The organism is Clostridium chromiireducens, assembly GCF_002029255.1.
GTDB lineage: Bacteria > Bacillota > Clostridia > Clostridiales > Clostridiaceae > Clostridium > Clostridium chromiireducens.
The window spans coordinates 1-54929 of record NZ_MZGT01000036.1; the positions used below are offsets into that span (position 1 = coordinate 1).

At 30.3% G+C, this 54929-nt stretch carries 47 protein-coding genes and 1 other annotated feature; of the genes, 42 read left to right on the forward strand and 5 right to left on the reverse strand.

From position 1 onward, the window contains the following. Nucleotides 1-146 precede the first annotated feature (146 nt). From CLCHR_RS13700 to helD, 3 genes are all read left to right on the forward strand, one after another. Nucleotides 147-917 (forward strand): J domain-containing protein, encoded by a 771-nt coding sequence (locus tag CLCHR_RS13700; protein WP_079440396.1) that lies wholly within the window; start codon nucleotides 147-149, stop codon nucleotides 915-917. A 24-nt stretch (nucleotides 918-941) separates the two neighbouring features. Continuing rightward, entirely contained in the window at nucleotides 942-1904 is a 963-nt protein-coding gene (locus CLCHR_RS13705) for a tRNA dihydrouridine synthase (protein ID WP_079440397.1), read from the forward strand. A 431-nt stretch (nucleotides 1905-2335) separates the two neighbouring features. After that, nucleotides 2336-4573 (forward strand): RNA polymerase recycling motor HelD, encoded by a 2238-nt coding sequence (gene helD, locus CLCHR_RS13710; RefSeq protein ID WP_079440398.1) that lies wholly within the window; start codon nucleotides 2336-2338, stop codon nucleotides 4571-4573. 97 nt (nucleotides 4574-4670) lie between these two features. Here the strand turns inward: helD and CLCHR_RS24795 are convergent, their stop codons facing one another. Next, nucleotides 4671-4835 carry a hypothetical protein gene (locus CLCHR_RS24795; RefSeq protein ID WP_169896796.1) on the reverse strand — a complete coding sequence of 55 codons (165 nt, stop codon included), beginning with the start codon at nucleotides 4833-4835 and terminating at the stop codon, nucleotides 4671-4673. A gap of 450 nt (nucleotides 4836-5285) precedes the next feature. On the opposite strand from CLCHR_RS24795, the gene CLCHR_RS13715 reads away from it, so the two are divergent. The 5 genes from CLCHR_RS13715 (at nucleotide 5286) to CLCHR_RS13730 (ending at nucleotide 11016) form a co-directional block, all read left to right on the forward strand. Then, entirely contained in the window at nucleotides 5286-6530 is a 1245-nt protein-coding gene (locus CLCHR_RS13715; RefSeq protein ID WP_079440399.1) for an ammonium transporter, read from the forward strand. Nucleotides 6531-6848: 318 nt separating this feature from the next. Next, a complete protein-coding gene (locus CLCHR_RS13720; protein WP_079440400.1) occupies nucleotides 6849-7478 on the forward strand; it encodes an ankyrin repeat domain-containing protein in 630 nt (209 codons plus the stop codon). Nucleotides 7479-7638: 160 nt separating this feature from the next. Then, nucleotides 7639-7794 carry a hypothetical protein gene (locus CLCHR_RS24800; protein ID WP_169896797.1) on the forward strand — a complete coding sequence of 52 codons (156 nt, stop codon included), beginning with the start codon at nucleotides 7639-7641 and terminating at the stop codon, nucleotides 7792-7794. A 378-nt stretch (nucleotides 7795-8172) separates the two neighbouring features. Then, the gene (locus CLCHR_RS13725; protein ID WP_079440401.1) at nucleotides 8173-8646 is read left to right on the forward strand and encodes a low molecular weight protein-tyrosine-phosphatase; all 474 of its coding nucleotides are present in this window, start codon (nucleotides 8173-8175) and stop codon (nucleotides 8644-8646) included. 303 nt (nucleotides 8647-8949) lie between these two features. After that, on the forward strand, nucleotides 8950-11016 hold the full coding sequence (locus CLCHR_RS13730) for a beta-glucosidase (RefSeq protein WP_079440402.1): 2067 nt from the start codon (nucleotides 8950-8952) through the stop codon (nucleotides 11014-11016). A gap of 161 nt (nucleotides 11017-11177) precedes the next feature. Here CLCHR_RS13730 and CLCHR_RS13735 read toward each other — a convergent pair whose 3' ends face one another. After that, nucleotides 11178-12179, reverse strand: a complete 1002-nt coding sequence (locus CLCHR_RS13735) for a helix-turn-helix domain-containing protein (protein ID WP_079440403.1) — start codon at nucleotides 12177-12179, stop codon at nucleotides 11178-11180. A 393-nt stretch (nucleotides 12180-12572) separates the two neighbouring features. Here CLCHR_RS13735 and CLCHR_RS13740 point away from each other — a divergent pair, with 393 nt between their 5' ends. From CLCHR_RS13740 to CLCHR_RS13805, 14 genes are all read left to right on the forward strand, one after another. Further along, entirely contained in the window at nucleotides 12573-14321 is a 1749-nt protein-coding gene (locus CLCHR_RS13740; protein WP_079440404.1) for a methyl-accepting chemotaxis protein, read from the forward strand. Nucleotides 14322-14624: 303 nt separating this feature from the next. After that, a complete protein-coding gene (locus CLCHR_RS13745; RefSeq protein WP_079440405.1) occupies nucleotides 14625-15575 on the forward strand; it encodes an ABC transporter substrate-binding protein in 951 nt (316 codons plus the stop codon). Then, nucleotides 15562-16554, forward strand: a complete 993-nt coding sequence (locus tag CLCHR_RS13750) for a FecCD family ABC transporter permease (RefSeq protein WP_079440406.1) — start codon at nucleotides 15562-15564, stop codon at nucleotides 16552-16554. Before CLCHR_RS13745 ends, CLCHR_RS13750 begins: the two co-directional genes overlap by 14 nt. A gap of 1 nt (nucleotide 16555) precedes the next feature. After that, on the forward strand, nucleotides 16556-17563 hold the full coding sequence (locus CLCHR_RS13755; protein WP_079440407.1) for a FecCD family ABC transporter permease: 1008 nt from the start codon (nucleotides 16556-16558) through the stop codon (nucleotides 17561-17563). Beyond that, nucleotides 17564-18352 carry an ABC transporter ATP-binding protein gene (locus tag CLCHR_RS13760; RefSeq protein WP_079440408.1) on the forward strand — a complete coding sequence of 263 codons (789 nt, stop codon included), beginning with the start codon at nucleotides 17564-17566 and terminating at the stop codon, nucleotides 18350-18352. A gap of 1 nt (nucleotide 18353) precedes the next feature. Beyond that, entirely contained in the window at nucleotides 18354-19574 is a 1221-nt protein-coding gene (locus CLCHR_RS13765; protein ID WP_079440409.1) for an MFS transporter, read from the forward strand. Between the two features lie 253 nt (nucleotides 19575-19827). Continuing rightward, nucleotides 19828-20544: a transaldolase gene (locus CLCHR_RS13770; protein ID WP_079440410.1), complete on the forward strand. Its 717-nt coding sequence runs from the start codon at nucleotides 19828-19830 to the stop codon at nucleotides 20542-20544. 22 nt (nucleotides 20545-20566) lie between these two features. Further along, nucleotides 20567-21019, forward strand: a complete 453-nt coding sequence (locus CLCHR_RS13775; protein WP_079440411.1) for a PTS sugar transporter subunit IIA — start codon at nucleotides 20567-20569, stop codon at nucleotides 21017-21019. A gap of 46 nt (nucleotides 21020-21065) precedes the next feature. Continuing rightward, nucleotides 21066-21350, forward strand: coding sequence for a PTS sugar transporter subunit IIB (locus tag CLCHR_RS13780; RefSeq protein WP_079440412.1), 285 nt, complete (start codon nucleotides 21066-21068; stop codon nucleotides 21348-21350). A 12-nt stretch (nucleotides 21351-21362) separates the two neighbouring features. Next, on the forward strand, nucleotides 21363-22721 hold the full coding sequence (locus CLCHR_RS13785) for a PTS ascorbate transporter subunit IIC (RefSeq protein ID WP_079440413.1): 1359 nt from the start codon (nucleotides 21363-21365) through the stop codon (nucleotides 22719-22721). Nucleotides 22722-22901: 180 nt separating this feature from the next. Next, a complete protein-coding gene (locus tag CLCHR_RS13790; protein WP_079440414.1) occupies nucleotides 22902-25028 on the forward strand; it encodes a BglG family transcription antiterminator in 2127 nt (708 codons plus the stop codon). Between the two features lie 233 nt (nucleotides 25029-25261). Beyond that, nucleotides 25262-25888: a DUF1062 domain-containing protein gene (locus CLCHR_RS13795; RefSeq protein WP_079440415.1), complete on the forward strand. Its 627-nt coding sequence runs from the start codon at nucleotides 25262-25264 to the stop codon at nucleotides 25886-25888. A gap of 118 nt (nucleotides 25889-26006) precedes the next feature. Beyond that, entirely contained in the window at nucleotides 26007-26768 is a 762-nt protein-coding gene (locus CLCHR_RS13800) for a GNAT family N-acetyltransferase (protein WP_079440416.1), read from the forward strand. Between the two features lie 326 nt (nucleotides 26769-27094). Then, a complete protein-coding gene (locus CLCHR_RS13805; protein WP_079440417.1) occupies nucleotides 27095-27367 on the forward strand; it encodes a CD3324 family protein in 273 nt (90 codons plus the stop codon). 76 nt (nucleotides 27368-27443) lie between these two features. Here CLCHR_RS13805 and CLCHR_RS13810 read toward each other — a convergent pair whose 3' ends face one another. Continuing rightward, the gene (locus CLCHR_RS13810) at nucleotides 27444-28067 is read right to left on the reverse strand and encodes a class I SAM-dependent methyltransferase (RefSeq protein ID WP_079440418.1); all 624 of its coding nucleotides are present in this window, start codon (nucleotides 28065-28067) and stop codon (nucleotides 27444-27446) included. Nucleotides 28068-28621: 554 nt separating this feature from the next. On the opposite strand from CLCHR_RS13810, the gene CLCHR_RS13815 reads away from it, so the two are divergent. The 6 genes from CLCHR_RS13815 to trxB all read left to right on the forward strand — a co-directional run bounded on the left by CLCHR_RS13815 (nucleotide 28622) and on the right by trxB (nucleotide 35250). Further along, complete coding sequence (locus CLCHR_RS13815) at nucleotides 28622-29431, forward strand: ABC transporter permease (RefSeq protein ID WP_079440419.1); 810 nt, start codon at nucleotides 28622-28624, stop codon at nucleotides 29429-29431. A gap of 84 nt (nucleotides 29432-29515) precedes the next feature. Next, entirely contained in the window at nucleotides 29516-30559 is a 1044-nt protein-coding gene (locus tag CLCHR_RS13820) for a taurine ABC transporter substrate-binding protein (protein ID WP_079440420.1), read from the forward strand. Nucleotides 30560-30574: 15 nt separating this feature from the next. Then, nucleotides 30575-31393 carry an ABC transporter ATP-binding protein gene (locus tag CLCHR_RS13825; protein WP_079440421.1) on the forward strand — a complete coding sequence of 273 codons (819 nt, stop codon included), beginning with the start codon at nucleotides 30575-30577 and terminating at the stop codon, nucleotides 31391-31393. Nucleotides 31394-31408: 15 nt separating this feature from the next. Then, on the forward strand, nucleotides 31409-33457 hold the full coding sequence (locus CLCHR_RS13830) for an alkaline phosphatase family protein (RefSeq protein ID WP_079440422.1): 2049 nt from the start codon (nucleotides 31409-31411) through the stop codon (nucleotides 33455-33457). 220 nt (nucleotides 33458-33677) lie between these two features. Continuing rightward, nucleotides 33678-34004: a thioredoxin family protein gene (locus CLCHR_RS13835; RefSeq protein ID WP_079440423.1), complete on the forward strand. Its 327-nt coding sequence runs from the start codon at nucleotides 33678-33680 to the stop codon at nucleotides 34002-34004. A 22-nt stretch (nucleotides 34005-34026) separates the two neighbouring features. Further along, nucleotides 34027-35250 (forward strand): thioredoxin-disulfide reductase, encoded by a 1224-nt coding sequence (trxB, locus tag CLCHR_RS13840; protein WP_079440424.1) that lies wholly within the window; start codon nucleotides 34027-34029, stop codon nucleotides 35248-35250. 186 nt (nucleotides 35251-35436) lie between these two features. Here the strand turns inward: trxB and CLCHR_RS13845 are convergent, their stop codons facing one another. Beyond that, nucleotides 35437-36816 (reverse strand): TrpB-like pyridoxal phosphate-dependent enzyme, encoded by a 1380-nt coding sequence (locus CLCHR_RS13845; protein ID WP_079440425.1) that lies wholly within the window; start codon nucleotides 36814-36816, stop codon nucleotides 35437-35439. A 444-nt stretch (nucleotides 36817-37260) separates the two neighbouring features. Next, nucleotides 37261-37519: a binding site (T-box leader), on the reverse strand. A 326-nt stretch (nucleotides 37520-37845) separates the two neighbouring features. On the opposite strand from CLCHR_RS13845, the gene CLCHR_RS13850 reads away from it, so the two are divergent. The 5 genes from CLCHR_RS13850 to CLCHR_RS13870 all read left to right on the forward strand — a co-directional run bounded on the left by CLCHR_RS13850 (nucleotide 37846) and on the right by CLCHR_RS13870 (nucleotide 41361). Next, the gene (locus CLCHR_RS13850) at nucleotides 37846-38295 is read left to right on the forward strand and encodes a gamma-glutamylcyclotransferase family protein (protein ID WP_079440426.1); all 450 of its coding nucleotides are present in this window, start codon (nucleotides 37846-37848) and stop codon (nucleotides 38293-38295) included. 118 nt (nucleotides 38296-38413) lie between these two features. Beyond that, nucleotides 38414-38863, forward strand: a complete 450-nt coding sequence (locus tag CLCHR_RS13855) for a PIN domain-containing protein (protein ID WP_079440427.1) — start codon at nucleotides 38414-38416, stop codon at nucleotides 38861-38863. Nucleotides 38864-38911: 48 nt separating this feature from the next. Then, nucleotides 38912-39193, forward strand: coding sequence for a GNAT family N-acetyltransferase (locus CLCHR_RS13860; protein ID WP_079440428.1), 282 nt, complete (start codon nucleotides 38912-38914; stop codon nucleotides 39191-39193). Between the two features lie 224 nt (nucleotides 39194-39417). Beyond that, complete coding sequence (locus CLCHR_RS13865) at nucleotides 39418-39858, forward strand: MarR family winged helix-turn-helix transcriptional regulator (RefSeq protein ID WP_079440429.1); 441 nt, start codon at nucleotides 39418-39420, stop codon at nucleotides 39856-39858. Nucleotides 39859-39915: 57 nt separating this feature from the next. Beyond that, nucleotides 39916-41361: an MFS transporter gene (locus CLCHR_RS13870; protein ID WP_079440430.1), complete on the forward strand. Its 1446-nt coding sequence runs from the start codon at nucleotides 39916-39918 to the stop codon at nucleotides 41359-41361. A 94-nt stretch (nucleotides 41362-41455) separates the two neighbouring features. Here the strand turns inward: CLCHR_RS13870 and CLCHR_RS24805 are convergent, their stop codons facing one another. Continuing rightward, nucleotides 41456-41605 (reverse strand): hypothetical protein, encoded by a 150-nt coding sequence (locus CLCHR_RS24805; RefSeq protein WP_169896798.1) that lies wholly within the window; start codon nucleotides 41603-41605, stop codon nucleotides 41456-41458. Nucleotides 41606-41948: 343 nt separating this feature from the next. Here CLCHR_RS24805 and CLCHR_RS13875 point away from each other — a divergent pair, with 343 nt between their 5' ends. The 9 genes from CLCHR_RS13875 (at nucleotide 41949) to CLCHR_RS13915 (ending at nucleotide 54226) form a co-directional block, all read left to right on the forward strand. After that, nucleotides 41949-43349 carry a GH25 family lysozyme gene (locus CLCHR_RS13875; protein ID WP_079440431.1) on the forward strand — a complete coding sequence of 467 codons (1401 nt, stop codon included), beginning with the start codon at nucleotides 41949-41951 and terminating at the stop codon, nucleotides 43347-43349. A gap of 366 nt (nucleotides 43350-43715) precedes the next feature. Beyond that, the gene (locus CLCHR_RS13880) at nucleotides 43716-44705 is read left to right on the forward strand and encodes a polysaccharide deacetylase family protein (protein ID WP_079440432.1); all 990 of its coding nucleotides are present in this window, start codon (nucleotides 43716-43718) and stop codon (nucleotides 44703-44705) included. A gap of 183 nt (nucleotides 44706-44888) precedes the next feature. Next, nucleotides 44889-45569 (forward strand): hypothetical protein, encoded by a 681-nt coding sequence (locus CLCHR_RS13885; protein ID WP_079440433.1) that lies wholly within the window; start codon nucleotides 44889-44891, stop codon nucleotides 45567-45569. 100 nt (nucleotides 45570-45669) lie between these two features. Further along, nucleotides 45670-46923, forward strand: coding sequence for a hypothetical protein (locus tag CLCHR_RS13890; RefSeq protein WP_079440434.1), 1254 nt, complete (start codon nucleotides 45670-45672; stop codon nucleotides 46921-46923). An 11-nt stretch (nucleotides 46924-46934) separates the two neighbouring features. Beyond that, complete coding sequence (locus CLCHR_RS13895) at nucleotides 46935-47621, forward strand: response regulator transcription factor (RefSeq protein ID WP_079440435.1); 687 nt, start codon at nucleotides 46935-46937, stop codon at nucleotides 47619-47621. A gap of 4 nt (nucleotides 47622-47625) precedes the next feature. Continuing rightward, the gene (locus CLCHR_RS13900) at nucleotides 47626-48999 is read left to right on the forward strand and encodes a sensor histidine kinase (protein WP_079440436.1); all 1374 of its coding nucleotides are present in this window, start codon (nucleotides 47626-47628) and stop codon (nucleotides 48997-48999) included. Between the two features lie 245 nt (nucleotides 49000-49244). Further along, nucleotides 49245-50042 carry a ribonuclease H family protein gene (locus CLCHR_RS13905; protein WP_079440437.1) on the forward strand — a complete coding sequence of 266 codons (798 nt, stop codon included), beginning with the start codon at nucleotides 49245-49247 and terminating at the stop codon, nucleotides 50040-50042. Nucleotides 50043-50190: 148 nt separating this feature from the next. Then, complete coding sequence (locus tag CLCHR_RS13910; protein ID WP_079440438.1) at nucleotides 50191-51396, forward strand: aldo/keto reductase; 1206 nt, start codon at nucleotides 50191-50193, stop codon at nucleotides 51394-51396. Between the two features lie 415 nt (nucleotides 51397-51811). Further along, nucleotides 51812-54226 carry an EAL domain-containing protein gene (locus tag CLCHR_RS13915; protein ID WP_278337005.1) on the forward strand — a complete coding sequence of 805 codons (2415 nt, stop codon included), beginning with the start codon at nucleotides 51812-51814 and terminating at the stop codon, nucleotides 54224-54226. Nucleotides 54227-54929 lie beyond the last annotated feature (703 nt).

Here is a 54929-nt window from a genome sequence, read left to right on the forward strand (position 1 = left end):
ATATAATAGAGTAAAAATATAGGTGTGAAAATTAAGGACATTTTATAAATTATTTTTAATTTTCAGTGTAAGAATTTAAGAATTAATAGAATTTAACTAAGGAAATAAATAGTATATTACCTAATTAGTTTTAATGGAGAGAAGAAATGACAGATTATTATAAAATATTGGGTGTAGAACAAAATGCATCAAAAGAAGAAATAAAAGTAGCTTATGAAAAGCAAGTAGAAAAATTAAAAAAAGAAGTAGTTAATGAGAAACGACTTAATCAATTTTTAAATATTTTTGATGAGGCATATGAAGCCTTGAGTAGTTTAGAGCAAAATCAATTAACTGACGAAAACAAAACATTAATTATAAATCCACAAGAAGTTCAAAAAGTACTAGAGGGTGATGATAAAAGTAAAAATTATATTGATGGAGTTAATTCAAAAAGAAAAGGAAGAACTTCTAATAGAAAAAAGAATAATTTCACTGAAAAAGTAGTTCCACAAAATAAAGAAAAGAAAAATGTATATAAGAAAAATAAATTTAATGATAAAAAAGAAGAACAGGTAAGGAAGCAAAAATCAGTTGAAGAAAGATCTAAAAGTAATACTAAATCAACAATAAATTTAATTATGCTGCCATTTAAGATATTGCTTTTGCCATTAATAGCTGTCTTAACAGTAGTGATAGCATTATTACAGATTATAAATATAATTTCATGGATAGCAACTAAATTATTAATCGTTGGGTCAATATCTGCAGGAGCGATACACTTATATCAGGTTAAGTTAGGACAACCTATGAATTACAATATATTGATTTTAGCAGCTTCAGTATTAATAGCATCGTTCTTTTTACCTTATATCTTAAAATTTGTATTAAAAGCATTACAAACATTAAATAATGTCTTAAAAGATTTTGTTTTTTAAATTATTTATTAAAGGGGTTACTAAATGAAATATTACTTAGCACCAATGGAAGGAATAACTGGATACGTATATAGAAACTCATATAGGAGATTTTTTAATAATATTGATAAATATTTTACACCTTTTATTGTTCCAAATGAAAGCAAAAATCTTAATACTAAAGAGTTCAAAGATGTTTTGCCTGAAAATAATAAAGGAATTAATATAATACCTCAAATACTTACTAACGATTCAAAAGGTTTTATTACCACTTCTAGAAAATTACAAAAGTTAGGTTATAATGAGGTGAATTTAAATTTAGGCTGCCCTGCTGGAACAGTTGTTTCGAAAAATAGAGGGTCAGGATTTTTAGCCAAAAGAGAAGAACTGGATATGTTTTTGGATGAAATATTTAAAATAGATGATATGAAAATTTCTATAAAAACTAGAATAGGAAAAGATAGACCAGAAGAATTTTATAAGTTGATAAAAATTTACAATAAATATCCTATAGAAGAATTAATTATTCATCCAAGGACACAAAAAGATTTTTATGGAAATAAACCTAATTTAAAAGTATTTAAGGATGCATTGTCTTTAAGCACCAATCCAGTATGTTATAATGGTGATATTTTCACTGCTTACGATCATAATGATTTAATAAAAACTTTTCCAGAAGTAAAGACAATAATGATTGGAAGAGGTATACTAGCAAATCCAGGATTAATAGATACGATAAAAAATAATACTAATATGGATAAAAAAGTATTAAAAGATTTTCATGATGAGATTTTAAATAATTATATAAATTTATTTAATGAAGATATATTTGCAATGAATAGAATGAAAGAACTATTTGGGTATATGAGTTACATTTTTTCAGACAATAAAAAATATATTAAAAGAATAAAAAGTGCACAAAATATAGGTGAATATAATGAAGCTGTCTTAAGCTTGTTTACAGAACAGGAAATCATAAACGGGGCTGGGCTATTTTCTAGTCCATAGTACATAGGCTTTTCTTTTATAAAAAGCACTATTAAGAGTAATAAGAGAATGTAATAAAATAATTTTATATTATTTGTGAGCTTTAAAAGTTTTGCTCAGATCTATTTAGAGGCCCATGAAAATCTAAATTTTAGATTTTTGTGGGTCTTAGTTTATGGTATAGAGAATGGTTATATCTATAATCTAAAAAATGATTTTGTTTTTTGATTTGGATATGATGAAGCTAATATATAACAAAAAAGACATTTGTATGATGACAAATGTCTTTACTATTGACACAATAAAATAAAAACGATACAATAAGTTAGATATCGCTTTTGTACATTGTATAATAAAATATCTCTAATTATATTATACACCTTCGAAAAAGCAATGTCAACAGAGTTTGAAAATAATTTTACTGAATTATTAATTATAAGGAGTGAAATATTATGAACAATAATGACTTTGAATGGAAATTTGAACATGAATGGCTGCAGGAGGTGCTTAAAGAAGCTCAAAAACAATTTGAAGAAAAGCGTAATTCTAGAGAAAAGTTTAGGCGTGACACAATTGAAATACAAAGAGAGTTATGGGAAAATGTAGGCTCCGTTTCTATAGGTAATGGATTAGAACAGGTTGTAGACTTTATGCAGTCTATTAATGCTATGAAAATACAAAAGAGAAGCCATGAGTTCACAAGAAAGCTTGAGGAAAAATACGAAAGAGTACTTTTGTCACCTTATTTTGCAAGAATGGATTTTAATGAAAAAGGAGAGGATAGGGCTGAAAAGTGTTATATAGGAATATCAAATCTTATTAATGATAATTTTGATTTTTTGGTATATGACTGGAGAGCACCAATTTCCAGCATGTTTTATGATTACGAAATTGGAGAAGCGGAGTATAAATGTCCTGAAGGAACAGTAGAGGGGAAACTTACACTAAAAAGGCAGTATAAAATTAATAATGGTAAAATTAAGTATATGTTCGACAGCAATCTTAAGATAGACGATGAAGTATTACAGGATATGTTGAGTAAAAGTACCGATAATAAGATGAAGGCCATTGTAACAACTATACAGAGAGAGCAAAATAAAGTAATTCGTAATGAGGAGTATAAAAATCTGATTGTTCAGGGACCTGCTGGAAGCGGAAAAACCTCTGTAGCTCTTCATAGAATTGCCTATCTTTTATATAAATATCGAGAGAAAATAACGCCTCAAAATATAGTAATATTCTCTCCCAATGATATTTTCAATGAGTACATTTCGAGTGTATTACCTGAACTTGGAGAGGATAATATGTCACAGACTACCTTTAAGGAATATATGGACAAAGCCTTAGGCAGTCAATTTAATAAGGAAAACTATAGCGAAATGATGGAATATATTTTAGGGTCAAAGAAGGAAGCAGACTATGAAATAAGAAGGAACAATATAAAATTTAAAGCTTCAATGGAGTTTATAGAACTTTTAAAGGGATATGTAAACGTCCAGGAAAAAAGTAATAGGAACTTTAAAAATATTTTATTTAGAGGAAGTTTAGTAATTTCTTCACAGGATTTAGAAAAACTGTTTTTCAAAGATTCTGTGCAGCTTCCACTTAAAAGGAGATTTGAAAAGATAAGGGAGAGAATTTTATTTCTTTTAAAACCTCATGAAGAACAACGAATAAAAGAAGTGGCTGATGAGCTTAAGAATTCAGGTTCTTATTTAGATAAATCTGAAGTCATGGAACACAGTAAAGCTAGGGTAAGAGATGAACTTAAAGATACTTATTATGAAATAAATAAAATTACACAGTTCGATTTATTGTTTATTTATAAAAAGCTATTTGAGAAGCTGGAATTTTTCTTGAGAGATTTAAATATCTCATATAATGAGAGGGAAATTAGAGGGATAAGAAACTATACCTTAGAAAAATTAAATAATCGAATGCTCAATTATGAGGATCAGATCTCTCTTCTATATCTAAAAGGGGCACTTGGCGACCTTCCAAAAACATCTGAAATTAAATACGTTATTATTGATGAGGCTCAAGATTATTCACCACTGCAGTATGAAATTTTTTATCAGCTTTTTAACCATGCTAGTATGACCATGCTGGGGGATTTAAATCAATCTATAAACCCATTCATGAATGTAGGAGATTATAAAAATATCTCTCACATATTTACTGAAGATAATACCTGCATAATAAATTTAACTAAAAGCTATAGATCCACAATGGAAATTACTAAGTTTTCAAGAAGACTTCTTAATAAAGAGCTTTCAGTTGAATGTGTAGAAAGAAGTGGAGATGAGCCGTTGCTCATTGGATTTACAGATAGAGAAGCTATAAAAGAAAGACTCATTGAGGATGTAAAGAGATATAAGAAGAAAAAATATAAATCCATTGGTATCATAACAAGGACTGCAAAAGAAGCAACTGAGGTATACAATTTCTTAAAAGATAAGATTAAGGTTAGAGCAATAATGAAGGATGATGATGAATATGTAAGTGATACATTAGTGATCCCTGCTTATCTTGCTAAAGGATTAGAATTTGATGTAGTGCTTATATATAATGCAGGAGATGAAAATTACAGTTGTGAAGAGGAGAGACTTTTGCTTTATACTGCTTGCACCAGAGCACTTCATGTTTTATGTGTATACTACTGCGGAAAGAGGACATTATTGCTTAAATAAAATCATTGAATTTAGAGTTATAATATTAAGGCAAAATTAAAAAAATAATAGACCAAAGATGCAAGCAAACTGTGGTCTATTATTTTCTTTCGGTACCTTAATTACCAAATCTATTAAAATGTTGACTTTTAACTCCCTGTTGCTTTACAGACTTATGTTTTGCATTAGGATTATGGTTATGACCTTCTTCGGTTATTGGAGTTTGATAATTACATTTTTCCATTCTCGCTGTTTTATTATCTGGTTGACTATCCTTTGCCATTAAAATACCTCCTTAGCATAGCATTTTTACAGAATTAGTTTGTACAGTACTATATAAATTATCCACTTATATTTAAAATCTATGTAATAAATAAAAGAGAATGGTGTTAATCTAAAATTTCATATAATGGACATCCTTATGAGAATAAAATAATCATTTGTTTTTTTTCATGTAAAAGATGTTGACAAAATTCTATTTGGATAATATACTATGAAATATGAACGACGGTGTTCGACAAAGATACTTAAAAAAGTATATTTTTCGGATGCCGCTTTTTTTATGAAAAAAATTTATCATAGTTGTAAATGAGTTCAGTAAAAAGAATTTTCAAACTTATTTTTAGGTAATGCGCAGTTACTTTTAAATCAATATTAATTTAAAATAGATAAAACTATATGTAAAAAACTAGAATTTTGTTTAAAGATTTTATATATCTAAGGAGGCTTTTTAATGGAAATTAATTTTGGTGATAGCAGTTTCATGTTGATTTGTTCAGCACTAGTACTTTTAATGACACCAGGACTTGCATTCTTTTATGGTGGAATGGTTCGTAGGAAAAATGCTTTAAATACATTAATGTCCTCATTCTTTGTATGTGGACTAGCATCAATAATGTGGGTTTTAGTAGGTTATTCATTGTCTTTTGGTAATGATTTTCACGGGATAATAGGTGGTCTTAATTTCTTAGGATTTAATGGAGTAGGAGCGGAACCTTCAGCATATGCACCTACTATACCTCAAGAGCTTTTTGCGGCATTTCAAATGATGTTTGCAATAATTACTCCAGCACTTATAACGGGTGCTTTGGTAGAAAGAATAAAGTTTTCAGCATTATTCATATTTGTAGCTGTGTGGTCACTTTTAGTATATTATCCAATGGCTCATATGGTATGGGGTGCTGGTGGATTAATTGGTTCTTTAGGAGCAGTTGACTTTGCTGGGGGAAATGTAGTTCATATAAGTTCAGGTATTTCAGGACTTGTAGCTTGTATTATGTTAGGAAAGAGACGTGGACATGGGATGATGTCATATAGACCTCATAACATACCATTTGTAGTTCTTGGAGCAGCATTACTTTGGTTTGGATGGTTTGGATTTAATGCAGGTAGTGCATTAAATGCCGGTCCACTTGCGGTACACGCATTTATGACAACAAATACTGCAGCAGCAGCAGCTATGCTTTCATGGATGTTAATCGAAAAAGTAAAACATGGTAAGCCAACAGTACTTGGAGCAGCAACAGGTGCAGTAGTAGGGTTAGTCGCAATTACACCAGGAGCGGGTTTTGTTCCACTTTGGGCATCGATTATAATGGGTGCATTAGTATCTCCAATTTGTTTCTTCTCTGTGGAAAAAGTAAAAGTTAAGTTTGGATATGATGATGCACTTGACGCTTTTGGATGTCATGGAATCGGTGGAATTTGGGGTGGTATTGCAACTGGGATTTTTGGACAAACTGCAATTAATCCTGTAGCACAATGGAATGGTCTTTTCTACGGAGATGTTAAACTTTTTATTGCACAAATAATAAGTATTGTAATAACAATAATATTTGCAGGTGGTATGACTTTCTTAATTATAAAAGTTATGAAAATGTTTATGGATATTAGAGTTGACAAAGCAGAAGAAGCTGATGGACTTGATTTAGCTGAACATGGTGAACAAGCCTACCCAGCATTTAATGGATTAGACTAGAGAAAGTACATAATTAGAGTTATTAGCTATAAAGCCTACGAAAATTTAGAATTTGGATTTTCGTAGGTTTATTTAATTTAATATTTCATAGGAATTAATAAATACATAACTTTGAAAGATTCGTGGAATGGATGGTAAAATGTATAGAATAATTACAAAGAAGAAAGTATAATAATTAAAGACATGTAGGTAAATTTAAAATGATTAATTAAGACACAAGGCATAATTATGAAAAAGTATACCTAAGATGCCGAAGGCATATAAGGTCTATTATTTTCATCCATGTGCCGAATAGTGATTTATTTGGAGGTAACTATCATGAAACTTCATGAGATTTTGTTTGGTTCAAAACCAAAATCTATTTCAAGAATAATAAAAGAAGGGGATTTGGATGAACTTAAAAATTTTATAGTAAATGGCGGAAATGTTAATGAAAAATATGAGAATAAAAGCCTGCTTCATTTTGCAATAGATAACTGTGAAAAAAATTATTTTGAGGTAATAGAACTTTTAATCAATAATGGTGCTGATATTAATAGTAATCAAAGCTTTTTGAAAGAAATACCACTACATAGAGTGTGCGCAAGAGTGAAACCTAAAATGGATGCGGTTACATTACTATTAGAGAAAGGGTCTGATGTAAATGCTGAAAATATATCAGGTAAGACTCCTATTTTTTATTGTAATTTCAGCTATTCTTTAGATCTTTTTAATCTTCTAGTTAGATATGGCGCAGATATCAAGCATACTGATAAATATAACAATACTCTTTTGCATGATGATTATTTAAATTGCACTGATGAAGATGTTTTTGAAGAGTTTTTAAAAGTCGTTATATCTTTTGGCCTAGACATAAATTTAAAAAATAATGTAGGTCATACACCATTGTATTTATGCAAAAATAAGAAAGCTGAAAATGTATTAATAAAATATGGAGCAAAAGTGTAATTTGATTTTGTGCCGTTAGATACAGATAAATATAAAAAGTATCTAGCGGTATTTTTTTATGTTTTTGTTGCAACTTTTGATGAAATTTCTACGATTATAATTCAGTATAGTGGTTAATATATTAATGAAAAGAAATTATAATTAAGGGAGGTAAATTCAAATGACATTAAATAATAGTGGAGTACATAAGAATTCATTATCTAAAAAAAGAACAAGTTCAAATACTGTTAAATCAGATGTTGGAGCAGAAATTGGTTTCCCTAATAATAAAGATAAAGGCCATGGAAAAACAGAAGGAATAGTTGGAAAAGGATAAAAGAATATCATTTATTTTGTGAATCAATCATACACATTAAATAACTTCTCATGGAAGGAGTTTGATCATGTATATTATTAATCTAATGACTCTCATATAAGGTTAATTAGTATAGAATACAGTTAATAATGAAAAAAGAAATATATGAAAATAAAAAAAGGTAAGACTTAAATGAATTGAGTTTTATCTTTTTTTTATTTATACCGAGGAATTAGAAGCTAGGTACCCTTAATTAAAAATATGATATAATAAATTCAGTAAAAAATAAATTATCAAAAAAATTTACTAATACTTTTAGAATAATTTTAAAGATCAAAGAAATTAAAATAAAAAATACAGATTATTAATATAAAAATAATTTTAATAGAAGGAGTTTTTATGATAAAAGTAATGTTTGTATGTCACGGAAATATATGCAGATCCCCAATGGCAGAGTTTATATTTAAGAATATGGTTAAACAAAAAGGAATGTCAGATAATTTTCACATTGCTTCCTGTGCTACTTCTACTGAAGAAATCGGAAATTCTGTTTACCCGCCAGCAAGAAGAAAACTTATGGAGCATAACATATCCTGTGAAGGAAAGCGCTCCGTACAATTAAGAAAAGAAGACTATAATAAATTTGATTATTTAGTTGCAATGGATCAAAAGAATATGAGAAATATATTTAAGATTATAAAAGAAGATAGGGAAAATAAAGTGTACAAGCTTTTGGATTTCACGACTACTCCAAAGGATATTGCTGATCCTTGGTATAGCGGAGATTTTGATACAACATATAATGAGATATACGAAGGATGCAGAGGATTGTTAGATTTTATTAATAATCGAAATTTTGCTTTAGTGCCTTAAAACTTAAGAACATTCATGAATATAGCCTAACATAGACAATTGATAATATGTAATTCTAAAGAAGACTCTAACTGGAAATCAAATTTTAGAGTCTTTTAAATTTGTCATTATATAATTATGTCATTTTTTTATATGAAGAGTGAAATAAATTATATATAATTAATGGACTAAATTTGTTAAAATGTTCCTTGAACAAGAAACATTATTATAAGATTACTTATCATAATAGTGTTTTCTATTAGTATAAAGGGGTTGAGATCAAGATTTAGATAACTTTGTTAATAAATTTGGGAGGCGGTATTTATGAAGTGCACAAAAAATTATAGATTAGGCTATACGGATAAAGCAAAAGAAATCGTTTCAAGTCTAACATTAGAAGAAAAAATCTCTTTAATGAGTGGAACTACAAGTCTAGAGCAGGAATTAAAGTATATTCAGGAAGATCCTGATAACAAGCATTATAATTATATCCCATATCCTGCAGGTGGTATTAAGCGAGTTGGACTTCCGCCAATGCTATTTTGTGACGGTCCTAGAGGAGTAGTATGTGGTGCAGCCAAGACAACTTGCTTTCCAGTACCGATGTTAAGAGGAGCAAGTTTTGATAATGAGCTGGAAGAAAAAATAGGACATGCAATTGGAAAAGAGATAAGAGCTTTTGGCGGTAATTTATTTGGTGGCGTTTGTATTAACCTTCCATATAATCCAGGCTGGGGAAGAAGTCAAGAAACTTATGGAGAGGAATCTTTTCATCTTGGACAGATGGGCTCAGCATTAGTACGTGGTGTACAAAAGGAAGATGTTATTGCATGCGTTAAGCACTATGCGTTCAATCAAATGGAGAACTCTCGTTTTAAGGTGAGTGTTGAATGTGATAAAAGAACAGAAAGGGAAGTTTACCTAGCACACTTCAAAGATTGTATTGAAGCAGGAGCTGCAAGTGTTATGAGTTCCTACAATTTATACAAGGGCACTCATTGCGGACATAATGATTACTTGCTAAATGAAGTTCTAAAAAAAGAGTGGGATTTTGATGGCTTTGTTATGAGTGATTTTTATTGGGGAGTTAAAGATACAGTTGAGGCTGCAAATGGTGGTCAAAATATTGAGATGGCTCATACTCTTTATTTTGGAGATAAGCTTCTTCAAGCAGTAAAGAACGGTTTAGTATCAGAAGAAAAAATCGATGATTCAGCATTACGCATTGTTCGAACTTTACTAGCATTTACAAATGCACAGGAAAAAGATGTTGATACTTCAGTGCTAGCGTGTAAAGAACATATTTCACTTGCATTAGAAAGTGCGAGAAAAGGAATAACTTTATTGCAAAATCAAGAACAAGTTCTTCCTCTTAATAAGAAGATGAAAAAATTGCTTGTATTAGGGTCATTAGCTGAGTCAAAGTCTACTGGAGATCACGGCTCAAGCTGGGTACGTCCGCCATATGTAATATCACCAATTCAAGGAATAAAGATGGTTGCACCAGAGGTAGATATTATTTATGACAGTGGAGATGATACTGAAAGAGCGAAACAGCTTGCTAAAGAGGCGGATGCAGTTGTCTTTGTAGTAGGTTATGATTATAATGATGAAGGTGAATTTGTATCAGAGGATGAGGCAGAAGGTTATACTGGTTCCATGGGAGGAGACCGTAAATTTTCATTGGGTCTCCATCAAAATGAAATTGATTTAATTAAAGCTGTTGGACCTGTAAATAGTAATTCTATAGCGGTATTAATCGGTGGAAATATGATAATGATTACGGAGTGGAAGGATTATGTAAGTTCTATAATAATGGCATATTACCCAGGTATGGAAGGTGGTAAAGCATTAGCAGAAATACTATTTGGAGACGTTAATCCAAGCGGAAAATTACCATTTGTTATTCCTTATAAAGAAAGTGAACTTCCGCAAGTAGAATGGAATACAACATCTCAGTATTATGATTATTATCATGGCTACACAAAACTTGAAAAGGAAGGCGTGAAACCACTTTTACCATATGGCTTTGGCATGTCATATACAAGCTTCAACATATCAGAAGCTGTATTTAAAATCGAAAATAATGAGGTATTAGCATCTTGCAGAATAAAGAATACAGGTAAGGTAGAAGGAACAGAAATAGTTCAAATGTATGTTGGGTTTAAAAACTCAGCAATTGATCGCCCAATAAAAGTTCTAAGAGGATTTTCTAGAGTTTCATTAATGCCAGGAGAGGAAAAAGAAGTGACTATTGCTTGTCCTGTTGAGAAACTAAGTTACTTTAATGAAGAGAACAATCAAATGGAGCTTGAGCATATGGAACACGAGGTGTACATTGGAACAAGTTCAAGTAACGAAGATTTAATTATGGGAACGATAAATATTTGATTAGTAAAGCAGATTTATCATAGAATAAATAACAATAAATTAAGAATTATAATTTAATATAGAATCAATAAAAAATCATGCAGTAAAATTAGCATGATTTTTTGTTTATAGTCCTGTTTTAGATAAGAGAAAATAGAAAAATATAGCGGATGACTAATTTCTTATTTGGTCCTTCTAAACTTTAGAGGAGTTTTTCCGTAAGTTTTTTTAAACATCTTTGAAAAATTGGCAGAATAATTGTAACCAACCCTAGAAGCTATATCATCAATACTTAAGTCTGTGGTTGACAAAAGATTTGCTGCAATGGTCATTTTAATATGATTTGTATATTCACCAATTGACATATGATAATATTTTGAAAATCCTGCCTTTAGTTTTTGCTCATTTAAAAATACCATCTTGCTTAAAGCTTCTATGCTAGGAGGTTCACAGTAATTTTTTGATAAGATATCATGAGCTTTTTGAATAGCACTTATATCAGAAGAAGTTAGCTTTATTATTCTGTTATTCCCTATATTAATGTTTCCGTAATTAATTTGGTTAGTAAAAGCATTCTCAGGAGAATTAGTGACCTCATTGATTAAAATGGCAATACACTCTAATATTTTACTTTCTAAGTACAGACCGTTTAATGAATTTTTATTAGCTAAACTTTGAAGTTGACGAATAACCTCTGTAATTTCTAAAGGCAGATAGATATAGGTGTAATTTTTTATAAAAGCATCAAAATCCATTATATTTGGAAAGTTAGGTTTAATAATATCAGTAAAATATTTTTCATATATAGTTATTTCTATTCCATGGTAATGTTGACCCTTTTTCCAATTTTGCTGTCCTTTTAAATCTTTCTCAACAACAAAGAAAGATGATGGGGTAAAAGAGGACACAGGGCTATCTTCGAGTTGAAATTCTGTAACTCCTTTATAAACTAACCCAAAACGCATTATGTGTTCTGGATTAGCAAATGATAAAGAGAAATCCTTTGGAATAGTATAATCTGCGATACCTAACTCATAATAGCCAGCTCTTGAGTAAGTAGTTAAATAACCAAGTTCTGGTCTATCTTTATTTGTATACAAAGTATAGTTTTCAGTCACAAATTTATCAAAACTCATTTTTCTTAAAACAGCAGCCTTAAATTCTTCAGTAGATCGTACAAGCATTAAAATACTCCTTCTGTTGAGAAATTACTATATAAGAAATTAATTCTTAATTGAAATTTGAAAATACTAAAATAAGTACATTTACTAAGTTAAAATTGATAATAATTAATTTTATTGATGGTAAATTGCATATAAATACTAAACTAATTATGAATTGTTGTAAAGTGAATTTTTAATAAAAAAACTATTTATGTACATACAGGCACAAATTGAACATCAGTTATAAAAAAGATATATTTTGACTAAATATAACAAGAAACATGCGATAATAAACTAAAATTGTAAAAAAAGTTAAAGTGGATTTAAAATTATACGATAATGAAAGTAACAATTTTAAAAGCATATGAAACATTTATTAGTGAAAACAAATGAGAATTTAGGGGTGATCATTAGGTGAAAAAGTACAAATTAAATAATATTAAATTAAGTGTAAAAATGGCAGCGACTTTAATAATACCTGTTATATCCTTGATGTTAGTTTCCGTTATTTCTAGTATAGAGATAAGTAGAATTCAAAGTAGTCTAGTAAAGAACATATATGAGGAAACACATCAAAGTGAGTACTGGTTAATTAATGCGGATAGGGATTTCTATCAGGCATTAGTTGCTGAGAAGGAAATGGAAGATTCAAAGGATTCGGAAAGCTTAAAGTCAGCAAAAGATTCTTATTTAGAAAACTGTCAGCAAACAATTGAAAGGGTACATAAAGCAAGAGATATAATATACAGTGATAAAACTAAATTTGAGAATATAAAAAGTAAGAATTCAGGATTAACAATTGTTGAGTTGTTTGATGCTTTTGACAAGGATGTTGCTAATTGGTCAAGCCTTTTTGATTCAAATAAAAATGAATTGATTAATAAAAATGAATATATGAAAAGTTTCGACATGGCAAGAGATAGAATTAATGATATTGAAGAAATAATGGATGATTACAGTGTTAAAATGATTAATGAAAGTAATGATAATGTAATATTTATAAAAACTACTCTAAAAATTATTTCTATTGTTACTACTTGTCTTTCTACTTTATTAGGAATATATTTGATTATTAATGTTAGAAGAAGAACTATGGCTACAGTGAATTTAATAAGGAAAACTGCAGAATTTGATTTGAAATATGATGCTGATTATGAAAGATATCTAAATGAAAAAGATGAATTTGGAGAAATCATTAATAATGTAATAACTGTAAGAACAGAATTTAGGAACATTATAGGCAAAGTTATTGATGAAACAGCTTCATTAAGAAATGCTATTAGAATGACAGAGGAAAATATGCATTATTTAGGACAAGAAATTGAGGATATCTCTGCTACTACTGAAGAAGTATCAGCAGGCATGGAGGAAACAGCTGCATCAACAGAAGAATTGAATGCATCGTCAGCTGAAATTGAAAGAGCACTTAATGAAACTACAAGTAAAGTTTTATTGGGATCAAAGACAGTAGATGAAATTAATATAAGGGCTAATGAATTAAAAAACAGTTTTACTTTTTCATACAATAATGCATTAAAAGTCCTTAGCGGTATAAAAGTAAAGCTAGAACAATCATTATTAGGATCTAAAGCAGTGGAACAAATTAATGAGTTAGCTGACTCAATATTACAAATAACCTCTCAAACGAATCTGCTTGCACTTAATGCAGCTATAGAAGCAGCAAGAGCTGGTGAAGCAGGTAAAGGATTTGCTGTTGTTGCAGATGAGATAAGAAAGCTTGCAGAGAATTCAAAGACAACAGTTACTAAGATTCAGGAAATAACAAAGGTAGTTACTAGTTCCGTTGAAAATTTAAGTGACAATTCAAATGAATTGCTTAAATTTGTTGAAACTGATGTTACCAATGATTATAAGATAATGTTAAATGCCACAGATCAATATAGAGGAGATGCAGATACTGTCAATAAAATAGTAACTGACTTTAGTGCGACATCGGAGGAATTGCTAGCATCAATTAAAGAAATGGTGCTAACGATGGATAATATAACAATAGCAGCAAATGAAGGTGCGACAGGAGCAACTAATATAGCACAAAAATCAGCTGAAGTAGTAAACAGATCAAATTCAGTAATTGAAAATATCAATTCAACTGAAGAAGGGGCTAATGCTCTTAATGGAATGGTTTCGAAATTTAATTTATAATATGTATGTGACAAATTGATTACTTCACTAAGGCTCTTAAAATAATAACTCAACTTTTACGCATTAGTTTAATGATGGGAAAGTTGAGTTATTATTATATAGTAATAAAATTAACATTAAATATAATTAAATAATTTGGGAAGAGAAATTTAGCAATATCAATAATACTAGAAAAAATAGTTATATAAGATGTAAAAATAATTAAATCTGGTGTAACTATTGAACTGAGAATGAATATCATATACAATAAAAATCGTTAGATTAGAAATGAATAAAATAGAAATTCTGAAAGGAAGATATAAAATGAAAAAAGTTTCAGTATTAAAAAAACTTCTAGCAGTCTGCATAACATCAATGCTTTTTGTTGGTTGTACAAATACAAACACTACAAATGTAAAAGAGGAAAACAAAACTGTTAAGGTAACGGATGTTAGGGGAGAGATAGAAATTCCGGCAAAGCCTGAAAGAATAGTGGATTTGAGTGGTAATAGTGATATTTTATCAATTTTAGGATATAAGGTGGTAGGAACAGCTAATAGTGATGCATATGACTATAAAAAATTCCCTACATATTTGGAAGATACATTGAAGGATGCTAAAATCCTAGGTTACAGCATGCAAGATACCATGGATGTTGAAGCAATAATGAATTTAAATCCTGATTTGATTATAATTTCAACAGTACAAGAAAAAATGTATGATCAATTAAAAGAAATTGCTCCTACAGTAATGATTAAATTAGACGCATTAAATTGGAAGGAAGATATTAAGACTTTAGCAAAAACTTTCAATAGAGAAGAAGCCGCAAACACATGGTTAGAAAACTATGATAAAAAATCAAAAGAAGCTCAAAATAAGATTAAAGAAACTCAAGGCTCAAATACAACGTATCTTTCTTTCTTAGCTAGCGGTGGTCAATTTTATGTGTTTGATGGAGCTGGTTTTGGTAATGTTTTATATGAGGATTTAGGATTGAGTAAACCAGAAGGAATGCCAAAGCAAACAGATATAAGTTTACCTGTCGTAACTTATGAAGGATTAGCTCAAATTAAAGCAGATCATATATTTGTTATTGCAACAGATGAAGATTTAAAAACTCTTGAAGGTAATGCAATTTGGAACAGTCTGTTACCAGTAAAAAACGGAAAAGTTACTACGTTACCTTCTTCACCTTACTTTAATCAAGGATATAGTCCAATAGGAAGAGAAAAACTTTTAGATGAAATCGTGGCGATGTTAAATGAAAAAAAATAATAGAAATACAATAAACTTTATAGTTTGTAGTATTTTTATTCTAATAATTGGGTTATTCCTAGGCATAAGCCTGGGAGCTACCCAGATTGGAATTTCAGAAATATGGCAAAGCATTTTTAGCTATAGTGAAAAGCTTGAACTTGTGTTAATTAGAGATGTTCGTATTCCAAGAGCATTTTGTGTACTTCTTACAGGAGGAATTCTAGGAGTAACAGGAGCAATGATTCAAGGAGTTACAAGAAATCCAATAGCGGAACCTTCACTTCTAGGAGTAAGCCAGGGGGCTACACTAGTTGTTGCAATATTTTATGCTATTGGAATTTCAATAAATACTACAAATGTTATGATAGCTTCATTAATTGGGGCAATTTTTAGTGGAATTATAGTAATAGGATTTATATTAAAGAAAGCCAATAATAGCTCAATCACTAAAATACTTTTAGCAGGTACTGCTATGAGTACCTTTTTTATTTCCCTTACAACTATTGCAGGGCTTTTATCAAATCAATCTCAGCTTATTGCATTTTGGGTAGCTGGAGGTTTTAGAAATGCGACATGGGCAGATACTAAGTTAGTGGCAGTAGTTGGAATCTGTGGTTTAATAATAGCCATTTTACTTTCAAATAAGATAAATGTACTCAGCCTTGGAGATGATGTAGCGATAAGTCTAGGTCAAAATCCAGAAAAAATAAGATTGATTACTTTATTAGTAATGATACCAATGTGTGCAGCGGCAGTTGCAGTTGGTAAAAATATTGGCTTTGTTGGACTCATAGTTCCACAGATTGTAAGAAAAACTTTAGGGGAAGATTATAGAAAAAATATACCGTGTTCATTTCTCCTCGGAGCAGTGATTTTAACTTACTCTGATATTGCTGCAAGAATGTTTTATAATCCTTATGAAACTCCAGTTGGAATATTTACAGCATTAATAGGAGTTCCATTCTTTATAGCTGCGGCAAGAAAGGAGAAGGGCTGATATGAAAAAAAGAAACTTTAAAATAGTATCATTAATATTGATAGGTCTGTTGTTATTATCTTTAATTTTATATTTAAGCTGGGGGAGTTTTAAGATATCACCCTTAGATATTATAAAGACAATACTCGGAGAAGGAACAAAACTTCAAAAATCAGCACTTCTAAATATTAGAGTTCCTAGATTACTAGTTGGAATTTCTGTAGGCATTGCATTATCTACAGCTGGAGCACTACTTCAGACAATAACAAAAAATGAATTGGCCGATTCCGGAATAATTGGTATTAATGCAGGAGCTGCAGTAGCGGCAGTAATCTTTATTTCCTTAAAAACTACTGATTATTATAGCGAACTTGGAAATCTTTCTATTTATGTATTGCCTTTTATGGCTATTATAGGTGCAGGTATATCGGCTGCTGTAATTTACTTCTTATCAGGTAGAAATAGAATCAGACCTAGGAGATTATTACTTATAGGACTTGGAATAAATGCTGGATTGAATGCTTTTATTACTTTCTTTACTTTTAGAGGTGGGGTAAGTGATTATAACAGAGTTCTTGTTTGGATATCAGGAAGTCTATGGGGATCAGGCTGGAGCTATGCAAAAATAATAACTCCAATAGTTGTTTTGATGTTCATCTTAGTACTTATTAATTATAAAAAGTTAGATGTTCTTAATTTATCAGATGAACATGCGGTTTGTCTTGGACTGAATTTAGATAAGGAGAGAAAAAAGTTTTTAACCTATGCGGTAATTTTGGCGGGCACAGCAACAGCTTTTGCAGGTAATGTAAGTTTTATAGGATTAATATCACCTCATATAGCAAAAAAGTTAGTTGGACCTTATCATAGAAACTTTTTAATAATATCTGCAGTTATAAGTACAATAATTATTTTAATTGCAGATGCAATTTCAAGAAATTTATTTTCTCCAATTGAAATACCTGTTGGGATTACAATTTCAATACTTGGAGTACCATATTTTATTTACTTAATGATGAAGGAGAAATAGATGGAAGCTATTAGTGTAAAAAATTTATCAGTAGCCTATGAGGATAACTTGATAATAGAAAATATGAATCTTTCAATCCCAAAAGGAGAAATAAGCATAATTATAGGAGCAAATGGATGTGGAAAATCAACTTTGCTAAAAACTATAGGAAGAATAATAAAACCAAAACATGGCGAAGTATTTATAAATGGTAAAAATATTAATAATTTAAAAGAAAAGCATATAGCGACTCAAGTTGCCTTCCTGCCCCAAGGACCAATCTGCCCAAACGGAATTACTGTTAAAGAATTAGTTTCTTATGGAAGATTTCCACATCAAAAAATGATAGGGGGCCTTAATAGCCATGATAAAGAAATAATAGATTGGGCAATAGAGGAAACAGGCCTTAAGGATTTTGCTGATAGAGAAATAGAAAATTTATCCGGAGGGCAAAGACAAAGAGCATGGATTGCAATGACTTTAGCGCAGGAAACTGACATAATCATGTTGGATGAACCAACAACTTACTTAGATATGTCTTATCAACTTGAAGTGCTCGAAGTATTAGAGAAATTAAATAAAAAAAAGAATATTACTGTTGTTATAGTACTTCATGAATTAAACAATGCCTGCAGATTTGCAAGTAATATTATTGGATTAAAAAAAGGAAAAATTATTTGTAAGGGTGTTCCGAGGGATGTTATAACTGAAGAAAATTTAAGAGAAATCTATGGAATAGATGTAAAATTGCAATTAAGTAAAAATGGTGAGTATCCAATCTGCGTAGAATACGAACTTATAAGAGGATAAAATGAAAAATAAAAACTTTATTATAATAGTCACTGGTCAGATAATATCTTTATTTGGAAATGCAATTCAAAGATTTTGCATGTCTTTATATATTTTAAATTTAACAGGAAGCGCGGCAGTTTTTGGAAGTATATTAGCAATATCAACTATTCCATATGTATTATTCGCACCTATTGCAGGACTTCTCGCAGATACAGTAAACAGGAAAAGAATAATGATTTATCTAGATTTTGTAAGCAGCATGCTAATGGCTATCTATTCAATAATACTAGTAACTGGAAGAGATAACACTATAATAGTGGCTAGTGTTATGTTTATTTTATCAGCTATTTATACTTTATATAGTCCAGCTGTTACAGCCTCCATTCCACAAATTGTTGAAAGGGAAAAACTTGCTTCTGCTAATGGAATAGTTCAGCAAGTTGGATATATAGTTAACTTAGCGGGACCTATAATAGCGGGAATACTATATAGTTTTGTTGGAATGAAAATCGTAGTAGTATTAAATGCAGTTAGCTTTTTAATATGCGCTATTTTAGAGTTATTTTTAGAGATCCCGGATCTAGAAGTAAAAGAAAAGTTAGACAATTCTCTACTAAAGTCAGTTAAAGAAATGAAAAAAAGCTTTTTATATTTGAAAGAAAAAAAGAAAATTGTCTTAGGAATTATACTTTCTTACGCACTAAATAATATATTTATAGTACCAATTTTAAGTGTTGTGACGCCTTATTTCATTAATATAAAAATGAACATGCCTTCAAGTATATATGGTTTTATAGAAGCAATATTTGTTTTAGGTATGATAATAGGAGGATTTTTAGTAACCTTTAAACCTAAATTGTTTAGCATGAAAAAAATGCATAAAACTATGTATCCTATGGTAATAGCAATACTTATTATGGGTATAGCTACATATTTAAATATGGAGAATAAATTTATTGCTTTAGGACTTTATGCTCTTGGAGGTCTTGGAATAATGTTCTCTTTAGCCTTATCTAATATTATATCTTTAACTTATATTCAAGAAGAGGTAAGAGAAGATATGTTAGGGAAGGTTAGCGCTTTTTCAACAGCAATTGCTACTATAAGTATAACGCCTGGGCAGTTAATTTATGGGCAACTTATAGATTATAATTTTAGTCTTTTTAATATATTGATATTAACTACTATTTTTAGCTTAGGCGTAGTTACCTTTGTAAAATGGAATGTTAGGAGAATTTAAAAATAACTAGAGTAATGAACGTAAATATTCAAAATAAAATGGCGGGCAGATTGATTTCTGTTAGCCATTTTATTTATATTTAGAATATAACTTGTCTAAAAGGGGAGCATAACTAAATTTATAGAGATTTACTTAATAATGATAATCACAAAATTGCCACAATTAAATTGAAACAGATTGGGCTTTATAGTTAAATGTTGGAATTATATAATTAGTATGAAGAAAAGATTAAGAGGTTTGATGGAGGGATGAGATGAATCATGAAGATCTGAAAATTAAAATATTTGCTGATGGAGCAAATATAAATGAAATGCTAGCAGCTTATAAAGGGGGAATAGTTAAAGGATTTACAACAAATCCATCACTAATGAAAAAAGCAGGAATTAGTGATTATAAAGAATTTGCAAAGAATGTGCTCAAAGAAATTAAAGATTTGCCAGTATCTTTTGAAGTTTTTTCGGATGAATTTGAAAATATGGAAAAAGAAGCTGATATCTTATCTGCACTTGCTGAAAACGTTTATGTAAAAATACCAATTATGAATACTAAAGGGGAATCATCGATTCCGTTGATTAAAAAGCTATCAGAAAAGGGATATCATCTTAATGTTACCGCAATATTTACTATTAATCAGGTTAAGTCGGTAGTGGATGCATTAAATCCTGAAGTCAAGAATATAGTATCAGTATTTGCAGGAAGAATAGCTGATACTGGAACTAATCCAAAGAAAATAATGATGGTAAGTAGTAAGATATGTAAGACAAATAAAGGTGTAGAGCTGCTATGGGCAAGTTGCAGGGAGTTATATAGCATTGTTGAAGCAGATGAATGTGGCTGTGAAATAATTACAGTAACTAATGATGTTTTAAAGAAACTTTTTAATATGGGAAAAGATTTAAATGAATACTCATTGGAAACAGTAAGAGATTTTTATAAAGATGCATCAAGTTTAGGTTTTTCTATTTTGTAACATTAAGGAAGGTGGCAAGGCTATGATTGAAGAGTTGTTTAATGAAGAAACAGTTGAGGTAAATGTTGAAGTAAGGGATTGGGAAGAAGCAATAAGATTTTGTGGAAGTTTATTTGTTAAAAATGGAAATACAGATGCAAGATATACAGATGCAATGATTAATACAGTAAAAAATATGGGACAGTACATTGTTATTGAAAAGGGAATAGCTATGCCACATGCTAGGCCTGAAGATGGTGTTAAGAAAATAGGTATGGGACTTGTAAAACTTAATAAGCCTATAAAATTCGGAAATGATGAGTATGATCCTGTAGATATATTAATTTTTATATGTGCAGTTGATAAAACTTCACATTTAAAAGCATTGGCTGAATTAATGACACTTATTGAGGATGATGAATTTTTAAGTGTTGTTAGGGAATTGTCTGTTAAGGTAAAAGACATTCTTAACTATATTAAATCAAAGGAATTTTGATTTAATGTGAAAAAATTATAAATTACTTTAAAAGGAGGGCGTGTTTATGGAGATAATAACAGTTTGTGGTAACGGAATTGGAAGCAGCTTAATGCTAGCAATGAAGATTGAAGAAATATGTAGAGAAAATAATATCAAAGCTAATGTTGAATCAACTGATTTTAATTCAGCACAAGGGAAAAAGGCAGATCTCATAATTACTGTTAAGGAACTTGCTCAGCAGTTTGAAAATAGAGAAGTTGCTGTAGTAAGAAGTTATATAAATAAAAAGAAAATAACAGAAGATGTTTTAGAAATTATTAAGAAGAAGTATATGGAATTAAATAAATAAGGAGGTAAATTTATGTCAATTCTTGAGTTCTTTAGAGATGTATTAAAACAACCGGCTTTACTAATGGGGATTATGTCTTTTGTTGGCCTTATTGCACTAAAGAAGCCTGGTCATAAAATAATGACAGGAACCCTTAAACCTATACTTGGATATTTAATGCTAGGAGCTGGAGCGGATTTTATCGTATCCAATTTAGATCCACTTGGCAAAATGATACAAGAAGGTTTTCATATAACTGGTGTTGTTCCAAATAATGAAGCAATTGTTTCAGTAGCTCAAAAGGTACTTGGTGTTGAAACCATGTCAATATTAGTAGCAGGACTTATAATTAATTTAATAATAGCAAGATTTACTAAATACAAATATGTATTTTTAACTGGGCATCATAGTTTCTTTATGGCATGTCTTTTATCAGCAGTTCTCGGTACTACTGGAATGAAAGGAACAGAGTTAATATTATTCGGTGGATTCTTACTTGGAGCATGGAGTGCAATATCTCCAGCTATTGGACAAAGATTTACTAGAAAAGTAACTGATGGTGATGATATTGCTATGGGGCACTTTGGCAGCTTAGCATACTATATTTCAGCATGGGTTGGATCTAAAGTAGGAAAGCCAGAGGAGAGCACAGAAAAGATTCAGGTAACAGAACAATGGGGATTTTTAAGAGATACAACTATTTCTACAGCATTAACAATGATGTTATTTTATCTTATTGCAGCAATAGCTGCAGGTCCAACTTTTGTGGCAACATTGTCAGATGGCACTTCACCTATACTATTTGCACTAATGGCTGGACTTAAATTCGCAGTTGGAGTAACAATTGTTTATAGCGGTGTTAGAATGATCCTTGGAGATCTTATTCCAGCATTCCAAGGTATTGCAACAAAAATTATACCAGACGCGGTACCAGCAGTTGACTGTGCAGTATTTTTCACATATGCACCTACAGCTGTAGTTATAGGTTTTGTTGCATCATTTGTTGGTGGTGTTATAGGAATGATTCTTTTAGGATTAGCCGGTGGAGTATTAATTATTCCAGGTCTTGTACCTCACTTTTTCTGTGGAGCAACAGCAGGAATATTTGGTAATGCAACTGGTGGTCGTAAAGGTGCAGTAATAGGATCCTTTGTAAACGGACTCTTAATAACTTTTGCACCAGCATTACTCTTACCAGTGCTTGGTTCTTTAGGATTCCAAAATACAACCTTTGGTGATTTTGATTTTGGAGTTTTAGGTATAGTAATAGGTAAAGCGTCAGAACTAATTGGCAAATTTGGTATAATCGGAATTGTTATTGTATTGTTAATCGTACTTATAGTACCTAACTTTATGAAAACTAAATCAAAAGCTATTAATAATTTAGATTAAAAGTTTTAAGCTTTTATGGGAATATATTATTGATAACATAATATTTTTTAACACTAATATAATAGTAAAATAGTAAATGAGGTGAAAGCAAATTAAACTTTCAACTCATTTACTGGTTAAGGAATATCAAAGTTGGCCTGAAAAATATTTGGTTGATCTTATTTGAAGCAGGTGTATTATATGCTAAATAGTAGATGTTCAGATATACTAAAACTCATAGTAAATAGTAGTGCTCCCATAACTATAAAAGATATTGCAATAAAATATAATATAAGTTCTAGAACTATAAGATACGATTTGGATAGAATAGATGAATATTTAAAGGAAATTAATTTAAAACAGTTAAATAGGAAACCCAATGAGGGTATATCAGTAGAACTTGAGGAAGAAGAGATTAATAAGTTATTAAGTTTAATGGGAGAAATGAATAGCTATGATTATATCATGTCCCAAAATGAAAGGATAATTTATATAATCTATAAACTGCTTGAGAAAAATAGTTATGTAACAGCTAACAGTCTTGCAGAAGATATGTTTGTTAGCAGAGGAACTATTAATAGTGATCTTAAAGAAGTAAAAAAAATATTAAAAAATAATGAAATAGAACTTGAAAGCGCAAAGAGCAAAGGTATAAAAGCCATCGGAGAGGAAAGAAGAATTAGAAAAGTAGCTTCAAGTCTTATGTTTGATAATACAGATGTAGCAGAACTAATAGGTATCAACTTCAAAAAGCTGTTTAGTGATATGGATTTAGAGTATATAAGTAATGTAATAAAAATTGCTGAGGAGCAATTGGAAAATAGACTATCTGATTATTCTTTTAATAACTTATTAATTCATATTGCAATTGCTATAAAAAGAATTGAGCTTGATAAAGATATTGTGATGGACGAGTGTGAACTTGATAGTTTGGTTAAAATGCCGGAGTTTGCTATAGCATCCGCAATGGCAAAAATGTTGGAGGATAGATATTATATTAAGATCCCTAAGAGTGAAATAGGTTATATAACGATACATCTTCTTGGAAGTAACGTAATGTTAAAAGAAGAAAAAAATGATGATTTAATATATATACAATTAATTGCAGCGACATTATTAAGTGAAGTTGAGAAAAGGACAAAATGTGATTTTAATTTAGACAAACAACTTGTAGATGGATTGGTTCAACATATAAGACCAATGATTTATAGGTTAAAACATGGAATAAGCATAAATAACCCGTTGCTCGATGAGATTATAAGTAAATATAATGAGATCTTTACTTATGTAGAAGAAAGTTTTATATTTTTGAAAAAGGACTTGAATGTAGAAATAAGTAGAGAAGAAATTGGATATATAACATTGCACTTTATGGCATCATTAGAAAGAATAAAAAATTATAATAAAGCAAAACCAAGAGTGCTAGTAGTTTGTGCTACAGGAGTTGGGACATCAAAGTTTGTATCTATGAAGCTTAAATCAATATTCGACATAAATATAATAGATACAATCTCAAGTCATGAAGTTGCAAGGATAATTGAAAGGCAGGATATAGATTTAATAATAACGACAATTCCAATAAAAGTAAAAGGAATAAAGTGTATTTTAGTAAGTCCGTTTTTAACAGAAAAAAACATAAGTGAATTAAGTCTGTTTTTTTCAAGGTATTCAAAGCTAACAAGTGATTATAATGATAAAAAAGAATGTGCTTTAAGTTTTGGGGAAACTGATGAACTTTATAATATAAACCTTGAAGCAAAAAGAAATGTAATTGAAAGTATATTAAAAATAGTTGATAAAAATTGTACTATAAATGATTATTATAAGCTAGAGAAGGAAATAGCTTCATATTTAACTACATGTAATAAAAATGTCAGGTCGACATTAAGTGATATATTAAATCACAACTTTATCAGATTGGATGAAGAAGTAAAGGACTGGAAAGAAGCAATAAGAAAAGGTGGGCAAATTCTTAAGAATAATGGATGTATAAATGATGAATATATTAATGCCATGATAAATAATGTTGAAAAATTAGGGTCATATATAGTTATTTTACCAGGTATAGCAATGCCTCATGCCATGCCGGAGGATGGATCATATAAAATTGGTTTCAGCATTATGACCTTAAAGAATCCAATTAACTTTGGAAATATTGAAAATGACCCAGTCAAGTTAATAATAACTATGTCTGTAACAGATAAGAAAAGCCATATGAATATATTAAAGGAACTGATGAAAATAATAGAACAAGATGATTTCGTGGACAAGGTAGATGCGGCAAAAAGTTCAGAAGAAATTTTAAAAATATTTGATTGTCATTTATGATAATTATTTTTCATAAAACCTCATTTTTATTTATGAAATAAGAATGAGGTTTTATGTAATATGCAATGTTGATAAAATAAAAATAGATAAACAGCTTTTTATCTATTTCTAAGATTGGAGGTAATATTTATGACAAGAGATTTTTTAAATGCATAGCAGAGGCTATTGCATTATTATAAAATATAATGAAATAGCCTTTGCAAATCCTAAAAATAAGACTTGGGAGGAGCAAAATGAGCTATTTAAAAAAATACCAATGGGAAATAATGCCTGAAAACTTACCTATAGTTAGAAGGAATTGTCCCAAATGTAATCAAAAAACAAACTATATAAACACTGAGAAGTTTAGAGTAAATGCAAATAAAAGTTGCATCGATATTTGGCTTATTCATCAGTGTGGAAAATGCAAATCAACTTGGAATATGACAATATATGAAAGAATAAGACCTTGTGATATTGATAAAGATGAATATGAAAAATTTCTTTGTAATGATAAGGAATTAGCAAGGCAATATGCTTTTGATTCAAATATGTATAATAAAAATAAAGCAGAGGTTATTTTTGAAGGTGTTGATTATACGATAATTCAAAAGGAATTAGAAGCTTATTATATTAATAAAAATGAAATTGTTATTGAAATTATTTGTAATTATCAATTGGAATTGAGAGTAGATACACTATTAAGTAATAAACTCGGAATTTCACGAAATAAAATAAAAAAATTATATGAACAAGGAATTATTTTTATTAAGGATGATAAAAATTCATTAAACAAAAAAGTAAAAGCTGGAATGGAAATACATGTATTAAGTATCTTGGAGAATATAGATGTTATAGAATCTATTGTACAAGTTATTTAATTAATATTGCAGGTATAGTATTTTCTATGCCTGTTTTCTTTTTATAAGACACATATTATTGATAGTTGTTTACTATATAAATCACACAGCTTAATAACATTAAGGGGAGAATTTGAATATGGTTGTATTTGAAAGATATAAATTTGATGAAATAAAAGAACGTATATGTAGATATTATCATGATAACGATATTTTAATAGATTCGTTTTTTGAAGATCATGTTATTGAATCTAATTTTTATAAAATAATATGCAGAAAAGAAATAATCGGATATTGTGCTATCTACAACAAAAGTTTGATAACTTTATTTAATATAGAAAGAAAGTACAGTTATCTAGCACAAGAAATATTTATGAAAGTAAAACAACTTGAAGAGGTATCAGAGGCTTTTGTCCCTACTGGGGATGAGTTTATGCTAAGTCTTTGTTTAGATAATTTTAGCAGAGTAGAAAAGCAAGCATACTTTACTAGAGATTTAGATATGAACGAAGATAATCAGACTAATATAAACTTAAGAATGGCAGTACATTCTGATAAAGAAATTATAGAAAAATATAGTGAGAACTTTTTTGAGAATATAGATAAATCTATTAGCAAAGAGTGTATTTATATAGCAGAAAAAGATAATGAATTAGTAGGTTTTGGAGTTATTGAAAAAGGCATAATAAGAGAAGATTTGCAGAGCATTGGTATGTTTGTCAGGGAAGAATTTAGAAGAATTGGAATTGGAACTAATATACTGAGAGAACTAAAAATAATTGTTAAATCTAAAAGGAAAAAAGCTATATCTGGATGTTGGTATTATAATCATAATTCCTTAAAGACACAATTTAAATCGGGAAATTATTGTGAGACCAGATTACTGCGAGTAAAATTTTAGTTGTAAATGAATAATTAAGCTTTTGCTTAGCAATAAAAGTTGAAGTTTATTAAAAATAAATGTAAGTTTAATTGAATAAGATTAATAATCATCGAAGAAAATTTATTACATTAAAGGAAAATATGGTAAGTTTTAATAGTATAATATATAATATAGATATATAAAATAATGATTATAAAAATAGAATATAGAATTAAGGAGGCTTGATTTTTTGAGTAGACCTGTTAGTTATGCATAGCAGAGGCTATTGCATAGGAGTAAATAATTAATTATGGAATAGCCTTTGCTCAAACCTAAAATAGTAATTATATTTAGGAGGAGCATATATGAGCTATGCAAGTGCTAGGGATATTTTCCCTGAAGATATCTTAGAAATAATTCAGCAATACATTGAGGGTGAATATATTTATATACCTAAGAAAGAAGAAAATAAAAAGCCTTGGGGAGAACTAACCAAAAGTAAATTGGAACTCCAAGCTAGAAATAAAAGAATATATGAAGGTTATTTATCCGGATTATCTACAACAAGTCTAGCGGAAAGATATTATTTATCGCCCAAAAGTATACAAAGAATTATTTATCAAAAAAAGAATGAATGAATGTTAATAAAAAGTGTGCTGGCTAATTTAAATTTAGTAGCACACTTTATTATTTTTTTCTAGATTCGCATAAAATTTAAGAATTCACTAAGTTGTTATCAAGCCTATATATTAAAAAAACTTGACGAGGATCTTTGTTGGATGAAATTGGTAATTTTATTTCATTCCAACGAACAAAAGTAGTATTATTTTCTAAAAAATATATATAGTCATTTGATGGATAATATAAAATAATATCTACAGTTCTTTCACATTTTTCAACTGATATTAGAATGTTTTTTATTACTTTTATAAATATTTGTATAGAAAAAGGATTGAAGAAGTAGAATTTATTATCAAATGGATTGATTTTATACTCTTCTGCAAAGCAATTTAAGAAATTAATATTATTTTTATTCTTTTTATGCATCTTTAAATAACTTTTTTGATTCTCTAAAGCTTCTTTATAGAAAAAAGAATTCATTTCTATACCTGTAACAGTGGCATCGAAAAAGTGGTTTATGTAAAAGTTTAGTCTTCCTTTCCCACATCCAAAATCTATAATGCCATCCTCAGATGTAAATTCGTACTTCTTAGATAATATTTCTAAAGCATAGTAATCAGTTGGTTCATATCTGTTGTAGTGCATCGATTCATTAAAGATTTTTTGTTCACCGGAGGTTTTTATATTCAATAACTTTTCAAAATGTTGTTCATTCATTTAAGCATCCCCCTAATATAAATTTTTAGATAAGTAAAATAATTGCTTTATAATTATAGCAAAATAGGAGCAATAATAAAATTAGTTTTATTAACGTATATATTGTAAAAAGACAGATAAAGAAACATTTAATCTCTAACTCCAATATTTAGTGTTTAATTTGCATTTAAACATCCAGGGTATACATGGTTATATAAATAAATATTTAAATGTGAAATTTTTCTATGAACTTATTGTAATGAACAATGAACGATGATAATATAAGAATGTTCAATATATGAACTGTGAAAAGCGTGTAATTAACGAACTTAAGAATCTGTTATTAAATATTAAAAAAAGAAAATTTACGTTCAAAAAGTTCTTAAATAACAAAATTCTTAGTTCTTCGATATGTTTTATTGTATTTTTATTATTGACAATGATTAGAGTATTTAGTAATATATATTTAAATTAAAACATAGTATATCGATAGGAATACTAAAAGGATAACAGGGGGGTATATATGATAATTATAAATAAATGTCTGAACAATTGTGGAGGTGAAATGAACTGATATGGATATTCAGAAATCAACTGTGAAAGTGGTAAGAAGAAAAAAAGGTGAAAGCTTTTATATTGGTGTTTCGTTTATTTCGGTCCTTGTGTTTTTTTCCTTGTGGCAAATTACTACGAATAAAGGATTGATAAATCAAGTATTTCTTCCTTCGCCTCAAAAAGTGTGGCAAGCTTTTACTGAATTAATTAATCATGGTTATAAAGGGGAAAGCCTATTAACCCATATTGCTGTAAGCATGGAGCGACTGTTTATTGCAATTTCAGTGGCAGTAATAATTGGAGTTCCATTAGGACTTATTGCCGGTAGTTCAAGATTTGTAAGAGCGATTCTAGATCCATTTATTGAATTTTATCGTCCACTTCCACCTTTGGCTTATTATACTTTGATTGTACTTTGGTTTGGAATTGGGGATGAATCTAAAATTATTCTACTATTTTTAAATGCTTTTGCACCTTTACTTATTGGGGTTATATTTAGTGTTCAAAAAATACCAATAGATAGAATTAATGGAGCTAAATCATTGGGAGCTAAAGGAGTAAATCTTTTTATTAGTGTTATTTTTAGATCATGCTTACCTGATATACTAACAAGTCTTAGAACAGCGATTGGTGTTGCTTATGCGACTTTAGTTGCAGCAGAAATGGTTGCAGCGGTGTCAGGAATAGGTTGGATGGTATTAGATGCGAGTAAGTATCTTAGAAATGATATCGTATATGTAGGGGTTATAATTATGGGCGTTATCGCAATAATATTGGACTCATTTGTGAGATTTTTAATTAGAAAGGTTTCACCATGGATGGAAAAATAAATTTAAATAAGAGATATTATAACAATTGATAGTAAAATCATTACAAAAATAAGAATTCATATTTAATTAGAAGGAGTGTTATTTATGAAAATTAAAAAATACACGGCATTATTAACGGCTATTTTATCGGTGGGGATTTTAATTACAGGTTGTTCAGGAGCAAAAACTTCAAGTACTGCTACGTCTACGCAGCAAGCTACTGATTCAGCACAGCCAAAAGAGATACGTTTGGGATATTTTCAGTCTCCTAATGGAGAACTCCTTGCAAAAGGTGAAAAGTTACTCGAGAAAAAATTTCCGGGAGTTACAATTAAGTACGTTCAATTTGATGTAGGACGCGATGTAAATACAGCAATGGCCAGTGGGTCTATAGATATAGCAACAATCGGTACACCTCCAGGAACAAATGGAATTGTTAACGATCTACCTTATAAAATTTATTATTTACATGACATCATTGGTGCAAGTGAAGCACTTGTTGTGAAGAATACATCTGGAATTAATTCAATAGCAGATGTAAAAGGAAAGAAAATTGCTACTCCATTTGGTTCAACTTCACACTTTAGCTTGCTTTCTTCATTAAAGCAAAACAATATTTCAGAAAAAGATGTAACCATTTTAGATATGAATGCACAGGACATTATAGCAGCATGGAGCAGGGGCGAAATTGATGGAACTTACATATGGCAGCCAGCACAATCAAAACTGCTTTCGGACGGTGGAAAAGTGATACTTACATCTGAAGATGTTGCAAAAAAAGGAGCAGTTACAGGCGAATTTGGTATTGTAAGTAATGATTTTGCATCTAAATATCCGGAGGTAGTTAAAGCATATATTGACATTTTAGATGAAGCAACTAAATCATATAAAACACAATCAGATGATGTAGTTAAAACATTATCAGCAGAACTTGGACTTAGTGTAGATGAAACAAAACAAGCAATGAATCAAATATCAGTTCTTGATAAATCACAGCAGACACAATATATAGGAACAGCAGACAAGCAAGGTACATTACCACAAATTTTGAAAGATACAAGTGATTTCTTGTTAACTCAAAAAGCAGTTACTGCTTCACCAGACGTTGAGACCTTTAAGAAGGCAGTAAGAAACGATTTATATAAATAATAGAGGAGATATACTATGGAATCGTTAGTTGAAATAAATAGAGCAGAAGAGAGAAGTGCAGATTGTTCTGTTGAATTAAAAGATGTCAATTTAATATACAAAAATGGAAAACAATATTTGCATGTATTAAATGAGATTGAGCTTAAATTATTTAATGATGATTTTGTGTGTGTTCTTGGGCCATCTGGTTGTGGAAAAACTTCATTATTAAATGCTATTGCCGGATATAACACAGATATTTCAGGACAAGTACTTATAAATGGTGTACCACATACTAAGCCAAATCCAGATGTAGGGGTTGTTTTTCAACAACCCAATATCTTTCCATGGTTAAGTGTTGAAAAGAATATTGAATTTGGACTTAAGATGAAAGGGATTCCCAAAAAAGAACGAGTAGAAATCGTGAATCATTATGTTAATTTAGTAGGCCTCGAGAAAGCTAGAAAACTGCTTCCTCATCAATTGTCAGGTGGTATGAAACAACGTGCAGCAATTGCAAGAACATTAGCTGCAGATTCTAAAGTAGTTCTACTGGATGAACCTTTCAGTGCATTAGATGCATTAACAAGAGAATCTATGCAAAAGCATCTGAAGAAGATATGGAAAGAATCCAACAAATGTTTTTTCTTTATCACTCATGATGTTGAAGAAGCGATTCTTTTATCAACCAGGATTATTGTAATGAATGCTAATCCGGGAAGAATCGTTAGTGATTTTAGAAATCCACTTCAAAAATACGATGATAACAGTTTTAAAAAAATCAGAACTTCAGAAGAATTTGGTCAGCTTAGAGATTCATTAATTGAATTAATTCAAGGAACTGACTTAGAATAGGGGGAGAGGAATATTATGAAGAGAACAGCACTTACTCAAAAATTATTGGTCTTAGGTGTAGATGGAATGGATCCGAGAGTGAGTCAAAAATTCTTAAAAGAAGGAAAAATGCCAAATTTAAAAAAACTCATTGAACGTGGTTCTGCAAGAGAAGATTTAAGGCAAATCGGTGCAATTCCAACAATTACACCACCTTGTTGGACAACACTTGCTACAGGTGCTTACCCAGGAACACATGGAATTACTTGTTATTGGAGACAATCTCCTGAAAGCCTTGATGCAGTTGTTTATAATATGGATTCTCGTAACTGCAGCGCTGAACAGGTTTGGAATATTACTTCAGCAGCTGATTTAAAAACACTAGTATGGCATTGGCCGGGAAGTTCATGGCCTCCAACCTCTCACAGTGAAAACTTAAGTGTTGTAGATGGTACTCAGCCAGGTTCTGTTAATATGGGTATTGCACAGCTTGATTGGGAAAAAGTTATCGTTGCCTCTCCTGAAATTGAAGAGGTTCGTTATGCACCAAGAGTAGATAAACCAGCAGGTGTTGGGTGCATAATTACAGACCTAGAAGGTACTTTAGATGATGAAGTTGATGATGAAATGATGGAACTTTGGTGGGGGGATACAGCTCGTCAAGGCGGAGAAATTAGAACTTATGTTATGGATGATGATGATACAGAAGTTGTTATTGGAAGTAAGGTAGCTTATGATATAGTAAACTCTCCACTTAAAGAGGCAAAAGGGTGGAAAAATGCTCCGGAAGGAGCTAAAGATTTCACTATAATAACTTCTGGCGGGGTAATGAGACGTCCAGCCTTAATCCTTAAAAATGAAGCTGGAGAATATGACAGAGTAGCTATATATAAAAATAAGAAAGCAGATGAACCAATCGTTATTTTAGAGAAAGATAAGATGGTGACAGGTATTATTGATGATGTTACAAAAAAAGATGTAACTAAACCTGCATGCCGTTCTATGAAAATTTTAGAACTTGATCCACAAGGTACTAAAGTTAGACTTTGGATTAGTAATGCTCTTGATATATCAAATGATCAATTGTGGCATCAAAAATCCTTATATAAAGATATTGTTGAAAATGTTGGTCATGTTCCACCTGTCAGCTTAATTGGTGGAGAGGATGATGAATTGGTAAGGGAAATCTTTGAGCCATCTTGGGCAATTTACAATAAGTGGCAGGCGGATTCACTTAACTACTGTATAAATGAAAAGAAATATGATGTGATATTTTCACATCTTCATAATGTGGATTGTGCAGGGCATCAGTTATGGCATCTTGCTAAGACACTACAGCCATGGGATTACACAGATGAAAAGATTTATCAAGAATTTATTGAAAAGTTCTACATACAAACAGATGATTATATTGGTGAATTCCTGCATCTATTAGACGAAGGCTGGACTGTGTTACTTGTAAGTGATCATGGTCTCATAGTTGGAGAAAATGTACCTCCAATTTTAGGTGAGTATGGCGGTTTAAATACAAAAGTTATGGAAGAGCTTGGTTATACAGTCTTGAAGAAAGATAAAGATGGAAATTCTACAAGAGAAGTGGATTGGGAGAAAACAAGAGCAGTTCAGATTCGTAGTAATTATATTTATATTAATCTAAAAGGCCGTGACAAATATGGTATTGTAGATCCAAAAGATAAATATGATTTGGAAGAACAAATAATCTCTGATTTATATAATTATAGGGATGATAGAACTGGTAAACGGGTTGTTGGAATATGTCTTAGAAATAAAGATGCGGTCTTAATTGGTACTCATGGACCAGAATGTGGTGATCTCTTCTTTTCTATTGAAGAAAAATATAATAGACTCCATGGTGACAGCCTTTCAACTTCAGAAGGATATTTTGATACATCAGTTTCACCAATCTTTGTAGCAGCAGGGTCCGGTATTAAGTCAGGATTCACAACTGAACGTATTATAAGGCAAGTGGATGTGGCGCCCTCAGTTTCTGTATTACTAGGTTTACGCTTCCCAGAGCAGTGTGAAGGAGCTCCAATTTATCAGATCTTCTCAGAAGATATTTAATAAAGAATTATATGGGCAGCTATCGGAAAGTAGCACTTTGATAGCTGCTTTTAAAAAATAAAACAAAGTGTTACAGAGAGCTTAATAATTGTGTTTATAAGATTAACGATACTTATGATAAATTTTTATAAGAAGTATTCATTAAATATTCTTATGAGATTGCGTATTTTATTATGTTCTTAAGTTAAAGCAAAAAGATAATTATAAAGGAGTGAATAGTATGTCTTTACAGCATTTAAATTCTAATGAGTTTGATGAAATTATATATGATAATGCTGAGCCAAGCTTAGTGATTTTCTCTAGAGAAAGCTGCAGTGTATGTCAAGGTGTTGTGCCAATTTTAGAAGATTTACAGTCAAAATATGATGGTAAGTATAATTTTTATTATGTTGATGTTGAAGAACAAAAGAATCTATTTCAAAGATTCTCTTTAAAGGGTGTTCCACAAATTCTATTCTTTAATGGAGGGGAATATCAAGGGAAATTAGCTGGAAATGTTGGAGATGAAGAAATCGAAGAAAAGATTACAGAGGTATTTGAGGCATAATTAGAAAGGAGTGTGTAGGAACATGGGTGAAATAACCAATTTCTATGACTTAATCATCATAGGGGGTGGACCTGCAGGGCTTTCAGCAGCAATTTATGGAGGAAGGGCTAAACTTAAAACTTTGGTAATTAATAAAGGAATGGTTGGAGGTTTAGTAAATACAACAAGGGAAATAGTGAACTATCCGGGCTATGATCAAATCAGCGGCCCAGAACTTATGAAAAATTTTAAGAAACACGCAGAGAGCTTTGGTGTTGAGTTTTTAAGAGATGAAGTTGTAGATACTGATTTGTCTTTAAGAGAAAAACTTATTACTACCAAAAAAGGAAAACAATTCTCAGCTAAGGCTGTGATTGTAGCTTGTGGCAGTGAGCCTAGATTACTAAATATTCCTGGAGAAAAAAGACTCCAAGGCATGGGGGTGGCATACTGTGCAACTTGTGATGCTGAGTTTTTTGAAGGAGAACATGTTGTTGTTGTTGGAAGTGGTGACCAGGCTATTGAAGAAGGGATGTACATCACAAAATTTGCAAGTAAAGTGACTGTCATAGTTCTTCATGATGAAGGGATTCTTGATTGCAATAAAGTAAGCAGCGAAAAAGCTATTAAAAATGAAAAGATGGAGTTCATTTGGAACTCGACCATAGAGGAAGTTCTTGGTACAGAGAATGTTGAAGGTGTAAAAATTAAGAACTTAAAAACAGGAAATACAGAAGAGATTTGCTGCCAAGGTGTATTTTTCTTTGTAGGTATGATACCTTCTACTAGTTTTCTTAAAAATAGTAACCTTGAAATGGACTCAAGAGGGCATATTATTGCAAATGAGCTTATGGAGACAAGCTTAGAAGGAATTTATGCCGTTGGAGATAATAGAGTTAAATATTTAAGGCAAGTTGTTTCTGCAGCTGGTGACGGTGCAACTGCAGCAGTGGCGGCAGAGCGTTACATTGAAGAATTAAATAATTTTAATGAAAATCTTCTAAAAAGTGATAAAAGAGTATTGTTACTATTTGTAGATGCCTTAGTTAATGAGAGCTTAGAATTTAGAGCATTATTAGAAGAGGTAAACAGAGAACTAAATTGCAATTACAATATACTAGAAGTTGACATAGCTACAAAGAAAAATCTTGTAGAGATGTATGAGATAAAGGATGTGCCAGCTGTTGTTGTCCTAGAGAAAAGCAAAGAAATTAAACAATTTAGATATACATTAAATAAGGAACAATTAAAGGGTCTATTATGTTAGTCTAGATACTTATCTAATAGCAATGAATTCTACTTATTAAATTCGTAAACGGAAATTATTTATAAAAAGCTTTTTTTATTCACTCCTTTTTGAAGTTGAAGAAAGGCTCTTATAATAAAAAGATGGAACCTATAAAGAAACTAAAAACCACTCGATGAAGGCGAGTGGTTTTTAGTTTCTTTATCATTACTCTTGTATTCCAGGAATTTTAGGAAGACCTGAAAATCCTATCTCTAGGTCTTTATCTGTTGGTATATAATCTTTCATTGAGCTATTTAAGTAAGATTCATAAGCAGTCATATCAAAGTATCCTGTACCTGTTAATCCAAAAAGAATTGTTTTAGCTTCGCCTGTTTCTTTACATTTTAAAGCTTCATCAATTGCTCCTCTAATAGCATGTGATGATTCGGGTGCAGGAAGAATAGTCTCATGCTTTGCAAAGAAGACAGCAGCTTCAAATACTTTAGTTTGTTCAGCGGATATAGCTTCCATATAGTCATCATGATAAAGTTTTGAAAGAATAGGAGACATACCGTGATATCTAAGACCTCCTGCATGATTAGCTGATGGAATAAAGCCACTTCCAAGAGTGTACATCCTTGCGAGAGGAGTAATTTTACCAGTATCACAGAAGTCGTATGCATAGCGTCCTCGTGTTAATGAAGGACAAGAAGCAGGCTCCACAGCGATAATTCTAGGATTAGCTTTTCCTGTTAACTTATCTTGCATAAATGGGGCAATTAGTCCACCAAGGTTAGAACCACCTCCAGCGCAACCAATTACAATATCAGGATATTCATCAATCATCTCCATAGCAATTTTGGATTCTAAACCTATTATAGATTGGTGAAGAAGCACTTGATTTAATACAGAGCCAAGTACATATTTGCAGCCATCAGTAGTAACTGCTTTTTCTACAGCTTCTGAAATTGCGCAGCCAAGACTTCCAGTATTATTTGGATCCATTTCTAGGATTGCTTTTCCAGCGTTAGTTGTATTACTTGGACTAGGAATAATATTTCCGTCAAAAGTCCTAATAATCGATTTACGGAAAGGTTTTTGTTCATAAGAACATTTAACCATATAAACAGTCAGTGGAATACCATAATAAGAGCAAGCTTCAGCTAAAGCAGTACCCCATTGACCAGCTCCAGTTTCTGTAGTAAGGCTTGTCAAACCTTGTTTTTTAGCATAATAAGCTTGGGCAATTGCTGAATTTAGCTTGTGGCTGCCTGAAGTATTGTTTCCTTCAAATTTATAATAAATTTTAGCAGGTGTTCCAAGAGCTTTTTCTAAATTGTAGGCTCTAATTAATGGAGATGGGCGGAACATCTTATAAAATTCTTGTAATTCTTCAGGAATATCAATATAGCGTGTTGAATCATCTAATTCTTGTTTTGCGAGTTCTGTGCAGAATACAGGATATAAATCTTCAACTGTTACAGGTTTGAAGTTTTGCGGATTTAGCATTGGATCAGGAAGTTCTTTCATATCTGCACGTAGATTGTACCATTGTGTTGGCATTTGATCCTCAGTAAGATAAATTTTGTGTGGTATTTTCTTCATAATAATAACCCCTTTCATTTTTAAAGTGAAACTTTTTAGGTGGAGTAGTTATGCTCCAGCTGAATTTAGTTGAACTTATCCAGGAGCGTGCAGCCGTTGCCTGTCCTATGAAAAGGAAGAGCTACGGATGCTAGCTATCGGATAAAGTGAAACTTTTCAGGTAGAGTTATACTCCAGCTGAATTTAGCTGAACTTATCCAGGAGCGTGCAGCCGTTACCTGTCTTATGAAAAAAAGAGTTACGGATGCTAGCTATCGGATAAAGTGAAACTTTTCAGGTAGAGTTATACTCCAGCTGAATTTAGTTGAACTTATCCAGGAGCGTGCAGCCGTTACTTGCCTTATGAAAAGGAAGAGTTACGGATGCTAGCTATCGGATAAAGTGAAACTTTTCAGGAGGAGTTATACTTTAGTTGAATATAAAAAGACCTTTGTCCAGTATTTCTACTAGGACAAAAGTCTATAACTTCTGCGGTACCACCTAAATTGGCAAATATTAGCCCACTCACTTCATGTACAATTAATACATTTTCCTATAGTAACGAGTGGAAAACCCGTCAGGCATTACTAAGCTAATAGAATATAAGCTGTTCCTCCCGCCCTTATAAGTCCATTCGACATAGCCTGCATTGTTGTAATCTCACCCTCTACAACTCTCTTTAAATCCTATAACTAAGTCTACTACTCTTAATCAATGGTTTGTAATAATATTCAATTATTTCCATGAAATAATTATAAAGATTTCCGAAAATTTTGTCAATTATTTTTCTAGATTATTGAATATGTTCCAAAGATTCAATGAGTAAGTTTATCAATATTTTAATAAAATATAAAATATCATTATAAGCACCGTCTATGCTTAGCTAAGACAATATCAAAATAATATTAAGTTGACTAAAATAAAAGGTATGCTTACAATAATCTCATATTAACAAGACAATCAAAATAATAGGATACAGATAAAAATATATGAAACTATTGTTTTTGACTGGTAGTAGTAATACAACTAAAAAAATATAGGGGGCAAAGCATGTATAAATTTTATCTTTTTTCTTATGGTACACTAATGGATGTAAAAATACAAAAAATATTATTTGAACAAGAAATTGCAATGGTTGATGCACTATTGGAGGATTATAAATTATATGCAGATACAGATGGTTATTTTTATGTAAAAAAATATGTTGGTAATGTAATACACGGTAAGATTTTAGAATTAACGAAGGAGCAAATGTGGATTGCAGACCAGTGGGAGGACATTCCAATGTATCTCAGAAAAAAAGTTAGTATTAAGTTAAAAAATGGGGAAAACAGAAAAGCATTTATATATGAAAAAAATAATGTTCAATCAGAAATAGCCGTTAACTATGATAGTTTATCTAATTTGCCCATTGAAGAAGTCATCAAAGAAGCACAAAAAATAAAGGAAATAATAAGATTAAGAATTAAAGATAAATCATTTGTTTATGGAGATATATAAAGTTGGCTAAAAGTAACAGGTATAAAGGACACTTATTGTAGGGAAAGCAAGAATATATATAGTTCTGTGGAAGTATAATAAGTATAAAGTTACATTAATAGTTATAGGAGCAAAAATTATGAATGAATATTTGTTAGATACTAATGTAGTAATAGGACTTTGGAAGCGGTATTCTTGTGTAGTTGATAAGTTAATCCAAGATAAAAGGATTAAAATATTAAGGGAAGTTGCTGAAGAACTTGCTGTGAAAGAAAGAAAAAAATATAAAGGACAGGAAGTTTTATCAGAAAAATTTTGTAAATTACTTCTTTTTACTATAGAAATAGATAAAACAAATATAAAAGAGTTTTACGCTATGATAGATATAAAATATTCGAAAAAAGGAAATGCTTATTTTCATGATACAAACAAGTTATCAGAAAATGATTTATTGCTTTTATATACTTGTTATTTAAATGATAATCTTATATTGGTGACAGAAGATAAATATTTATTCAATGCTGCCGAAAATATATTAGGTAAAGATAGAATAATATCATTAAATACATTAATTATAAAGGAAAATTAAAGATATTTTTATGAAATCATCAAAATTATAAAAAAAGGAAGGTTTATTATGGAGATTAAAAAAGGCGTAAATAAATTTTATATTGGAGACACAGAAGAAAATCCTTTCGCCCTAGTAATACTATCTGATATTGAGCAGGATGTAATAAAAATTGAACATACTTATGTGTATGAACAATTAAAGGGTCAAGGCGCTGGTAAAGAGCTAATAAAGACAGTAGTAGATTTTGCAGTAGAAAAAAATAAAAAGCTTATACCAGTATGTAGCTTTGCTCAAAAAGAATTTGATAAAAACAAAGAGTATGAGCGTGTACTATATAGAGGTATCTAAAATTTTTCATACTAACATAAAGGGAGAGTACTCTAATGTAACATTGCACAAAAGAGTACCCTCCATTTCTAGTTATGGAGAATATAGTCACTTTAATTTTGGCAGATTAATAATAATGGTGCACTTAATATTAATTGTACTAATAAAAAATAAGGTTGACTGGTCAACAAGTTATTTATATAATACTGTTGACTAGTCAATTAAATTTCTCGGAGGAAAAAGTTATGGAAAAAGAGATAATGCATTTTTTAATGCTCAATAGTAAGATTTTTAGAAACTCACAAGGTTATTTAGATAAGGTTTTAAAAAAATATGAAATAAGTAGCGGTTCGATTTCGTACATATTTACTCTAGAAAAAAATGAAGGGATTAGCCAAAATAAGTTAAGTAAAGAAATAGGTAATGATAAGGCGATGTCCGCGAGAACAATTGTAAAACTTATAGATCTAGGCTTGGTATTTAAGAAACAAGATGAAAAAGATAGTAGAGCGTATAACTTATACCTAACAGCAAAAGCTAAAGAACTTATACCTAGAATTCGTGAAGAAATCCAAGCTGTAGTGAGTTTAATAACAGAAGATTTAACGGACGAGGAGAAGTGTATCACTACAAAGTCCTTAAAGAAGGTTTTAGATAGAACACAAAGATTGAAAAATGAAGAGTGATTTTAACTAAGAATAAGAAGAGAGTTAAAAGATAAAATATGATAAGGAGGAGTTTTAATGCAAAAACAAGTAGATATAGAGCAAGAAAAAGGTAGAAGCAGGTGGTCTATATTAATCATTGTTTTAATGTTTACATTTATGTCAGCCTTAGATGGCAGCATTGTAAATGTAGCGTTACCTAAAATGGCAACAGCTTTAAATGTAACAACATCCAAAATTCAATTGATTGCAACAAGCTATTTAATAGTTATTGCCGGAACTGTTTTAATTTTTGGAAGACTAGGAGATATGCTTGGAAAAAGTAAGATGTTTACGATTGGACTAGGGTTATTTACCTTTGGATCTTTATTATGTGGAGTAACAAGCTCGTTTCCGATATTAATTCTAGCAAGAATAGTACAAGCTATAGGTGCTGCTGGAACTATGGCTAATAATCAGGGGATTATTACAGAGACATTTCCTCCAAATGAAAGAGGAAAAGCCCTTGGTTTTTTAGGAACATCTGTTGCGCTTGGCTCTTTAGTGGGACCAGGTCTTGGAGGAATTATAGTAGGAGCAGCAAGCTGGGAATTTATCTTTTTAATTAATGTCCCTATTGGTATAATTGCCTTATATTATGCTTTGAAGCTATTGCCAAAAGGTCACGAAGCAGCAAAAGGGAAGTTGGATAGCGTAGGTGCTATATTATTTATATTTACTATAGTTCCTCTTTTTGGAGCTTTAGATGAAGGATTAAATCGTGGTTTTACAGACCCATTAATTTTATTAAGCTTCGTAGTAGCAATTATTTCATTTATTGTATTTGTATTAGTTGAAAAGAAAAAAGAAAACCCACTATTGCAACTACAGATATTCGGGAATAGATTATTTTCTTTAAGCATTTTTTGTGCATTTATAACATTTGTAGCGATATTCTGTAATAATATTATTCTTCCTTTCTATCTTCAGGATGTAATGAATTATACGCCACAACATGCGGGTCTGATACTTATGGTTTATCCTTTGATTTTAGCAGTGGCGGCTCCTGTTAGTGGAAATCTATCTGATAAGATTGGCTCAGAGGTATTAACTTTTATAGGATTAGTTATTATAAGTATAGGGTTAATCTTAATGTCTACACTAAATGTGAATTCAACAATACTAAACATGATGTTATTTATTGCAATCATGTCCGTAGGTATGGGGTTATTTCAATCACCTAATAATTCTTTGATAATGTCAACAGTACCAAAAGATAAACTTGGAATCGCTGGAAGTGTAAATGCACTAGTAAGAAACATAGGAATGGTATGTGGAATAGCTTTAGCAACAACTCTATTGTATAGCATGATGAGTTTCAAAATAGGATATCGTGTTACTGATTATGTTGTAGGAAGAAATGATGCTTTTATTTATGGTATGAGAATTGTATACATAACAGCAGCAGTTATAAGTTTAATTGGAGCATTTTTAACATTTATTAGATTAAGAGGGAAAAAGCAGGAGAGTAAAAAACATAAATAGAACAAAATAGCAAGCAGGTTATCCTGCTTGCTATTTTTTATAGTGCACACATAAAATTTTACAATTCAAACTGGTATCTATATGGATTTATATTTTACCATCTTAATGTATCTTCGTATATATCTTTATTAGTTGGTTTAGGAGTTACACGAACATATGCATATTCAGGAGCTTTATATCCTGGACCATATATTAAAAATTCTATAACTTTCTTAGCCAAAGTTCTGACGAATAATTTATTCATTTAACATCACTCCTTACTTGTGTGTTTATAGTAATTATACTAAAATTTTTAGAAAATTGCAACAATTATCAGTGGATAGCAATTATTACGTAGTATAAGTACTAAAGTTTACTAGTAACGTCTATTAGAAATACACAGATCAATGTAAGGGGGTGGGGATTATACATAGATTGAAAGAGATTTTTATGTCACTGTGTACCATTATTATCCTTAATATCCATAGTAAAATAATTGTTTACTATGTTAGACGAATATATAATTTAAATATATTGGAGTTACTGAGAGATTCTTTTTAAATAGCAACTCAGTAAGCATTACTAATGAAAAAAAGGAGAATGATTCCGTGAGCATTAAGAAGAAAATTACATTATTTCTTTTAACGATTGTAATTATATTGAGTTTTGGTCAAACGTTAAGTGTCCAAGCTGCGACAAGTGATTTGATGGCAACATCAAATATAGTTCCAAATCCAGGGATATCTGAAAGTAAACCAAATTCATTGAATGTTATTTCGGAGTATGATACTAAAAGTATTGATAATCCCGGAAATATAAATATAACATCAGAAATTGGTTGGAAAAAGGTAAATGGATATTGGTATTACTACAAATCAGATAATACAAAGGCAAGAGGTTGGATTAAGCCAGATGAAAATTGGTATTACTTAAGTTATGATGGCAAAATGCTAACTGGTTGGATAAATTCTAATAGTATGTGGTATTATTTGGATAAGTCGGGAAGCATGGCGACAGGCTGGAAACAAATAAATAATATTTGGTACTTTTTTAATGGTTCAGGTACTATGATTACTGGTCTTAATAAAATCGATAATAAGACTTATATGTTTTACAGCAGTGGGGCAATGGCAACTGGGTGGATGAAATTAAATAATTACTGGTATTATTTCTATAATAGTGGCAGTATGGCAAATGGATGGATTACTTCAGGTGGAGTTAATTATTATTTACATGATACTGGAGCTATGGCTAAGGGGTGGATTAATCTAAATGGAACTTGGTATTACTTAAAATCAAGTGGAGCAATGGCAACAGGTTGGGTAAATTCAGGAAGCGATTATTATTACTTAGATCCATCTACAGGAAGATTACTTACTGACACTATCGCAGGTGGATATCAAATTGGTCCTGATGGTAGGAGATTAGGTGCAGCTAGTAGATATAAGGGAATAGATATCAGTCACTATAATGGAGATATAAATTTTGCAAAAGTGAAAGCAGCTGGAATTCAAGTTGTATACATGAAAGCTACAGAAGGGACAACTATTGTAGATAATTATTTAGGAATTAATTATAATGGTGCAAAAAGTGCTGGATTAAAGACTGGTTTTTATCATTTCTTAGTTGGGACAAGCTCTCCTGAAACTCAGGCACAAAATTTTTATAATAACATAAAAAATAAGCAAAGCGATCTAAAGCCAGTACTAGATGTAGAAAAAGCTGGATTTGATGTTATGGATTATTCTATAAGATTTGCAAATGAATTTAAAAGATTAAGTGGCATGGATGTATGTATATATACATATTCTGAGTTTATAAAAAATTTAGATAGCAGATTATCTAAATATACACTATGGGAGGCAAATTACTCTAGAAGTTTTGAAAATTTACCTTCTAATAGTATATGGAATTCTAGAGCTGGATTCCAGTATACAGATCAAGGTAATATTGATGGAATAAATGGTAATGTAGATTTAGATGAATTTACACAGGATATTTTTAGATAATTTAAGTAAGAATTAAAAAAGTGAATACAGTGTATTTATAAATAAAGCTATCCTCAAAGGATGGCTTTTTTTGATTAGGAAAGATTAGTATGTTTTAATCTAAGTTATATGAGAAGAAAAAATTTCTATTTGGTAGAATTAAATAGAGATTCTTACTATCAAAAACTGTAACTTCTTTGTAACCCATTTTGCCTAGATAACTTTTATACTTTAGATAAGTTATCAAATCATTAGAATAAACTTAATTGAATAAAGTCATGCATCCATTAGGTATAAAACTAGTGTTAATTTAAGTTTGTTTATATATAAAATAAGCTTAGTAAGATAATTAAATAATGTTTAATATAAACTATGGGGGAGAAATTAATGAAAAAACAGGGTAGATATAAAAATATGAGAAATAAAAAGGTGAAACGAGCTAAGGTAACAATTTTATTTGCATTTATAGTTTTATTTGTAGTATGCATAACCTCATTAATTGCTATAAAGATATTAGATGATGGGCAAGAAGTACAAGCACTCGATGTAAATAATACTAATTATCCAAATTCAGAGAATAATATAAATGAAATGTTTAATTCTAAAAATAACGATTTAGATACCGATGATAGAAAAGAAATCAATTATGGTTCTGATGCGCCAGGAAATAAATCAGAAGTTGAAGATGTTGCGTTTCTAGAAAACTATCTAAATAAAGAAATGAAAGGTGAAAAACATGATAAATCGGATGGTAAAAAGGTTGCTTACTTAACCTTTGATGACGGACCATCAGTAACGGTTACGCCTAAAATATTGGATATACTTAAACAAGAAAATATACATGCAACTTTTTTTCTTGTAGGAAAAGCTATAGATGATAATAGTACTGCTAAAAATCTTGTAAAAAGGGAGGCTGCTGAAGGACACTCCATAGCAAATCATACATATTCACATAATTATAATTATTTATACCCAAATAAAAAAGTGAGCTTAAATAATTTTATGTCAGAGGTTGAAAAAACAAATCAATCTTTAAAAAGAGTGTTAGGGAATGATTTCTCAACTAGGGTAATTAGATTACCAGGAGGTCGTATGACTTGGAACGTCAATGATTCTGATGGAATGAGTAAGTTGGACAAGACTTTGCATGATAAAGATTATCATGAAATTGACTGGAATTCACTTTCTAAAGATGCTGAAGGGCAACGTAAAAATGCAGAGCAATTAAAACAAGAAGTTATAAAATCAGTGGCTGGGAAAGAAAAAGTTGTAATATTAATGCATGATACCTATGGAAAAGAAGAAACTGCAAAAGCGTTACCTGACATAATAAAATATCTAAAAGAGCAGGGATATGAGTTTAAAATCATCAGATAAACTAAAATTTAAAGTAAAGAGGCAAATAAAACTGTAACTTTTTTGTAACGCTTTTTGTGTAGAAAACTTTTATACTTTAGGTAAGTTATAAAAGTATTTCATATTAGCAATGTTTCAGTAAATTACTCAAATGGATTTTATGATATATACAAGGAATAATAAAAATTAGTTAGGAGAATATTTATGATAAGTAAATTTGGAAAGAGATCTAAAATATGGTTTGTAGCAGGTATCATAGGTACTATTACTATAAGTTCTGCAAGCATAATGGGATGTGGTCCTAATAAGTCACCTAAAATACATGCTGATAATAAAGGAATATCAGTTGAGAAAGTCTCAGAAAATAGCGATGAAATGGAAGTACTTGGCATTGAGAAGTCATCCAATAATAAGGATAATAAAGAAATAGAAAGTCCACCAGTAAAAAAGCAAAATGATTCAGTAAAAATAGTGGAAGATAAAAAAACTATACAGGTGTCAAAGTCAGATGATGGAAAGAACAACTTCACAGGATATATGAATTTACTAGGATTGAATAAAGAAAAACTTATAAGCACATTAAATGAAAATCCTAATTCTATCGGAGAAGGTGGATTGGAATTTAAAAAAGCTGGTATTAGAGTTTGGTTTGATCAGAAAAATAATGATAGGGTAGAGCAAATATTTACCATGAGAAATGATTTGGATTTAAATGGTGTTAAGATTGGTGATAAGATAAGTAGATTTAAAGAAGTTTTTGGAAATCCAGTTAGTGATAAAAATGGAGATGCACATTTTAAGTATAACAATATATTTTTATCTATAAATTATGACACAAAGACAGAACAAGCATATGCGGTGTACATTTTAAAAAATGATTTTTAGTATAGTGGAAACAGGTTTATTATTATAAACTTAAGGAATTATAGTTATAGATAAGGTAACAATAAAAAATAAATAAAATGAAAAATGGGGTGTGCAAGTCATGATGAAATATGGAAGAGTTATTATACTAATTATTTCCCTAGGAATTGTTTTTACAGGCTGCGGAAAAGTTGTAGATACAACTAGTTTAATTCAAGCTCCTATGCTTTCAAATGGAAAAGAAAATGAAATTAATATAACATTAAAAGAAATTTTGCCGCCTGGAAGCGAATATGTGACTCCTAAGAATACGCAGCAAAAGCAAAGTATTTTTACTGAAGATATAGATAAAGATGGTAAAACTGAAGCTTTTGTATTATATAGGGATATGAAAGAAAATAGACAAGTTCATTTATTGATGCTTCAAGAAGAGAATGGAAAATGGAATAAGACACTTGATATAGATACTAATTTTAATATTCTTGATTATTTTAGGCTTGAAGACCTTGATGGAGATGGGAAAAAAGAAGTGATTTTGGGGACTTCAATATCGGATTCTGAGCCAAGTAAACAGCTACTTATATATGAATTGGATGGAAAAGAATTAGTTAATAAAGTTAATCGATCTTACGAATGGATAGATATATCTGACTACAATGGAGATAACAAGCCTGAGGTTCTCATACTAGATGGAGAAATAACTAAATCAAAAACAGCAGAAATGTTTAATTATGAAAATGAGCAGTTAAAATCTCTTACTTTTGTGAACCTAAATCCTGATGGTCTAATTGAGAATTTTGTAAGTGGAAAATTAGCAGATGGGAAGAAAGCATTATTTATTGATAGTTCACTGGGTGCTCATTCCATGTTAACCGAAATTGTTGCATACGATAATGGAAAGCTTATTAAAGTAGGAGATGAAAATGATGGCAATTTATTTAAGGCGTATCCATTATATAGCAGGGATATCAACAATGATGGTATTATAGATGCTGGAGGGATGTATATCCCTAAAGGATTTGAAGATGCAGCAATGGCAGAAATTCCTTTTATCTATACTTACTCTGATTATCGCGAAGATGGAACACATGAAATTATTGAAGAAAGATATACAGATAGTGTACAGCATTTTTATATTATAATTCCTTCCAAGTGGTATGGGAAAATAACGATTCAAAAGCTTGATCAAGGTGTTAGAATAGTAGATAATGAAGGCCAAGAAAATTTATTTGAGGTAAAATGGATAAATAAAGGATTATATAATGATTCCATTACCAAGCTTGGAGAAACAAAGGATACTGTATTTTATACTGATATAAAAGAAGAACTACCTATTTCAAAAGATAATTTTCATTTACTTAAAGATGAATTTTAATGGAGGGAAACATGGAAACAATTCTTGTTGTTGAAGATGAACTGTCAATTCGAAGTTTTATCTGTCTTAATTTGAAAAAGAAAAAGTATGAGGTTCTGGAAGCTGAGAATGGAGAAGAGGCTTTGGATATTTTTAATAATAAAAAAGTCGATATTGTCTTGCTAGATTTAATGCTTCCAGGCATTGATGGATTTGAGGTATGTCAGGAGATTAGAAATATAAGTCAAACTGTTGGGATAATTATGCTTACAGCTAGATCTCAAGAGGAAGATAGAGTTAAAGGGCTTGTACAAGGTGCGGACGATTATTTGCTAAAGCCTTTTAGTATGGCTGAGCTAGAGGCAAGGATTATATCTTTAACGCGAAGATTAAATTATGTGCATTTAAAAAAAGATAGTTCAATTCTTAAATCAGGCGCTTTTGAGCTTGATGTAATAAATAAAAAAGTATCTTACCTCGGAAAGGATATTAAAGTAACTCCAACAGAATATTGCTTGCTTCAATTTTTAATAAACAATAAGAATAAAGTATTTACGCGGGATGAGATTTTAGATGAAGTTTGGGGGATAAATTATGTTGGTGATGTAAAAGTCGTTGATGTGAATATAAGACGTATTCGAAGGAAAATTGAGCATGATCCATCAACGCCAGAGTATTTATGTACAGATTGGGGATATGGGTACTTATGGAAGGAGTAAAACTATGAAGAGAAAGATCATTTTTTATTTTATGATCATAAGTTTATTCACGTTAAGTCTTGTGATGGTTGGATTTGGAATTGGGATTAGACAATACTATTATCAGGGGATTGTTAATACATTTCAAAGCCAAGCTGAGGCAGTACCTTCTGTATTTACAAATCAAAATGATTTTACTAATAGTAATTTGATGGAATTTAGTGATGAAATTATTAAAAATTATCAGTTTGAAGGAGCAGAGTTGCAACTACTGAAGAGAAGTGGAAAAGTGATCCAATCAACTACAGGTTTTTATGAAGATAAAACTTATTTAGTGGATCCTTCTGTACTAGATTTGAAAACCACTTATAAAATAGAGAAAAGTTCATATTCAGGTCAGAAGATTATGGCAGTATATACTCCTTTTGTTTTTGACGGTCAGGTATTAGGTATTTTACGATATACAACATCGTTAACACAAGTTGATGCCTTAATTATAAATCTATTAAGCTATGGAATGATTATATGTACTTTTATTGCTGTCATTGTATTTCTTATAAGCCTTAGGTTAGGGAATATGATAGTAGAACCATTAAATAATATTATTGATTTTACAAAGAAAATAGCAGAGGGGAAGTACAAGGAAAAGATTAAAAATACTTATCCAAATGAGTTTGGAGAAATAGCAAGAACCCTTAACTACATGGGAGATGAAATATTAAAAACTGATCGTTTAAAAAATGACTTTATCTCTTCAATTTCTCATGAACTAAGAACTCCTTTGACAGGAATTAAAGGATGGGTTGAGACTATGCAGGATCCAGATGGATTAACAGATGAGGAATTTCAATTTGGACTAGGAATTATAGATACTGAATCAGAAAGACTTATTAATTTAGTAGAGAATCTATTAGATTTTTCAAGATATCAGTCAGATAGAATGAAGCTTATTACATCTGAAGTTAAGGTAGATAAACTTATTCGTGAAGTGACATTCCAGCTTCAAAAGAAAGCAGAAATAAAAGAAATTGAATTAATAGTTGAAACAACCCCTGTAATTATTACAGCAGACGGTGATAAATTAAAGCAAGTCATACTAAATGTATTAGATAATGCAATTAAGTTTTCATATAAAAATAGTGAAGTCCATGTCATTCAATTGGTTGATGATGATTCTGTTTCAATTAAAATTAGTGATACAGGTATTGGAATTAAAAAAGAGAATTTAAAGCATGTTATGGAGTCATTCTATAAGATTGATCCTAAATCTATTGGTGCAGGGCTTGGGTTAGTAATTTCTAGAAATATTGTAGATATGCATAATGGCGTTTTTAAAATTGACAGTGAGTACGGAAAAGGCACAACGGTGATAATTTCACTGCCTCTTGAAAGATACTAAATACTACATAAAATCTTGGAATAAATTGATATTTTTTAGCTGAAATTTTCGAAAATATAGAAAGTTTCAGCTTTAATTTTGTTATAATGATATATGTATTAGTAAACTCTATAAGATAAGAGATAAATCTAAATAATTCGTTATTTAAATTGAGTAATAAATTTATTATATGGATGTGATGCAAATTAGGGAAGATAATAGTGAAAATATACATTGAGATATATTTATTTTAAGGAGTACTTTTTATGAAAATGATGCTTTTTTCAATGGAAATAATAGATGAAGAAAATAATAATTATAAAATTAAAATCAGTAATGGCATAGACAACTCCTTTGTGGAATTTAATCCTTTGAAAAAAGAACTGCATTTTATAGATAATAACAATTTGAGTGATTTTTTTAAAGGTCAGGAATATCAGTTTAGAAAAATGTTGCATAATAAGCGTATAGATACATACTATGTAGGATTTAAGGTGAAGGTGGTCATAAGAGAAGATAAAGATGTAGCAGCTTTTAATGATAGAAGTAAAATATTAGTTTTGGATAAACGAAACAATAATTATGATAGTTATGCAATAGATGAAAATAAGGCTGAAGCAAGAATTCATAAGATCTATACAGATGCCAGTTATTTTGAGAAGAAAAATCATGGTGGATTTGCTTTTATAATAGAAGATTTAACAGGAAATTATAATTTATATACAGATAAAGTGAAAGACATAGGAAGCAGCCAAGCTGAACTTGAAGCGGCAATAAAAGCTCTTGAGTTATTAAAGGACATTAAAAAAATAAGAATAATAACTGATAGTCAATATGTTAGAAAAGGGCTTACGGAATGGTTACCTATCTGGAAATTAAATGACTTTAAGACCATCAATGGAGAGTCGGCTAAAAATATAGATAAATGGCTTAACTTTGATAAAGTCTGCGGTGAAAAGTATATTGAATTTCAATGGGTAAAGGCACATTCTAACCATTTTGAAAACTCACTTTGTGATATGTATGCAAGAGATACAGCTAAAAGTTTTAAGGGAAAAATGTAAAATAAAAAAATTATTATATTTTCATTTAAATATTGTTTTAAAGAAAACTTTTTAAATATGTTAAGTATCTATACGAATTTATTGTTTATACTTTCATTTTTGTTATAATGAATTTAATACTTGAATTATTGATGAGGTGATTGTAATAATGGAGTCCATAGAAAAAACTTCAAAAATGAAGTATAGGAAAGACAAAAATGGAAATCCACTGTCTATATTAGGCTATGGCTGTATGCGTTTTACTAAAAAGGGTAATAGTATTGATATTGATAAGGCGGAAAAAGAGGTTATGGAAGCAATAAATAGTGGAGTCAATTATTTTGACACTGCTTATGTTTACCCAGGTAGTGAGGTAACATTTGGTGAAATTCTAAAAAGGAATAATTGTAGGGATAAAATATCTATTGCCACAAAGCTTCCGCATTACATGGTTAAGTCAAAAAAAGACTTGGAAAAGTATTTTAATGAACAATTAAGAAGACTTCAGACAGATCATATTGATTATTATCTTATGCATATGCTTACTGATGTGATGACATGGGAACGCTTAAAAGCATTTGGCGTTGATGAATGGTTAAAGCAAAAAGTTCATAATGGGCAAATTCGTAATGTTGGATTTTCTTATCATGGAAATACAGAAATGTTTATTCAGCTTTTAGATGCATACGATTGGGATTTCTGTCAGATTCAATATAATTATTTAGATGAGCATAGTCAGGCAGGAAGAAGAGGACTTGAAGCTGCGAGTAAAAAAGGATTACCTGTAATTATAATGGAGCCATTAAGAGGTGGAAGACTAGTTAATTTATTACCGGAGAAGGCTAAGAATATTATAAAAGAGAATTCAAAGAAGCGTACTGCTGCAGAATGGGCATTCCGTTGGCTTTGGAATCAACCTGAAGTTACATGTGTACTTTCTGGAATGAATTCTCTTGAAATGGTTCAGGAAAATATAAAAGTTGCAGAGAATGTAACAGCAGGTGAATTTACAAAAGAAGATTTCGAGTTAATAGAGCAAGTTAAGAATGAAATCAATAGGAACATCAAAGTGGGATGTACGGGATGTGCCTATTGTATGCCATGTCCTAAAGGGGTAGATATTCCAGGAACTTTTCATTCCTACAATATGATGTATGCTGAAAATAAGAAAAATGGCAGAAGAGAATATCTTATGTGTACTGCATTACGAAAGAATACAAGCAGTGCTTCACAATGTGTTGAATGTGGTAAATGTGAAAAGCATTGTCCACAGCATATTGAAATCCGAAAAGAACTAAGAAATGCCCGCAGAGAATTAGAGACACCTATATATAAAATTGCAAAGACTGTGGTGAAGATATTTAAAGTATATTAATGCTTATAAAAATACAGTAATAGTGATGCATTTTCGTGGAATACTAAGTTAAAAGGAGAGATTTTCTTATCTTTAGAAAATCTCTCCTTTAATTAATTCATATTCAATGTTAGTTATTATAATAAGTTAATTTTGCGATCATCTCAAAGTTTTGAAGAATAAATGTGATGAAAAGAAAGTACAATTAGAAAAAATATATATTTATTTTATGGTTATATTTTTCAAATGATGTTTGAGATAGTTAAAAAATATTGAATAGTTTTTGAATTAATAATAGAATAATATTATGGCAAAAAATGTTGAATTATGAAATAAATTATTAGAAGTATTGAAATTTGTAATATAGAATATTAGTTTATATGAATTTTAGTTTGCTGAAATATTTTGCACAGGAGATGATATTATCAAGATTACGTTGTTTTTATTACTATTTTTATGTTGTATTTCTTATTTGTTATTAGGATTATATGGCTATAGAATGGATAGGAAATCAAAAGCTAATGAAGTTTTTTTAGGGTTAGCTATTTGTTGTAGCCTTTGGTCAGGGGGATATGCAATGATGTTAACCTCTGATAATATAAACATTGCATTTTTTTGGAGGGGAGTTTCGGTTTTAGGTTATTGCTATTTCAACGGGTTCTGGTTATATTTTGCATATTTACTTAACAATACAGAGGAACTAGATTACATTTCAATAATAAAGTTTTTAGCATACGTTCCTACAACATTATTGTTTATTGCTAATATTTTGGTTGAACCAACTACAGCAATGATTAAGGAAGGTTATGGTTGGATTGATGTAGCGCCAGAGTTAGCTGCTCAAATTGTATATACTGTATGGGCCATCATTCTTGATATAGCAGGTGTTATAATATTGTTTTTAAGAGGAAAGCATTCAAAAAAGAATAGAGTAAAGAAGCAGAATAGACTTATTTTAATAACTTGTATAATAAGTATCTTCATTGGAATTATAACAGATCTTATTTTACCTTTGGGAGGTATAGTTATTTTTCCTTCAGCAGTTCTAACAGGAATTATCGCTTTAGGCGGTATTTATTATGCAATAAGTAAGCATAGAATGATGTTTACTAGTACAAGATATATATCTGAATATATTTTTAATACTGTTATAGAGCCGATTTTCATTTTAGATGAAGATTTTAATATTCAATATTGTAATGAAATGTCTTTAGTTATAACTGGCTATAACTTTAAAGAAATAGAAGGAGAGCCTTTTAGGAATCTGATAGTTTGTGAGAATATTGATTTCAACATTATAAGGAAAAATGAATATGTAAAAAATATGGAAGTAAATCTACAAAAGAATGATGGAAGTGATATTGCATGTGAATTATCAAGCACTGTTATATTTGATGAATATAGCGATATCCTAGGTGTAGTAGTTTTATTACATGATATTTCAGAAAGAAAGAAAATATCAGAGATAGAAAAGAAATATACCTTGAAATTAGAGGAAACAAATATTATGCTTAAAAATCAGATTAGAGATAGAATACGAGCGGAGGAGCAAATTCGTCATTATGTATACTATGATCCATTAACAGAGATTGCAAATAGAAAAATGATGTTGGAAAACCTTGATATGCTTTTAGAGGACAAAGATAATAGCTTTTTAATTCTTTTTATAGACTTGGATGGTTTTAAATCTATAAATGATAATTATGGACATTTAGTAGGTGATAATGTTCTCAAAAATGTTGCTGATTCATTGAAAAATGTAATAGGCCAAGATGGTTCGATTTTCAGGATAGGTGGAGATGAATTTATAATCATTTTAAGAAATATAGAATCAAGTACTTATATCAATGAAATTTCAGTAAGGATTCAAAAAGTATTAGAAAAGCCTTTTATATATAATGGAGAATCTTTAATTGTAGGAGCAAGTATAGGTATAAGCATATTCCCTGATCATGGAGATGATTCAGATACTTTAATTAAAAAGGCTGATTTAGCTATGTATGAAGTCAAGAAAAAAGGGGGATATGGTTATGCTACATATTCATCCAAAATGAATGATAAGTTTTTTGATAAGGTAGAAATGAAAAAGAAAATAAACAAGGCTATGGAAGATAATGAATTTACAATCTATTATCAGCCTATTATGGATCTAAGAACAATGAAAGTTTTAGCTGCAGAAGCTCTTATAAGATGGAGGCAAGGGGATAAAATTGTTTCGCCTGTAGAATTTATTCCAATTGCTAAAAGTGTTGGTGAAATGACTTCAATTGATAATTGGGTATTAGAAAATGCTTGCATGCAATGTAAGAGGTGGAATGAACTTGGAAGCAATATTAATATATCAGTAAATACATCTTATGCTCAATTAGTACAACCTGAGTTTGTATTAATTGTCCAAAATATTTTGGAGACTTATTCATTTCCAGCAGAATATCTTAATATAGAAATAACAGAAGATGAAGCCATGGAGGATTTTCCTATAATTATCGATGCATTGACAAAACTGAAAGCTATGGGGGTCAAAATTTCATTAGATGATTTTGGGACAGGATACTCATCTATTAGTTATGCAAGTAAATTGCCTGTTGATAAAATAAAAATTGACAGAACACTTATAATGAATCTAGAAAAAGATGATAGAGATAGAATGATAGTTAAAGCAATAATAAATACAGGACATAGTTTAGGTCTTAACATTGTCGCAGAGGGAATAGAAACACAGGAACAATTTAGAATCCTAAATGAGTTTGAGTGTGATTTTATTCAAGGCTATCTAATTGGAAGACCCATGGAAGCATCAGAATTTGAAAAAAATTTTATTAACGAAGAAGCTGCAACTATGAAGATGTGAAACAAAGAAATATCATATTCTAATATGATATCGGTATAAAAGCTATCCGTAACAAGGATAGCTTTTATCATAGTAGGAAAGGATAAACCAAAAGATTTGTTAGCAAATATAAAAAATTCTAAAAATGTATCTAGGGAATCGTGAATATAAGGTGATTTTAGAAGATTCAATACATCAACTATGGCTAGTGTATCATTATCTGAAATAGTTAGTAAATTCGAGAATAACTACGTATTGTAGGAATAAATACATATAATAGTAAAAACATGAAGAATGAGAGCGATGTAGAGATGTTAAGATAAAACACGTCGCTGAGACACATATAAAACCAGCAATTTAAACTTAAGAAAGTATCTCATAAGAGAGCTAAAAAGTAGTTTGAAAATTGTTGATAATGTTAAGTAGTGATAATACGATGTAATTCGTCGCTGAAAAGTACAGAATTCAATAACTTAAACTGAAAGAGTATACAAGAAAAATACTTAAAAAGTTTTTTAAAAAAGGTTGTTGACAAGGTCTCAAAGCGGTGATATACTGAGTAAGCTGTCAGAAACGACAGAAGCTTATAAGCCTTGAAACAAGAGGTTTAAGGAAGAAAATTGGTCTTTGAAAATTGAACAGAATATAATAAATACATTTAAGTAAACCAGCAATTCTTTATTTGAGTAAGCTAAGATTAAACTTTTTCCAATATGGATAAGTT

Bases quoted from the DNA above. Each gene is read 5' to 3' on its own strand.
- CLCHR_RS13895 (WP_079440435.1), top strand. From the start codon at position 46,935: ATGGAAACAATTCTTGTTGTTGAAGATGAACTGTCAATTCGAAGTTTT.
- CLCHR_RS13750 (WP_079440406.1), top strand. From the start codon at position 15,562: ATGAAAAAAAATAATAGAAATACAATAAACTTTATAGTTTGTAGTATT.
- CLCHR_RS13770 (WP_079440410.1), top strand. From the start codon at position 19,828: ATGAATCATGAAGATCTGAAAATTAAAATATTTGCTGATGGAGCAAAT.
- CLCHR_RS13870 (WP_079440430.1), top strand. From the start codon at position 39,916: ATGCAAAAACAAGTAGATATAGAGCAAGAAAAAGGTAGAAGCAGGTGG.
- CLCHR_RS13820 (WP_079440420.1), top strand. From the start codon at position 29,516: ATGAAAATTAAAAAATACACGGCATTATTAACGGCTATTTTATCGGTG.
- CLCHR_RS13865 (WP_079440429.1), top strand. From the start codon at position 39,418: ATGGAAAAAGAGATAATGCATTTTTTAATGCTCAATAGTAAGATTTTT.
- CLCHR_RS13745 (WP_079440405.1), top strand. From the start codon at position 14,625: ATGAAAAAAGTTTCAGTATTAAAAAAACTTCTAGCAGTCTGCATAACA.
- CLCHR_RS13755 (WP_079440407.1), top strand. From the start codon at position 16,556: ATGAAAAAAAGAAACTTTAAAATAGTATCATTAATATTGATAGGTCTG.
- CLCHR_RS13855 (WP_079440427.1), top strand. From the start codon at position 38,414: ATGAATGAATATTTGTTAGATACTAATGTAGTAATAGGACTTTGGAAG.
- CLCHR_RS13900 (WP_079440436.1), top strand. From the start codon at position 47,626: ATGAAGAGAAAGATCATTTTTTATTTTATGATCATAAGTTTATTCACG.
- CLCHR_RS13760 (WP_079440408.1), top strand. From the start codon at position 17,564: ATGGAAGCTATTAGTGTAAAAAATTTATCAGTAGCCTATGAGGATAAC.
- CLCHR_RS13850 (WP_079440426.1), top strand. From the start codon at position 37,846: ATGTATAAATTTTATCTTTTTTCTTATGGTACACTAATGGATGTAAAA.
- CLCHR_RS13860 (WP_079440428.1), top strand. From the start codon at position 38,912: ATGGAGATTAAAAAAGGCGTAAATAAATTTTATATTGGAGACACAGAA.
- CLCHR_RS13700 (WP_079440396.1), top strand. From the start codon at position 147: ATGACAGATTATTATAAAATATTGGGTGTAGAACAAAATGCATCAAAA.
- CLCHR_RS13730 (WP_079440402.1), top strand. From the start codon at position 8,950: ATGAAGTGCACAAAAAATTATAGATTAGGCTATACGGATAAAGCAAAA.
- CLCHR_RS13910 (WP_079440438.1), top strand. From the start codon at position 50,191: ATGGAGTCCATAGAAAAAACTTCAAAAATGAAGTATAGGAAAGACAAA.
- CLCHR_RS13835 (WP_079440423.1), top strand. From the start codon at position 33,678: ATGTCTTTACAGCATTTAAATTCTAATGAGTTTGATGAAATTATATAT.
- CLCHR_RS13815 (WP_079440419.1), top strand. From the start codon at position 28,622: ATGGATATTCAGAAATCAACTGTGAAAGTGGTAAGAAGAAAAAAAGGT.
- CLCHR_RS13780 (WP_079440412.1), top strand. From the start codon at position 21,066: ATGGAGATAATAACAGTTTGTGGTAACGGAATTGGAAGCAGCTTAATG.
- CLCHR_RS13880 (WP_079440432.1), top strand. From the start codon at position 43,716: ATGAAAAAACAGGGTAGATATAAAAATATGAGAAATAAAAAGGTGAAA.
- CLCHR_RS13845 (WP_079440425.1), bottom strand. From the start codon at position 36,816: ATGAAGAAAATACCACACAAAATTTATCTTACTGAGGATCAAATGCCA.
- CLCHR_RS24795 (WP_169896796.1), bottom strand. From the start codon at position 4,835: ATGGCAAAGGATAGTCAACCAGATAATAAAACAGCGAGAATGGAAAAA.
- CLCHR_RS13705 (WP_079440397.1), top strand. From the start codon at position 942: ATGAAATATTACTTAGCACCAATGGAAGGAATAACTGGATACGTATAT.
- CLCHR_RS13775 (WP_079440411.1), top strand. From the start codon at position 20,567: ATGATTGAAGAGTTGTTTAATGAAGAAACAGTTGAGGTAAATGTTGAA.
- CLCHR_RS13885 (WP_079440433.1), top strand. From the start codon at position 44,889: ATGATAAGTAAATTTGGAAAGAGATCTAAAATATGGTTTGTAGCAGGT.
- CLCHR_RS13715 (WP_079440399.1), top strand. From the start codon at position 5,286: ATGGAAATTAATTTTGGTGATAGCAGTTTCATGTTGATTTGTTCAGCA.
- CLCHR_RS13725 (WP_079440401.1), top strand. From the start codon at position 8,173: ATGATAAAAGTAATGTTTGTATGTCACGGAAATATATGCAGATCCCCA.
- CLCHR_RS24805 (WP_169896798.1), bottom strand. From the start codon at position 41,605: ATGAATAAATTATTCGTCAGAACTTTGGCTAAGAAAGTTATAGAATTT.
- trxB (WP_079440424.1), top strand. From the start codon at position 34,027: ATGGGTGAAATAACCAATTTCTATGACTTAATCATCATAGGGGGTGGA.
- CLCHR_RS13890 (WP_079440434.1), top strand. From the start codon at position 45,670: ATGATGAAATATGGAAGAGTTATTATACTAATTATTTCCCTAGGAATT.
- CLCHR_RS13765 (WP_079440409.1), top strand. From the start codon at position 18,354: ATGAAAAATAAAAACTTTATTATAATAGTCACTGGTCAGATAATATCT.
- CLCHR_RS13825 (WP_079440421.1), top strand. From the start codon at position 30,575: ATGGAATCGTTAGTTGAAATAAATAGAGCAGAAGAGAGAAGTGCAGAT.
- CLCHR_RS13795 (WP_079440415.1), top strand. From the start codon at position 25,262: ATGAGCTATTTAAAAAAATACCAATGGGAAATAATGCCTGAAAACTTA.
- CLCHR_RS13830 (WP_079440422.1), top strand. From the start codon at position 31,409: ATGAAGAGAACAGCACTTACTCAAAAATTATTGGTCTTAGGTGTAGAT.
- CLCHR_RS13790 (WP_079440414.1), top strand. From the start codon at position 22,902: ATGCTAAATAGTAGATGTTCAGATATACTAAAACTCATAGTAAATAGT.
- CLCHR_RS13800 (WP_079440416.1), top strand. From the start codon at position 26,007: ATGGTTGTATTTGAAAGATATAAATTTGATGAAATAAAAGAACGTATA.
- CLCHR_RS13735 (WP_079440403.1), bottom strand. From the start codon at position 12,179: ATGCTTGTACGATCTACTGAAGAATTTAAGGCTGCTGTTTTAAGAAAA.
- CLCHR_RS13805 (WP_079440417.1), top strand. From the start codon at position 27,095: ATGAGCTATGCAAGTGCTAGGGATATTTTCCCTGAAGATATCTTAGAA.
- CLCHR_RS13720 (WP_079440400.1), top strand. From the start codon at position 6,849: ATGAAACTTCATGAGATTTTGTTTGGTTCAAAACCAAAATCTATTTCA.
- CLCHR_RS13905 (WP_079440437.1), top strand. From the start codon at position 49,245: ATGAAAATGATGCTTTTTTCAATGGAAATAATAGATGAAGAAAATAAT.
- CLCHR_RS13810 (WP_079440418.1), bottom strand. From the start codon at position 28,067: ATGAATGAACAACATTTTGAAAAGTTATTGAATATAAAAACCTCCGGT.
- helD (WP_079440398.1), top strand. From the start codon at position 2,336: ATGAACAATAATGACTTTGAATGGAAATTTGAACATGAATGGCTGCAG.
- CLCHR_RS13785 (WP_079440413.1), top strand. From the start codon at position 21,363: ATGTCAATTCTTGAGTTCTTTAGAGATGTATTAAAACAACCGGCTTTA.
- CLCHR_RS24800 (WP_169896797.1), top strand. From the start codon at position 7,639: ATGACATTAAATAATAGTGGAGTACATAAGAATTCATTATCTAAAAAA.